Origin of the sequence: Thermohahella caldifontis (genome assembly GCF_041153465.1) — a bacterium.
In the GTDB taxonomy this organism is placed as follows: Bacteria; Pseudomonadota; Gammaproteobacteria; order Pseudomonadales; family Oleiphilaceae; genus Thermohahella; species Thermohahella caldifontis.
Map to the genome: position 1 here is coordinate 1,608,587 of NZ_CP154858.1, position 57,055 is coordinate 1,665,641.

Sequence of the window (57,055 nt, forward strand, 5' to 3'; positions counted from 1 at the left end):
ATAGCCCCGCCCAAGCGGCCAGTCGGCGACGGTTCTCGGCCACCGCGTCCGGGTCATCCCCCACGTGGGTCCCCAGATTCAGGCTCGCCCAGGGGCCCTGACTGACACCTCCGGCTACCGTGGTGGTCAGGGCTCGCACGCCGGCAGGCGCGGGCCAGTCTGCTTCAATGATCTGCATGTTGCGCTGCCGTCCAGGTCCGAAGTGCCTCGCAGAGCTGTTCCAGATCTTCCGGAACCGGCGCCTGAAATTCCAGCGGCTCCCCGGTTTCGGGGTGGTCCAGATGCAGCCAGTGGGCATGCAGCGCCTGACGACGAAACTGACCCAGCATGTCAAGCAGTTCCGGCGTTGCGCCTTTGGGCAACCGGGGCCGGCCAGCGTAAAGGCTGTCGCCCACCAGCGGGTAGCCGATGTGGCTCAGGTGGACGCGAATCTGATGGGTACGACCACTTTCCAGCTGACAGTCCACCCGGGTAAACCCCGCATAGCGCTCGGCAATCCGGTAATGGGTCACCGCCGGCTTGCCATCCGGCACCACCGCCATGCGTGTCCGCTGCTGCGGATGACGGCCGATGGGCGCATCCACCTGCCCGCCGCCGGTCATTTCACCATGGACAACCGCCACATACTCCCGTCCCATGGTCCGATCCTGCAGTTGCGCCACCAGGGACGCGTGGGCAATCAGACTCTTGGCCACCACCATGACCCCGGACGTATCCTTGTCGAGGCGATGAACAATACCGGCCCGGGGCAGTCGTGATGCGCCCGGGTGATGCGCCAGCACCGCGTTTACCAGGGTGCCGCGCATGTGACCCGGCGCGGGATGAACCACCAGCCCTGCCGGCTTGTTGATGACCAGGATGTGCTCATCTTCATGCAACACCTCCAGCGCCATGGGTTCCGGTGCCCAGTCACCCTGTTCGGGGAGGGTGACATCCAACTTCAGCCGGTCACCTTCCACCACCTTGTCCCGGGGCCGCGGCACCCGGCCATTGAGCGTAATGTCCCCGGCGCGGATCCAGCTCTGGATCTGCGAACGGGAGTAGCCCTCCAGCAGCTCGGTCAGCACGCGGTCCAGCCGCTGCTCGCCCAGCTCCGCCGGAACAATGAATTCAGTTACCAAAGTTTCAGTCATGCGTATGCCAGATCAGATGATTTGTACCGTGATTCTGTGGAATAATACCCAGCCCCGGATTTGCGTCCAGCATACACCAAAGCGGAAAAAAAAGCGTTTATGTCCAGACACCCCTTACTCCTGTTATGGCTCACCGGACTTCTGGTTCTGGGTGGCTGTGCCAGCCAGGAAGAAAAGATCCTTTCGGATCGTGAATATTACGAAAAGGCCAAGACGGCCATGGATACCCGGAACTTTCTGGAAGCTGCCAGGTATCTGGAGGCTCTGGAAACCTACCATCCCTTCGGCCGCTATGCGGAACAGGCTCAACTGGATCTGATTTACGCCAAGTACAATTCCCTGGATCTGCCCGGTGCGTCGCTGGCCGCGGATCGTTTCATCCGCCTGCACCCGGACAGCCCGCACGTGGATTACGCCTATTACGTGAAGGGCCTGGCCGCCTATTACGAGAATGTCTCGCTCGGTCAGCGCATCTTCCCGGTTGACGTGTCCAGGCGGGATCCCGGCAGTGCAAGGGAAGCCTTTACCCTCTTCTCGGAACTGGTGACCCGCTTTCCGAAAAGCGCCTATGCACCCGATGCCCGTCAGCGCATGCAATACATCAAGAACCGGATGGCAGCGTACGAGCTTGCTGCCGCTCGCTACTATATCCGCCGCGAAGCCTTCCTGGCCGCAGCGGAGCGTGGGAAGTATGTCGTGGAGCACTTCCCGGGCACACCTGCGGTACCGGATGCACTGGCCATCATGGTGGAGTGTTACAGAAAGCTCGGCATGGAGGAGCAGGCAACGGATGCACTGGCCGTGCTTGCGGGCAACTTCCCCAACCACCGGTCGCTGAATGCCGACCTCAGCTTCCGCGGCGGAGAGATCAAGCCCCCCGACGCAGCCTGCTCTCCATCATCAGCACCTCGCCCTGGTCGGAGTGACCGGGCGAGCCCCCGTCAGTCCCCCAGCGCCCAGCCTGAGGTGATCGGATAGCGGCGGTCGCGCCCGAAGCCCCTGGCCGTGATCCGCACGCCAATGGGTGCCTGACGACGCTTGTACTCGTTGATATCCACCAGGCGCAGCACGCGGTGCACCGTTTCCGGACTGAAGCCGGCGGCGATGATATCCTCGGCGCTGTCATCATGCTCGATGTAGCGCTCCAGTATGGCATCCAGTTCGCCATAATCGGGCAGGCTGTCCTGATCCTTCTGATCCGGCCGCAGCTCTGCTGACGGCGGCCGCACAATCACCCGCTCCGGAATCACCTCCCCGTCCGAATTGCGGAAGCGGGCGAGCCGGTAGACCCGGGTCTTGTAGACATCCTTGAGCACATCGAAACCGCCGGCCATGTCGCCGTAGAGGGTCGAGTAACCCACAGCCATCTCGCTCTTGTTGCCCGTCGTGAGCACCAGCGCTCCGGTCTTGTTGGACAGGGCCATCAGCAGCACCCCCCGGATACGCGCCTGGATATTTTCTTCTGTGGTATCCGGTGCGGCGCCGTCAAACACCGGCGTCAGTGCATCCATGAATGCGTCATACATGGGCTCAATGGGGATGACGTCATAACGCACACCCAGCGTGCGTGCCTCCTTCTCCGCATCCTCCAGACTCATCTGCGAGGTATAGCGGAAGGGCATCATCACCGCCCGGACACGATGTGCGCCCAGCGCATCCACGGCAACGGCCAGTGTCAGCGCGCTGTCAATGCCGCCTGACAGGCCCAGCACCACCGACGGGAAACGGTTCTTGTTGACGTAATCCCGCACGCCGGTCACCAGCGCCTGATAAATGGATTCATCCTCGTCCATCTGCTGATGGATGTCGCCCCTGAAGCGCAGCATGCCCTGTTCATCGGTCTGCACATGCAAAAGCACCAGCTCTTCATGAAACTGCGACGCCATGGCACCCAGCCGGCCATCCGCATCCACGGCAAAGGATCCCCCGTCGAAAACCAGCTCGTCCTGCCCCCCCACCATGTTGACGTACACCACTGGCACCCGATTTTCTTCAACCCGCTGCCGGACCACGTTCAGGCGTTCCTGTTGCTTGCCCACATGGAAAGGTGAGGCATTGATGTTGATGACCACATCGGCGCCGGCGAGCGCGGCAGAACGCACGGGCTCCTGTGCCCAGATATCCTCGCAGACCGTGAGCCCCAGCTTCAGACCCTTCCAGTCCACGACCACGGTTTCGTGGCCGGGGGCGAAATAACGCTTCTCGTCAAAAACCTGATAGTTGGGCAGCTGTTTCTTGCGATAACGGGCCTGAATGCGTCCACCGCTGATCAGTGCGCTGACGTTATGGACCACGCCGTCTTCCACTTCCGGATAGCCCAGAATCACGTCAATCTCCGGCAGGGTTGCCATCAGCTGGCTGAGTGCGCGATCCACCCGCTTTTTCAGGCTCGGCCGCAATAACAGGTCTTCCGGCGGATAACCGGTGAGCGCCAGCTCGGGAAAGATGATCAGCTCGGCACCCAACTGGTGACAGGCACGATCCGCTGCCTGCAGAATACGCTCCGCATTGCCGGGAATGTCTCCCACCAGAAAATCCAGCTGGGCCAGCACCCAGCGCCGTGATTGTGTCATAGCAGCCTCGTTACGCAGCATTTGAGCTCCAGGATGAAGGCAGGCATTATACTGGTTTTATCCGATGAACGTGACCCTGCCGAGGCGCACGCACAACATGACTGTCACAACAGCCCCCAACACGGGAGCGGACACGGACAACCGGCTGATCCGGATCTACAACCATTACCGCATCGTGGTGGGACTGATCCTGCTCGCCAGCCTGTTCCTGGCCCAGACACCCGCCAGTGGCGTCCAGGCCAGTTATTCCGTCTATCGCTACCTGGTGGTGGCCTATTTCTGCGTCCATCTGTTTACCGGGCTGATCATGCTGGCGGGCCAGACCCTGGCACGACGGCACGTCATCCTCTCGCTGGCCATCGAAATGCTGCTCATCAGCAGCATGCTGTTTTACGGTGGGGGCCTGGGCAGTGCCCTGACCAACCTGATGCTGATCGCCGTGGCGGCTGGCACCATCCTGCTCCGGGGACATCTGTGGGCCTTCTGGGCCGCTGCAGCCTCCCTGGCCTTCATGGCCATCCAGCTGGCCCAGATCATCCGGGACGATGCCTCGCTGGACAGCCTGTTCCGGGCCGGCCTGCTCGGCATCGCCGCCTTTGCCGTGGCTTTTCTCATGCGCACCCTGGCGCTGCGCATCCAGACGAGCGAGGATCTCGCCCGCCAGCGCGCCCGGCACATTCTGGATCTCCAGAAGCTCAACGAGCAGATCATTCAGCGCATGCGCACCGGCATCATCGTCGCCAATCCGGACGGTTCCGTCCGCCTCGCCAACACGGCCGCCAAGAATCTTCTCGGCGAAGACGAGCGTGCGCCCCTGCTCCGTATCCCGGATGCCCTGACCGAACGCCTCAATCAGTGGCGCACCAACCCTTTCCGTCGCACGTCCCCCTTTCGCGGCTCGCCCCTGCATGCCCCCATCCAGGCCAACTTCGCCGAACTGCAGCACAGCAATGACGATGAAATCCTCATTTTCCTGGAAGATACCGGCAAGGTGGCGCAGCAGGCTCAGCAGCTCAAGCTGGCGTCTCTGGGCCGGCTGACCGCCGGCATTGCCCACGAAATCCGCAACCCGCTCGGGGCCATCAGCCATGCGGCCCAGCTGATGAGCGAATCGGACACCCTTTCCGAGGCGGACCAGCGCATGCTGGATATCATTCATCGTCACTGCCAGCGCATGAACGGCCTCATCGAAAACGTGCTGAAGCTGTCGCGGCGCGGCGCGGCGGTTCCGGAAGAAATCCGGCTGGAAGAGTGGCTGGCGCGTTTCCGCGATGATTTCACTGCTCACGGGGCCATCGAGGCGGATATCCGCATTCACATTCACTGTGACAACCCGGTGGTCTATTTCGACTCGGGACAGTTGCATCAGGTGCTCACCAACCTGGTCAGCAACGGCCTGCGCTACAGCCGTGCGGCATCCGGGCAGCCGCTGGTGTATGTGGAGGCAGGCTCGCTCTCGCCTTCCGGGCAGGTTTACATTGACGTGATTGATATTGGCCCCGGAATCGGCGAAGATCAGGCCCAACATGTATTTGAACCCTTTTTTACCACGGACAAGCAAGGCACGGGACTTGGGCTCTACATTTCAAGGGAGCTGTGTGAAGCCAATCAGGCCCAGCTGGATTTCCTGCCACGCGAAAAGGGTGCGTGCTTTCGGATCACCTTTGCCCATACCCAGCGCATGATTATTCAGTGAGATCCTCATGGCCCAGAACATCCTGATTGTTGACGACGAACCGGATATCCGCGACCTGCTCGAAATCACCCTGATCCGCATGGGGCATCAGACGCAAACCGCAGAAAACCTCCGGGCTGCACGGGACGCTCTGGATACGCACACCTTTGACCTGTGCCTGACCGACATGAATCTGCCCGACGGCAACGGCATCGATCTGGTGCGCCACATCCAGAAACACCATCCCAACACGCCGGTTGCCGTGATCACCGCCTATGGCAGTGTGGACGCGGCGATTGCCGCACTCAAGGCCGGCGCCTTCGACTTCGTGTCCAAGCCGGTCGAGCTGTCGCGCCTGCGCGAACTGGTCACCACCGCGCTCAAGCTGAGTGCAGGCAAGACGGATAACCGGGACCTCAAGCGCGAGCTGCTGGGCACCTCGCCGGCCATGTCCACCCTGCGCCGCCAGATCCGCAAGCTGGCACGGAGTCAGGCCCCCATCTACATCAGCGGGGAATCGGGCAGTGGCAAGGAGCTGGTTGCCCGCATGATTCACAGTCAGGGCCCGCGTGCGGACGGGCCGTTCATCCCTGTCAACTGCGGTGCCATTCCTTCCGAACTGATGGAAAGCGAATTCTTCGGCCACCGCAAGGGCGCCTTCACCGGGGCCACGGACAACAAGACCGGCCTCTTTCAGGCTGCCAATGGCGGTACCCTGTTTCTGGATGAAGTGGCCGATCTGCCGCTGCCCATGCAGGTCAAGCTCCTGCGCGCCATTCAGGAAAAGGCCGTCCGCCCGGTGGGTGATGAGCAGGAATATCCCGTGGATGTGCGGATTCTCGCCGCCACTCACAAGAATCTGCAGAACGAAGTGGCCGAGGGACGTTTCCGCCAGGATCTGTTCTACCGCATCAACGTGATTGAGCTGAAGGTACCGCCGCTGCGCGAACGCAAGGAAGACATCCCCCTGCTGGCACGCCACATTCTGGACAAACTGTCCGCCGAGTGCGACCTGCCGCCCATGGGCATTTCCCAAGCTGCCCTGGACAAACTGCTCGCCTACAGCTTCCCGGGCAACGTGCGCGAACTGGAGAACATCCTCGAACGCGCCTTCACGCTCTGCGAAGGCGAAGAAATCGGCCCGGACGACCTGGCGCTGGAACCTGCTCCTGCCGGCACGGCAACGGACGACTCCGGACACAGCCAGGTACTCGGTGCCACACCGGAAATTCCCGTCAACCTCAATCTCGAGGATTTTCTGGAATCCATCGAGAAACAGGCCATCGAGAAAGCGCTGGAAGAGACGCGCTGGAACAAGACCGCCGCAGCCAAAAAGCTGGGAATCAGCTTTCGAGCCCTGCGCTACCGCCTCAAGAAGCTGGGCATGGAGTGAGGCCCTCAGGCCTCTTCCAATTCCGCCGGGGCAAGACGTCCCTCCAGCCGGTACGGTGACGGATCCACCGGCGCTTCCGCCCCCAGCAGCAGAGAAGCCATCAGGGCCACGCTGGCCGGTGCGGTCACCAGCCCGTTGCGGTACTGTCCGGCATTGACATACAGCCCGTCCACGCCGGGCACCGGGCCGATAAACGGGATGCCGTCCGGTGATCCGGGGCGCAGACCCGCCCATCGCGCCACCACCGGGCAACCTGCCAGTGCCGGGATCATGCGCAGCGCCGCCGCGGTCAACTGATCCAGTGCGTCGTCGGTGGTCGACTTGTCAAAACCCGCATGTTCCAGCGTGCTCCCTGCCACCACCAGTCCATCCCGGCGCGGAATCACATACTTGCCGTCAGCCAGCACAATCGTGCGGACCTGTCCCGGTTCAGCCTGGAAGGCAACCATCTGCCCCTTGACCGGCACCACGGGCAGGGTCACACCCAGGGGCGCCAGCAGACCGGACGTCCAGGCCCCGGCACAGAGCACCACCCGGTCAGCCTCGATCAGGGTCCCGTCTTCAGTCCAGACACCCTGAACCCGGTCCCCGGATCTTTCCAGCCTCGCCACACCATTCATGTCAAGCACGGTAACGGTTTGCAGATGATCGAGGCTGGCACGCAGCGCACGACACAGCCTGGGATTGCGGACGCTGGCCACCTGAGGCATCCAGAGCGCCTCCGTGAAGGTATCTGCCAACGCCGGTTCGATCTGCTTCAGTCCGGACGCCGGAACCTCATCCATCCGGTAGGATTCGGCCCGGGCCCAGCTCAGGGCAGCCTCCCGGTCGTGAACGGAGACCATGAGCAGGCCATGGTGAGAAATCTCCGCATCAATCCCGGTCTCGGCTTCCAGTGTCTGGACCAGATTGGGATAGAAATACTGAGACCAGCGTGACAGGGCCGTCACCGCCGGCCGGTAGCGCCAGGGATAGAGCGGCGACACGATACCGCCGCCCGCCCAGCTGGCCTCGCGTCCGCAAGCCCGGCGCTCCGTCAGGATGACCTGAACCCCCTGCATTCCCAGCTCCCGGGCCAGCATCATGCCCATGACGCCGCCGCCCACGATCACCACTCGCATGCCCACCTCACTTGTCAAACCGGTTCCTTGCCGGGCACAATACTGCCACGTTCAGGACGAACAGATCAAACAGGAGAGACCATGGAACGGGGACTGACCCTTGTGGAACTGCTGGTCACGCTGGTCATACTGGCCGTGACCCTGGCATGGGGCCTGCCGGACTGGCGGCACTTCATCGCCGGCAATCAGGCCAGCGCCATTCAGACCGAGCTGTATCAACTGCTCAATGATGCCCGCCACACGGCGGTCACGCACAACACCTTCACCACCCTCTGCCCGTCCGCTGACGGCCTGCGCTGCGGTTCGGACTGGCGCAAGGACTGGCTGCTGTTCACCGATGCCAACCTCAACCGGGAAGTGGACGGGAGCGACCGGATCATCCGCCGCTGGTCACCACCGGACGACCTGACCGACCTCGTGGTACGCCCGGCCGGGCGTACTTATTTCTCATGGACGCCACAGGGACTGACACATGGCAATCCGGGCTCCTTCACCTGGTGCACCCGCCATCAGCGGCGCAGTGTGAGACAGCTGTCCTTCACGCTGCAGGCCCGGGTCCGGGCCAGCCTGGATGTGGATGGCGATGGCTTCCATGAGGTCCCATCAGTTCCACCGGGATGCATTCAGTGATGCCATGACGGGTTTTCGGGCGGCTGTCAGGTCGCCATGGGTTACCAGCAGTCGCCCGTACCAGTCGCCCGCCTGAAACCCGTATGATCCAGAATCAGCGTGCCACAGGGATCGCCCGCCTGAGCGCCCTGGGGGATGGCCCGTATCTCGAACGATGATTTGTCCGCCACCGTGATCTGAAGCTCATACCAGGTCGTGGCGCTGCTGTCGCGGGGTACCTTGCTGAAGCCAAACACCTCGTTTTTCGGCGGCCCGGGCGGGCCGCTCTGGGCACTGTCCGCATAGCTCAGCGTCCGGGAGCGGTATGCCTCGAGCGCGCGCGCCAGTTCCAGCAAGGCAGATTGAGCCTCCGCACGATGAGCCCGGCGCACATACCCGGTATACATGGGGACGGCAATAGCCGCCAGAATGCCCGCAATGACGAGCACGACCATGAGCTCGACGAGCGTAAAACCGCGCACCCGACCGGTCATCAATGCACCTCCCGCCAGGAGTAACGGGTGTTGGACCAGGGATTGTTCTTCTCCGTGATCAGGTCCACGCCACCCTTCGACGTGCCGGTGTACTTGAACTCACGCGGGTTGTCCGTGTTATAGGTTGTCGGATCCTCCAGCATGGCCGGCGGTGTGGGAATACCGCCATCCTTGGGCTGGAATCCGCTGACGTACACGTCACCCTTGCCATCCCCGTCAATATCCACCAGATCCTCCGGGTTGAAGAGGTTGTCGTCATTGGTATCCACCGGGGTGTAATCCAGACGACCGCCGGTCGCGGCATCAAGCTCCATGACCCAGCCACTGCCTCCGGCTTCGCAGACATCGCCGGAAGGAATCAGGGTGGTGAAGATAACCCGGCCATGGCGCAGAACCGGCGCATGAATCACCCGCTCGCCCTTCTCGGCACCCGAGTCCCCAGATCCAGATACCAGCCCTTGTGGACATTCCAGTCTATCGGGTTCTCAGTGACGATCCGGTATGGCCGCCCGGAAACGGTGAGCGCTTTATCAATCTCCTGCTGAAGCAATTCATTGCGTGTCACGGTATCGGAACCGTTGTCCCACACAGCGTAGAATGTTTGCGGCTGCCCGGTCAGGCTCACATCCTTGTCATCGGTTTCCAGATACTTGCCGGTTCCGAAGAACACCAGTACATCCGAACCCGTTGGCGTGTTGGGATGGCGTCCCACGCGGACACGGGAAGTAACGGGCTGACGCGTACCCGAGGCATCCTTTGCCACGAACAGCGGGGCGGGCTGACCAAAGGACTTGTACGCAAAATCCCAGTCCTTTTCATCCGCCGAGGACACATCCACCTTCCAGAGATTGCCGAACAGGTCCCCCGCATAGATGGCATCGGCAATCATGTCGCCGTCCGTATCCACCACCATCGGGGCCGCCAGGCCGTTGGGGCGGCTTGCCCCCAGCGGATCCGCGGACATGCCCTGCCCGGTGTCGAACTTGCGGATCAGCTTGCCGGTTTCCGCCTCCATAACATACAGCACCGCATTGCCGGTACTGCTCACATGGTCGTCCGGCGCCGTATTGTTGTATCCGTTGCCGAACACGACAGCCCACTTGCCGTTGTGCAGGCGAACCACGGACGCCTCGCCATAGCTGTAGCCCATGTCCGGATCGTCACTGTCATCAAAGCGCCATTTCACCAGTTTGCCCGCATTGGCTTCGGAAAAGGCCAGATCAGAGCGATCCAGACCATCCGGATCACTGATGTCGAGCCCGTAGAACACCTGCCCCCCTTTGCCCAGGCCGGCCACCAGCAGCGTGTGCCACTTCTTGTCCGCAGTGAAGAAGGCATCGCCGTAAGTGACCTTGCCATCCACGAAATACTGGTGCTGATACCCCGGCCTGGCCAGATCCTGCAACCGGTCAAAGACCGTGGGCGGTACAAAGGCCAGGCGCTCCTGCCCGCCCGTGGCGTCCGCCGTTGCCGCCACGGCATGCAGCATGCCATCGTTGGCGCCGAAATAGAGCATGGGCGTGCGATCCTTGACGGCCGCCTGATAAGCGCTGTACGTCTCTGCGTCCGACTGATTCTCGGGTGAACCGGCTGGCCAGACATCCGGATAAAAGAACGCCGGCGCGCCGACAAACAGCGGGTCACTGTGGACAATGTCACCCAGGAGACTGGCCCGCTCGCGGAACAGATAGGTGGCACCGTTCTGACCGGACTCTTCGGAGGTGTCGCCGCGGAAATACGCCACCAGGGCCTTCCCATAGGCGTCGCTGCCGGAGGTCACGCCCGTGACCAGCTTTGCGGCAAGGGCCGCGTCCGGTTCCGTGGTCAGGGGTGACGCCGGATCCGAAGGCCATGCAAAGGACACGCCTTTTTCGTTGTCCAGGCGCTGTGTGATGACATTCCGGCTGGCCGGCTTGTCACGGAACTGGGCATCAATCTTGTCTGCCGCATCCCAGATGGCCGCATCCAGAGAACCGTCGGCCTTGACCGGGAACGCCTTGAGCTGCCCCGTCCAGTTGGCGGCATCAAAGAGTGCACGGAAAAGCAGCGATCCGGTTGTCAGTTCGCCCGCATTCACGGTCACGGACGCCGAAGAACCGCCCCGGGCCAGAATCTCGTCAAAGGCTTTCTCAAGCTGCGGTCCCAGGTTCAGGGCATTGGTCACCGGGAAGTAATTGTCCGGATTGCCGTCACCATCCGCATCCCACTCGGCAGCCTCCGGAATACCGTTCTTGTTCTCGTCCTGAAAACCGCCCCACTTGGCCGCATACCACAGCGGATTCTTCAGCAGCGTGGCGCCGGTGGTGAAGCCGGGGGCAAAGGTACGGGTATCCGTCAGCCCAAGCAAGCTCTCGCCCCGGTCCTCCCCGGCCCAGACACCCGCAGGTGTATCGAGGAAGTATTTGATATCTCCACCGTTTCTATCCTTGACCACCAGATAGATGCCATCCCGGCTCGTACCGGAAATGACATACCCCATATGCTGGTCGATGCTGCCTGCGGCGTACAACGATTCGACCTTCACCTCCACCTTGTCATCAGAGGTCAGGGTATAGCTATATCTGGCAATGGCATCCATGTCATGGTCCCCCCCTCTTCCACGTCTTCAAAGTTGATCAGGAAGGAGCCGGAGGTTGCGGACAGGGATTCCACATAGAAGTCCACAATCTGGTTTGTCGGTTCATTCTCCGTATACGGTGTGGTTGTCCGGTTCTTGGTTGTACCGACCGATTTCGCAAAGGGTACCAGTGTCACAAAGCGTCCGTTTCTCAAAGGAATCTTGATCGTTGGCAACGGGGACGACAGCGCCACGGCAAAGGTCTGCACGTTCTGGGTTCCGGCTGCCCCCTGATGCACATCATTCATGAAGCCCCAGTAGGCCAGACTGGCGGCATAATAGCTGCCCATCTTGGTGGGTTCTTCGGGAGCCAGTCCCCGGATGCGGCCAAGGCTGTCCACCTGCTTGGGCGAAGGGGTGCTGTCTTTCTCGGATACGCCGCTGGACAGTTTGCTCTCGCCGATAAAGTGCTTGCCCGGTACATCGGGCTCATGTTGAGTAATGTCGTCACCCAGTTTTTTAACATCAAGGCTCGCAGGCATGTCGCCGGTAAAAAATACACCGGAAGAATCTTTAAACGCACTCCCCGGAACACGGTCGGAATCATAGGAAGGATTGATGTCGCTGATCACAATCTGGAAGGGCTTGGCACAATGGGGATAGCCTCCGGCCCGGGTATCATAGGGATCGATCCACGTGTCCGAGAGATCCGGCAAACCCAGACTCTTGTCCAGTGGCCGGGTACCTGCCACAAAATCGGCGGTGGGCGTTTTCTTGCCCGCAAAATAACGCAGGGCTTCATACATCATTTCCGCAACGGGGTTGCCCCACATATTGCAATAGCCGTTTTCCAGGGGCTTGGTCACCCAGCTCCATCCACATTTGTAATACCATACGTCTTTGCCTTGATTGTTCTTGTATATAAAGTTAACAATCCGCAGCGCATCCAGCGTGCTCACGATGCCCGATGTGCCGGAAAACTGCCCCGTAACCGGGTTTACTTCATTGGCAAAGGATTCGACATTCTTGCGCAGGATGCCTCCCTGCAGATTGTTGTCATTGCTGCCCGTCAGCAGCCCGAAGCGCATGCGGTCATCTTCACCGTACTGATGCAGAATGCCGGTTGGCTTGGCAGTGCCGGAGGGATACACCTTGCAGTTGGGTTCGAGCAGCCCGGTCTTGCACACCTCCACCCGCACCACAAGATCCTCGGGCGTCACGTCACAAGACCCGTGCTGTGCGCTTGATCCCAGTGTCGCACACTCAGATCCTGCGACCGGTCGTTCCTTGGACAACCACTCCCACACCTTGAACCCTGTATTTTTCATGATGCGAAGGAGGGGCTCGCCCCATCCGACAATGTGGTGTTGGCAAACAGATGGCGTTTGCCGCCGACCGGCAGATCCAGAGGGGAATAGTCACGAATGTCGTAGCCATCAGCCTGAATACTGTCATAGCTCTTGCCCCAGCTATGGGCGTCCTGGGGAATGAAGGCCCGCTCAAGGACGGTCAGATCCTTGGTGTCCGCGCTGCGATAGCCGCCATAGAACACTTTTCTCAGTGCATCCATGCGGGAAGTGGTCAGGTAGTTGAGAAAGTCCCCGCTCCACTCCCCTGCCGGGCCGCCGGCACAGGTCTTGTCACGGCTGGCCACTTGCGCCGGTGTCTTGACCGATTTCGGGACGAAACGTTTAAGGCCCGAATCATAGTCATAACAGGCATAGCTGTTGAAATAGCCGAAGTAGTCAATTTCATCCGGCTTGTACCCGGTATCCACCTGACCGTCATCATTCAGATCCGAAGCGTCGTTATAGGCCTCGTAGTAGAGCTTGTGATCCCGGCTCATGGTGAGCATTACCAGAGGCGGGGCAGACTGCGCCACAAACAGGGGCGCATCCGCCAGTGTCAGATTGCCCGCCGTGGCCAGTCCGGTCCAGCCCGCCACCAGCAGTGATACCAGCCAGCGTTTGATCATGTGCCTCACCTTGCGTCTCCTCCCTGATCAGGGTGCATTGTTCTGTTGTTTCTTGATGAACCGGCTTTGCACGTAGACCAGTGCGCCACCCGGGCCTTCCGCCCGGGCGGTTGTCCGGTAAGCGGTGTATTTCGGCTTGATGTACCCCAGGCCAAGATCGGTGACGGCCGTATTGGGTTCATTTTTCAGAACCGTTCCCGGCTCAATGATGTAGTACGCCGTTGCGCCACTTTGAAACGTCACGACGCCCTTTCCCGCCCAGGCACCCGAAGGCAGTGTCCGCCACCAGCCGGGCGTGGCAAGCGTCCCGTCATAAGCAGACAGGCCCGTGACATCCTTGCTCCCCAGCATTTCAGCCTCCGACCGGGCCAGCGCACTTTCTCCTGCACCCATGGCCTGCCGCCGGTCCAGGGCATTGGCCGTGATGCGTGTATCAACCGTGGTGACCGCCAGCGTGACTGTCCCGACCAGGGTCAGCACCGCCAGCATCACCAGTGCCACGATCAGCACTGCACCGCGTTGCGAAGCATCTCTCATGACTCAGACTCCCGGATTGCGGTTACGCAGGCTGACTACCTGCTGAAGCACATGCCGTACATGTCCGTCCCCCGGGTCCGTGACCGTGCTGCCCAGCAGGTCGAACCCCGTCGAGCGCGACATGGCACCGGCGCGGTTCTGTGAGACGGCCAGCAGGGCAAACCGGGCACCCGCGACATTGGCCCAGTCGAGCCCCGATCCGGCTTCCACATACTGTGCCGAAGCGCCGCCGGTGGCATAGAGCACCTGGAATCCCTCGATACCCGAAATCAGGGGGACAGTCACCTGACTGACCTGGGCCCCGATCACACCGGTATTCAGATTCAGCGCGTACACCGTGGCTTCACACATGAGCACCGGCTCGGTTTCGGTACTGCCTGCCGACGTATCAGGGGGGCGAACATAAAAGTGCTCGACCACGAGCTGATTGTCGGCAGGCGTGCTGCCGGCACAGGTCTGAACCGACCCGTCCGCACTGCCGGTGAAGCGTACCCAGAGTTCATCGGTACCCGGCTCGATACCCGTTGCCGTCACATTGTTCTTGCCCGCCAGCACTGCCTCCTCGGCAAACCCGCCGTGGGCACGGAAACGCCGCATGGCGTCCACACTGTCCCAGTAACCGGCCTGATGCAGGTGACTGGCGAGCAGATACTCGGCAGCCCGGAGGTTCCCGGACACCTCGGACTTGGCCGAAACGGACTGATAAGTCTGCTTGCCGCTCAGAAAAACCTGAATGGCACCGCCGATAAGAAACAGCCCCAGCAGCAGCGCCACCATCAGTTCAACCAGAGAAACGCCACGCTGGCGCGACATCATTTTCATGGGGGACTCCTTGTCTCAGTGCAAACGGAAGGCAGTGAAATAGCACCCGGTCTGATCATGGTCCGCGCCGGTGCACGTGGGTGCGGTGTAGGGGGTTTCACCGGTCGCATTCCAGGTCACCGCGATCTGATAGCCGTCGGTACCGTTCCAGGTAAGGGTGGCATCGGCCTGGGGCAGCGCGCTGGCGAGTGCCTGACCGAATTGCCACAGATGGTAGGTTCGCCAGTCATTGGCATCACAGGCGCTGGCCGTACAATCCTTGGTGGTGGAAGGCAGCACGCTGACCGCAAACTTGCCTGGCGCCGCCGGGTCATCCCAGGCCGCAATGGCTTCGTAGAGGGTACTGATGGCCGCCTGTGCCTGTGACTGCTGCACCAGTTCACTGCTGGCACGCAAACCCCGTACCTGCATCCAGGCATACCCCAGCATGCCCACCGCCAGCACCAGCAGCGCCACCAGCACTTCGATCAGCGTGATTCCCCGTTGTCTGCCCCCATTGCGGCAGAACGCCATATCATGAGCAGTCTGCATCACCCGCACCTCCTGTGCGCACCTGTCCCGTTGTGGTCTCAATGATCAGCGCCCGTGGTGCCACCTGATTGTCCGGGTCGCAGATGGAAATGACATGCCGGGTCAGCGGTGTACCCCCGTAGGTGCTGACGCCGGTCGGTGTATAGCGGAAGAAGGTGCGCGGTGTCGCAGTGCTGTCTGCCGGGCGCACGCGGATACTGACCTGACGACGACCGCCCTCCCTGCGAATCAGCGTGCCTGGCTGTGTGGTGTCATCGGTCTTGCCGTCTTCGTAAACGATCCAGCCCGAGGCAAAGTCGGCTGTGGCCAGGCAACTGCCGCCATCGGCAGACGCGCAGAGGCTGACGGCCTTGTTGCGCGAAACCGCCTCGGCTCGGGCCTGAAGCAACCCGTTGAGCAGGACATCACGCGCGGCATCCAGTCGCTGATTGCGGGTGAAGGTATTGTAGGCGGGCACGGCAAAGCCCACGAGGATGGCGAGCACAGCCAGTGTCACCATCAGTTCGACGAGCGTAAAACCATTGGGGCGAGTCCGCATGAACACTCCTTGTAAATGCTGTCATCCTATTGCACGGCCTCTGTCTGTCCACGGACAGGCAGTGAGAGCCATGTGATCAGATGTTGCCGGTTTGACATGCAATCTTCCCTGACCGCCCGCTCATCCGTGACGCGGACGTCACTATATCGTCAAATCCGGTCATATTCCAGTCATCCATGACCATTATTGACGCTGATTCACACTTTGAACGGCCATTCACCGTTCAGTCGGCATTCTCCAGCGGAATGCGCAGTTCCCTGGGCATGCTGAAGACAATGTTCTCTTCCCTGCCTTCCAGGTTAACCGGCGCTTCCGCACCCAGGGTCTGTAACCGCTCCACCACTTGCCGCACCAGCACTTCCGGTGCCGAGGCACCCGCGGTGATCCCAATGGCCTGCACACCGTCCAGCCATGCCGGATCGATTTCTCCGGCGTTGTCGATCAGATGGGCCTGCGCGCCACAACGCTCTGCCAGCTCCCGCAGCCGGTTGGAGTTCGAACTGTTCGGCGAGCCCACTACCAGCACCAGGTCGCACTCGCGCGCCAGTGCCTTGACCGCATCCTGCCGGTTCTGGGTGGCATAGCAGATATCGTCCTTGCGCGGGCCCTGAATGTCGGGAAAGCGCTTGCGCAAGGCATCAATCACCCGGGCGGTGTCATCAACCGACAGGGTGGTTTGCGTGACATACGCCAGCTTTTCCGGCCGGCGCACGTTCAGCCGTTCCACATCCTCCACATCTTCCACCAGATAAATGGCGCCACCGGCCGAGGTGTCAAACTGCCCCATGGTACCTTCCACCTCCGGGTGTCCCGCATGGCCGATGAGAATGCATTCGTAGCCATCACGACTGTACCGGGCCACCTCGAGATGCACCTTGGTCACGAGCGGACAGGTCGCATCAAAGACGGCCAGTCCCCGTCGTTCGGCTTCTTCGCGCACCGCCCGCGAAACCCCGTGGGCACTGAAAATGACCCGCTGCCCATCCGGCACCTGATCCAGTTCGTCCACAAACACCGCGCCCCGCTCCCGCAGGTTCTCCACCACAAAACGGTTGTGCACCACCTCATGACGCACGTAAACCGGCGGCCCGAACAGGTCAAGCGCCCGATTGACTATGTCAATGGCGCGGTCGACGCCTGCACAGAATCCTCTGGGATTGGCCAGCAGCAGTTTCATGATACGGCCTCCACGGCAATCACCTGGATTTCGAAATCCAGCGTGCGGCCGGCAAGCGGATGGTTGAAATCCACCACCACCTCATCACCGTCCACGGCAGAGATCACACCTGGCACCTCACCATGCCGGGCATCGGCAAAGGACATGACCAGTCCCTTTTCCAGGGCCACATCGGCCGGAAAGTCCGAGCGACTGAAGGTCTGGACATTGTTCGGATTGGGCATGCCGAAGGCCTTCTCCGGCGGCACCTGTACCCGCTTGCGTTCACCGGCACGCATGCCGCGCACATAACTCTCGAAGCCTTCGGGCAGGTTGCCGTCGCCGAACTCGAAGACTGCCGGCTTGCGCTCGAAGGTGCTGTCCACCACCTCGCCGTTCTCCAGACGCAGGGCAAAGTGCAGGGTCACACGCGTCCCTTCTCCGGCATACAGGTCACTCATGAATTCTCTCCGTCGGTCTGTGGTGCAGGTTTGCGGAACACATCCAGGGCAATCATGGCCGCCCCGATGCTGATGGCCGTGTCAGCGATGTTGAACGCCGGGAAGTGATGGTCCCCCACATACAGGTGAATAAAGTCCACCACATAGCCCAGCAATACCCGGTCATACAGATTGCCCAGCGCCCCCCCGAGGACAAGGGCAAGCGCCACGGCCATCCAGCGATCATTGCGGGGCAGTCTGGCCAGCCAGACGATCAGTATGGCACTGATCACCAGTGCCAGGATCACGAAAAACCAGCGCTGCCAGCCACTTTCACCGGCCAGGAAGCTGAACGCCGCACCTGTATTGTGCAGCAGCGTCAGGTTGAAAAACGGCATGACCGGAACCGGTTCGCCATATACCAGCGCCTGACTGGCCCACTGCTTGGTGAGCCAGTCAAGTACAAACACGCCGACGGAGAGCAGCAGCCAGTGCAGCATGCCCCGCGATCCGCCCCGGTCAGACATAGAGGCGAACCTCTCCGTCACCCTCGATGTTGCTCACGCAACGACTGCACAGGTCACCGTGGCCTTCCAGGGTGCCCACTTCGGGACGCTGATGCCAGCAACGGGGACACTTCTTGTGCGGAGACGGTGCCACGCTGACTTTCAGACCCGCCACGGAAGTCTCCTCGGCCGCGCCGCCTTCTGCCAGCGGCCGGAGCTCCGCATCGCTGGTAATGAACACAAAGCGGAGTTCCTCGCCGAGCGGCCTCAGCAAGGCATCCAGGGCATCGTCCACATACAGCGTTACGGTGGCAGTCAGGCTGCCCTTGATCACACCGGCCTTGCGGGCGTCCTCGATGGCCTTGTTCACCACCTCCTTGACCTTCAGCACGCGGAGCCAGTAATCACGACCCATGTCCGTGTCTTCCGGCAGTCTGGCAAGGGACTCATACCAGGTTTCCAGGAAGACGCTCTCGCTGCGCCGGCCCGGCATGCACTGCCAGATCTCGTCAGCCGTGAAGCTGAGGATGGGGGCAATCCAGCGTACCAGGGCCTCGGCAATGTGATACATCGCCGTCTGGGCGGAACGACGTGCCACACTGTCGGGAGGCGTGGTGTACTGACGATCCTTGATGATATCCAGATAGAAGCCACCCAGATCAATGACACAGAAATGATGCACCTTCTGATACACCTGCAGGAAACTGTACTGATCATAGGCCTGACGGATCTCATCCTGCAGTTCGGCCGCACGATCCACGATCCAGCGATCCAGCGCGATCATCCTTTCCGGTGCCACCATGTGCTGGTCCGGATCGAAGCCATTCAGGTTGGCCAGCAGGAAGCGGGCCGTATTGCGGATTCGGCGGTAAGCATCGGCGGTGCGGGCGAGGATGTCATCGGAAACGGTCATCTCGCCGCTGTAGTCGGTGGCAGCCACCCAGAGCCGCAGAACATCGGCACCGAGCTTGTCCATGACCTCCTGCGGCGCGACCACGTTGCCCACGGACTTGGACATCTTGCGGCCCTGTCCGTCCACCGTGAACCCATGTGTCAGTACCTGCCGGTAGGGGGCAGCATCCTTGATGGCAATGCCGGTTTTCAGAGAGGACTGGAACCAGCCGCGATGCTGGTCGGAACCTTCCAGGTACAGATCCGCGGGATAACGTCCCAGTTCCGGCCGGGGTTCCAGAACGGCAAAATGGGTGACGCCCGAGTCGAACCAGACATCCAGCGTGTCAGTCACCTTGACGTACTGGTCGGCCTCGTCGCCCAGCAGTTCCTTCGGATCCAGCTTCCACCAGGCCTCCATGCCCTCCTTTTCGACACGCCGTGCCACTTCCTCGATCAGGCGCGGAGTATCCGGATGCAGCGCCTGTGTTTCCTTGTGCACGAAGAATGCGATGGGCACACCCCAGGTCCGCTGGCGCGAAATGCACCAGTCCGGGCTCTGCTCCAGCATGGCCTCGATCCGGTTCTGTCCCCATGACGGCACCCACTTCACGCCCTTGACCGCTTCAAGTGCCCTGGCCTTGAGGCCGGCCTTGTCCATGCTGATGAACCACTGAGGCGTGGCCCGGAAAATGAGCGGTGTCTTGGTGCGCCAGCAATGCGGGTAACTGTGGCGGAAACTCTTCTTGTAAACCAGACGACCACGCTCGGCCAGCACCGCGATGACCTTCTCATCCACCTTGTACACATGCTCGCCGGCAAAAAGCTCCACATCCGGTCGGAAAACGCCGTCATCCTGAACATAGTTCAGCGTGCCGAGCCCATACTTCTGCCCTGCCACAAAGTCTTCCACACCGTGATCGGGCGCCGTGTGCACCGCACCGGTACCGGCTTCAGTGGTGACGTGATCACCGAGAATGACAGGCACCGTACGGTTGTAGAAAGGATGCTCCAGTGTCAGATGTTCCAGCGCCTGCCCCTTGCAACGCGCCAGCACACGGTAGTTGTCCAGACCGTAACGGGCCATGACGTCCACATGCATGGCATCTGCCAGGATCATCCGTTCACGGCCAAGCTCGGACTCCACTTCCACCAGGGCATAATCCAGCCCGGCATTCAGCGCCACTGCCTGGTTGGCAGGCAGTGTCCAGGGAGTGGTCGTCCAGATGACCACCGACACCGGCACCCGGTCGTCTTCGGGCGCCTCAAACCCCATGCGCTGGTAGAGTTCCCGGGGCTCCGCCACGGGAAAGCGCACATCAATGGCAATGGAGGTCTTTTCCTGGTACTCCACTTCCGCTTCCGCCAACGCCGAGCCACCGACCACACTCCAGTAAACCGGCTTGAAGCCGCGATGCAGGTGTCCGTTTTCGGCAATCTTGCCCAGTGCACGGATGATATCCGCCTCGAAGCGATAGTCCATGGTCAGATAGGGGTTGTCCCAGTCACCCTGGACCCCCAGCCGGATGAAGTCCTTGCGCTGCTCGTTGACCTGCGCCATGGCAAATTCCCGGCACGCCTTGCGGAATTCCTCGAAAGGCACCTTGACGCCGGCCTTGCCGATCTTCTTCTCCACGGCATGCTCGATGGGCAGACCATGGCAGTCCCAGCCCGGCACGTAGGGGGCATCAAAGCCTTCCAGCGTCCGGGACTTGATAATGATGTCCTTGAGGATCTTGTTGACCGCATGACCGATGTGAATCTTGCCGTTGGCATAGGGCGGGCCGTCATGCAGGATGAATTTGGGACGGCCGGCACTCACCTCGCGGATTTTCTGATAGAGGTTCATGGACTGCCAGCGCGCCAGCATTTCCGGCTCGCGTTTGGGCAGGTTGCCGCGCATCGGAAAATCGGTTTCCGGAAGGTTCAGCGTATGTTTGTAGTCGGTCATGGTCCCGTTCCGCCTCGAAGGCTCATCATCTGTCAGTTGGAATGTTTTGAAAACCAGTCGTGTGCCCAGGCGATGTCAGCGTGAATGGCTGCCTGCAGCGCCTGAACCGAATCAAACGTGTGTTCATCGCGAATCTTACACCAAAAACGGGTCTCGAGGCGCCGGCCGTACAAATCACCGGAAAACCCGAACAGATGGACTTCCAGCTGCTGACGGACACCGGACACCGTGGGGCGCTTCCCCACATTGGCAACGCCCTGCCAGATCCGGTCGCCTGCCCGGGCCTCGACCACATACACACCGCGCAGCGGACTCCGTCGCCGCGCAAGGGCCACATTGGCCGTCGGCACGTCCAGTGTCCGGCCGAGCTTGCGTCCGTGCATCACCTTGCCGGCAATGGTATAGGGACGTCCGAGCAGCCTTTCGGCCGTCCCGAAATCCCCTGCAGCCAGCGCGTCCCGGACACGGGTGCTGCTCACGCGCGCCCCCTCAACCAGTACCGTGGGGGTGGCTTCCACCGTAAAGCCACGCAACGCACCTTCGTGCGCCAGCATGGCAAAGTCACCCGAACGGTCGCAGCCGAAGCGAAAATCATCGCCGACCACCAGGTGACGAACCCCCAGGCCCCTCACCAGCACACGTTCGATAAAGGTGAGCGCCGACATGTCGCGCAGACGGCGATTGAACTGAAGGCACACCACCTGATCCACGCCCAGTGCACGCAGCGCCTCCACCTTGTCACGAAAACGCATCAGTCGCGCGGGCGCAGCGTCCGGCGCAAAGAACTCCAGTGGCTGGGGCTCGAAAACCATGACACAGGCCGGCAACCCCAGCTCGCGGGCCCGCTCACAGACGCGCTGCACGATGGCCTGATGCCCCCGGTGCACCCCGTCAAAGTTGCCGATGGTCGCCACACAGCGCTGTGCATGGTTGCCCGGCAGATTGTGAACCCCTCGAATGATTCGCATGCCCGCTCACTCAAAAGCGGAAAGTATAAAGTAAAGCCAGTTGCAACCCAAATCCCGTCATCCTGCAGTCTTGCTCCCTGCCGGACGCAGGTGCCGGATGCGCAATCCCGAAGCCCAGAGTGCAAGCGCATAGACCAGTACCCCCCCACGCACACGGCGAGTACGTTCAGCGCGCCCGACAGCCCGTACGTATTGCCATCGAACTGCCACAGGTGTCGGGTCAGCCACAACCAGGCACCGAGACATCCGTTGCTGATCACGAGCCACGCCATCCAGCGTTGCCACTTGCCATCCGTCTCCACCAGCCCCTCCCTTCTCAACCCCCTCCAGAGCAACCCGGCATTGAGAAAGGCGGACAGAGTGGTCGCCAGTGCCAGCCCGGCATGTGCCAACGGAACAATGAGCGCCAGATTGAAGACCATGTTGGCGACCATGGCGATCACACCGATACGCACCGGGGTACGGGTATCCTTGCGGGCATAGTATCCGGGTGCCAGCACCTTGATCATCATGAAAGCCAGCAGCCCCAGGGCGTAACCCCGCAAGCTCTGTGCAGCCTGGGTGACATCATGGGCGGTCATCTCGCCACGCATGAAGATCACTGCGATCAACGGCTCGGCCAGCACCACCAGCGCTACCGCGGCCGGCAACCCGACCAGCAGTACGAGACGAATCCCCCAATTCAGGGCGGAGCTGAATTCACCGGGCGCGGCGCGTGCCCAGCTCTTCGACAGCGAGGGCAGCACCACCGTCCCCAGCGCCACGCCAAAGACCCCGAGCGGCAGCTCGGCCAGCCTGTCGGAATAATACAGCCAGGAGACACTACCCGTCACCAGCAGCGAAGCCAGTATGGTATCCAGCATCAGATTGATCTGACTGACGGAAACCCCGAACAGGGCGGGCGCCATGAGCCTGAGTATCTGCCTGACGCCTTCATGCCGGAAATTCAGTCGGGGCCGGGGCAAGGCATGAATGCGCGCCATGAAGGGGAGCTGAAACGCAAGCTGCAGAATACCCGCAGCCAGTACACCCCAGGCTAACGCATAAACCGGCGGATCCAGCAGCGGAGACAGCCCCAGCGCTGCGCCGATCAGCGCAAGATTGAGCAGCACCGGGGTAAAGGCCGGCACGGCAAAGTAGCCCCAGGTGTTCAGCACCGCACCACAGAACGCCGTCATGCTGATCAGAAGAAGATAGGGAAACGTGAGCCGCAGCATGTCGGTGACCATCTGAAGCTTGACCGGTTCATCATGAAACCCCGGCGCAAAGACCAGCGCAATCACCCCCGCCCCCGCGATGGCCAGCACCGTGATGCCCAGCAGTACCGTGGCCAGGGTGCCGGAAACGGCGGCAATCAGCTCCCGGGTTGCATCAGCATCCCGCCGGGTATGATACTCAGCAAGCACCGGAACAAACGCCTGGGAGAACGCGCCCTCCGCGAACAGGCGGCGGAGAAAGTTGGGGATCTTGAAGGCAACGTAAAAGGCATCCGCACCGGCAGTGGCCCCGAAGAGCGCAGCAAACACCATGTCCCGAATGAGTCCCAGCACACGGGAAATCATGGTCATGCTGCTGACCACAGCGCCCGAACGCAAAAGCCCCTTTCTCTGTTCTCCACGCCGCTCACCCGGTATCATGTTGGTTCTGCCGTGAGGGCGCATCCTAGCACGACCCGGACGCTGCGCCTATATTTCCGAAAACCGTTGTCAACCCAATTCTAAAATGTCCCCTTTTTACCAAAGCTAAAGTGTCCCCTTTGGGTATCCTGTTTCAGGAGGTTACCGACTGCCTGCCGGAGGCCGCTTTACCAACCGGAGAACGTCGCCATGGATGGTCCGGCGCGGGCTTTCTGCCTGAGGATGCCTTTTGTCTGGCTCTCGCCTTGTCGACACGTTGGTGGAGGCTTTTCTCGTCATCCAAAGGGACCGGGGGCTCGCCTTCGCTCAGGATTTGCCAATCCAGTTGATGCCCTTTGTGGAGCACCGTCACATGGCCATCCTGTGCTTCACAGATGGTGATCCGGGCGCCCCGGAGCCGATAGCCCTTTCCATAGCCGGTGAGCTGGTATTCCCGGTTCCTGAACTGAAAGGTCAGGTTCTTTGAGAGCTTTCGGTGGTTGTGCAGGCACAGGATGAGCGCCAGCTCCTCTGGTGTGTGCAGAACGGGGCGGTGAGCATCCGTGGCGTTCTGGGCGGGTTTGGCAAAGCGTGCGTTGAAATCGCGCATAAAGCCCGGCAGCCAGGCATTGGCGGTCTCAATGTCCGAGATGCCCGCAAGACGCAACTCCTTGACGAGGCGGTCCTGAAGCGTCTGGTTGGCACGCTCGACACGCCCCTTGGCCTGAGGGGTATTGGCATGAATGGGCTCGATATCCAGCGTTTTGAGAGCCCGGGTGAACTGGGTCAGCTCACCTTCGCGCTCGGGTTGGTTTACCCGGAAGATGCTGTGCTTGTCGGAATACAAAGCAGCGGGGCGGCCGTGCTCGGCCAGATAGCCTTGCAGTGTCTGCAGGTAAGCCCAGGTGGTCTCGGCCGGGGCGAAGCGTAATGCCATCAGTTCACTGGTGGCGTCATCAATGAACACGATCAGGGTGCAGCGCGGGCCGCGCCCTTCAAACCAGTCATGTGGTGAGCCGTCAATCTGAATCAGCTCGCCGCGACAGGGCCGTCTGGGACGTCGCTGGTGAATCCGGGCGGCCTTGCGTTTTCCGGGTTTCCAGAGTCCGTCAGCGATCATCCACTGTCGGAGGGTCTCGGCTGACAGCTTGTATCCATGCAGTGCGGTGAGTTTTTCACAGGCAAGCGTTGGTCCGAAATCAGGGTAGCGTGTGCGAACCAGAGAGAGTACTTCCTTGCGCACGGCCCCGGGAATTGCATTGCCCGGGCGTTTACCGAGATGGCCGGAAACCAGTCCTGACGGCCCCTTCTGACGAAAGCGGGCGACCAGACGCTTAACTTGCCGGACACTCAGCCCAAGCTGCCGGGCAGCTTCCTGTTGCCGAAGCTGTTTTGCGGTCACCTGCTGAATGATTGCCAGCCGATCGATCGCTTTTTGCGTCATTGCAATGGTCTCCTCTGCCATTGCCCCCTCCTGTATCCCAAAAGGGGACATTTTAGAATTGCGAGAAGGGGACATTACAGCTTTGGGCTAACATATTTCCGAAAACCGTTTGACATTTGAACGAAAAACGGGCATATTTCCGCGTCATTTCTTCACGGCTTCCATGCAATTTATCAGGATTTGAGGAGTTTCAACGGTGGCAAATTCACCTTCTGCGAAAAAACGGGCTCGTCAGCAGGTCAAGCGCCGCGCTCACAACATGAGCCTGCGTTCCATGGTTCGTACCTACATCAAGAAAGTCATCAAGCTGGCGGACGCGGGCGATTACGAAGGCGCTACCGCTGCATTCAAACAGGCTCAACCGATCATTGATTCCATGGTCAACAAGGGCATCTTCAGCAAGAACAAGGCTGCCCGCACCAAGAGCCGCCTGAATGCCCGCATCAAGGCGCTGAAAGACGCAGCCTGACCTGCCTGGTTATTCCGGACATAAAAAATCCCCGCCATGGCGGGGATTTTTTATGTCCGGACAAGCCTCAAGAAGCCGGGAGGTTGCAAACCGCCCCGGCTTCAGGCGTCCAGCACCACCAGATTGTCCCGGTGAATGAGCTCGGGCTCATTCATGTAACCCAGCACCGACGCAATCTCTGATGAAGACCGGCGCACAATGCGCGCGGCGTCCTCGGCATCGTAATTGACCAATCCCTTGGCCACGACCCGACCATCCGGCGCCACACACTCGACCAGCTCACCTTGGCGGAAGCGCCCTTCAACACGGGTCACGCCTACCGGTAGCAGGCTCCGGCCATGGCTGCAGAGCACACGCGCCGCCCCCTCGTCCAGATGCACCCGCCCCCGCACCTGGAGCTGACTGGCAATCCACTGCTTGCGCGCTGCCCAGCGCTCCTTGTCCGGGCGCAACAGCGTTCCCAGCGACTCGCCCTGCCTGAGCTTCACGAGCACATCCGGAATGCGCCCCCCACGATCACCGTGGAGGCGCCCGAGCGCGCCGCCAGCCTGGCCGCACGGATCTTGGTGATCATGCCGCCACGCCCCAGCGCACCACCGCCACCGGCCATGGCGTCCAGCCGGGGATCACTGGCCTGCGCTTCGGGAATCAGCCTGGCATCGGCATGCTCACGCGGATTGCGATCATAAAGACCGTCCTGATCGGTCAGCAGAATCAGGGCATCTGCCTCGGTGACGTTGGCAACCAGTGCCCCCAGTGTGTCATTGTCGCCAAACCGGATTTCGTCGGTGACCACCGTGTCGTTTTCATTGACAACCGGCACTACGCCCAGCTCCACCAGTGTGCGCAAGGTATTGCGCGCGTTGAGATAGCGCTTCCTGTCGGACAGATCTTCGTGCGTCAGCAGCACCTGAGCGGTGTGCACACCATGCGTCTGAAAGGCATGCTCCCAGGCCTGCACCAGCCCCATCTGCCCCACGGCGGCTGCCGCCTGCAGCTCCGAAAGACGCTTGGGACGCTCCGGCCAGCCCAGGCGCACCATGCCTTCGGCAACCGCGCCGGAAGAAACCAGTATCAGCTCCACTCCCTGATGCCTGAGCGACATCAGCTGCGCCACCCAGTCCGCCAGCGCCTGCCGGTCCAGACCGCGCCCTTCCGCCGTCAGCAGAGCGCTGCCGATCTTGACAACCCAGCGTTTGCCACGTGAAAGCATGGCGCGCGCCTCACCGGACATAGAAGACCTCAATGCCATCTTCGTCGTCATCGTCATCATCACGCTGGCGCTCTGCCTGCTTGCGGGCACGCCACGCTTCGCGCTGAGCATCAATCTGCTCCCGCACCTGCGTCTCCATTTCATTCCGGAAAGCCTTTTCGGACTCGGCAAAGGCCTCATCTTCCAGAAGGCGCTGACGGTAGTCCTCGATCCAGCTCATGATATCCTGACACAGACGCTCAGTACCTTCGCCGCTGAGTGCGCTGATGGTATACACCGGCCCTTCCCATCCCAGGGCATCGATAATCCGCTGCGTTTCAGCCTCTGCCCGATCACCCAGCAGGTCCGCCTTGTTGATGACCAGCCAGCGTGGCAACCGGGCCAGATGATCACTGAACCGCTCCAGCTCACCCTCGATGACACGAATAGCCTCCACCGGATCCTTCCCGTCCGCGGGTGCCACATCGACGATATGGAGCAGCAGGCGCGTCCGCACCAGATGCTTGAGGAAGCGGATACCCAATCCCGCACCTTCAGCCGCACCTTCAATCAGCCCCGGTATGTCCGCAATGACAAAACTGCGGTGTGCCTGAATGCGCACCACACCCAGATTGGGAACCAGCGTGGTGAACGGGTAATCGGCCACCTTGGGACGCGCAGCGGATACCGCGCGAATGAACGTGGACTTGCCGGCATTGGGCAGACCGAGCAACCCCACATCGGCGAGCAGTTTCAGCTCGAGCCGGAGATTGCGCTTCTCTCCCGGACTGCCGGGCTTGGTCTGCCGTGGCGCCCGGTTGACACTGGACTTGTAGCGGGTATTGCCGAGACCGCGGATACCGCCCTTGGCCACGACCAGACGCTGCCCGGGTTCGGTCAGATCACCCAGCACCTCATCCAGATCTGCATCAATGACCGTGGTCCCGACGGGCACCTTGAGCACCAGATCATTGCCATTGCGACCGGCGCAGTTCTTGCCCTGCCCGTTTTCACCGTTTTCCGCCTTGAACTTGCGCTGATAACGGTAGTCGATCAGCGTGTTCATGGAGTCGTCCGCTTCCAGGATTACCGAACCGCCATGACCGCCGTCACCGCCATCCGGCCCACCCTTGGGCACATACTTTTCCCGACGAAAACTGAGGCAGCCGTTGCCGCCTTTGCCCGCCTCGACAAAGATTGTGGCTTCATCGACAAATTTCATCGTACTACTCCCGGTTTTCGTCGTAAATCAAAACAAAAAAAGCCCCGCCTCGCGGAGCTTTTTCAAGTACCCGGGTCCGGATCAGTTCGCCGCGACGATGCTGACCGTCTTGCGCTTGGCAGGACCCTTGACTTCAAACTTCACATAACCGTCAGCCTTGGCAAACAGCGTGTGATCACGACCACAACCCACGTTCTCACCCGGGTGGAAGCGCGTGCCGCGCTGACGCACGATAATGCTGCCCGCCTTGACCAGCTGGCCGCCGAAACGCTTCACACCAAGGCGTTTACTTTCGGAATCGCGGCCGTTACGGGAACTACCTGCAGCTTTTTTATGTGCCATTGCTCTCTCCTTCCAGTTCTCTGATTAACCGGCAATTCCGGTGATGCGCACTTCGGTATACCACTGACGGTGGCCCTGGCGCTTCATGTGATGCTTCCGGCGACGGAACTTGATGATGTTGATCTTCTTGTGGCGGCCATGGGCAACCACTTCAGCCGTGACCTTTGCGCCTTCCAGTACAGGCGTACCCAGCTTGACGTCTTCGCCGTCAGCGATCATCAGCACCTTGTCAAACTCGACGGTAGAGCCGGTTTCCGCCTCGATCTTCTCCAGCTTGATGCGCTCGCCTTCGCGCACACGGTGCTGCTTGCCACCACTTACAATTACAGCGTACATATCAGAATGTCTCCAACGCTTGAACTCTTGCCTCTTGCCGACCCGCGCCTGCTTCAATGGGAAGCGCTCTGGCAACCCTTTGGCAGGGGGCATTACGCGGGCGCGATATTGTATGCGACCTGATCAGAAATGGCAAATACCTTTGGCTCTGCTGTTAGCCCAAAGCTGTAATGTCCCCTTCTCGCAATTCTAAAATGTCCCCTTTTGGGATACAGGAGGGGGCAATGGCAGAGGAGACCATTGCAATGACGCAAAAAGCGATCGATCGGCTGGCAATCATTCAGCAGGTGACCGCAAAACAGCTTCGGCAACAGGAAGCTGCCCGGCAGCTTGGGCTGAGTGTCCGGCAAGTTAAGCGTCTGGTCGCCCGCTTTCGTCAGAAGGGGCCGTCAGGACTGGTTTCCGGCCATCTCGGTAAACGCCCGGGCAATGCAATTCCCGGGGCCGTGCGCAAGGAAGTACTCTCTCTGGTTCGCACACGCTACCCTGATTTCGGACCAACGCTTGCCTGTGAAAAACTCACCGCACTGCATGGATACAAGCTGTCAGCCGAGACCCTCCGACAGTGGATGATCGCTGACGGACTCTGGAAACCCGGAAAACGCAAGGCCGCCCGGATTCACCAGCGACGTCCCAGACGGCCCTGTCGCGGCGAGCTGATTCAGATTGACGGCTCACCACATGACTGGTTTGAAGGGCGCGGCCCGCGCTGCACCCTGATCGTGTTCATTGATGACGCCACCAGTGAACTGATGGCATTACGCTTCGCCCCGGCCGAGACCACCTGGGCTTACCTGCAGACACTGCAAGGCTATCTGGCCGAGCACGGCCGCCCCGCTGCTTTGTATTCCGACAAGCACAGCATCTTCCGGGTAAACCAACCCGAGCGCGAAGGTGAGCTGACCCAGTTCACCCGGGCTCTCAAAACGCTGGATATCGAGCCCATTCATGCCAATACCCCTCAGGCCAAGGGGCGTGTCGAGCGTGCCAACCAGACGCTTCAGGACCGCCTCGTCAAGGAGTTGCGTCTTGCGGGCATCTCGGACATTGAGACCGCCAATGCCTGGCTGCCGGGCTTTATGCGCGATTTCAACGCACGCTTTGCCAAACCCGCCCAGAACGCCACGGATGCTCACCGCCCCGTTCTGCACACACCAGAGGAGCTGGCGCTCATCCTGTGCCTGCACAACCACCGAAAGCTCTCAAAGAACCTGACCTTTCAGTTCAGGAACCGGGAATACCAGCTCACCGGCTATGGAAAGGGCTATCGGCTCCGGGGCGCCCGGATCACCATCTGTGAAGCACAGGATGGCCATGTGACGGTGCTCCACAAAGGGCATCAACTGGATTGGCAAATCCTGAGCGAAGGCGAGCCCCCGGTCCCTTTGGATGACGAGAAAAGCCTCCACCAACGTGTCGACAAGGCGAGAGCCAGACAAAAGGCATCCTCAGGCAGAAAGCCCGCGCCGGACCATCCATGGCGACGTTCTCCGGTTGGTAAAGCGGCCTCCGGCAGGCAGTCGGTAACCTCCTGAAACAGGATACCCAAAGGGGACACTTTAGCTTTGGTAAAAAGGGGACATTTTAGAATTGGGTTGACAATACCTTTGGCTCTGCGCGACCATATCTTGACCTCCCTTGCCGGAACCCCTAGCATGCGGCCATCTCTTTGCGTTCAGCGACAGGATCCGCATGCAGTTTCATTCCATCTTCGCTCCGGTACGCGACGACTTTGATCGCGTCAACGTGCTGATTCAGGAACAGCTGTTCAGCAACGTACCTCTGGTTGAAAAGATCGGCCACTACATCATCGACGCCGGCGGCAAGCGGCTGCGCCCCCTGCTGGTCCTGCTGACCGCACAGGCACTCCGGTGCACCCATCCGGACAGGCTCAGGCTGGCCGCGGTCATCGAGTTCCTGCATACCGCAACCCTGCTCCATGATGACGTGGTGGACACCTCCGACATGCGGCGCGGGCGAAGCACCGCCAATGCCAAGTGGGGCAACGCACCCAGCGTGCTGGTCGGAGACTTCCTGTATTCCCGCGCCTTCCAGATGATGGTGGACATGGGCAGCATGCCGGTCATGGCCATTCTCGCGGAGGCCACCAACATTATCGCAGAAGGCGAAGTGCTGCAGCTGACCAACGTCCGCAACCCGGATATCTCGGACGAGCAGTACATGGACGTGATCATGCGCAAGACCGCCATGCTCTTCCAGGCCGCCTCCCACTCCGCTGCGGCCCTGGCCGGCGCGGATACCGAGACCGAAATTGCCTGCAGGGATTTCGGCCTGCACCTGGGCATCGCCTTTCAGCTGATCGACGACGTGCTGGACTACGAAGGTGACGCAACAACCCTGGGCAAGAACGTGGGTGACGACCTGGCCGAGGGCAAGCCCACACTGCCTCTGCTGTATGCCATGCGTCATGGCTCCGAGGCAGACAGCAAGCTGGTTCGCCAGGCCATTCGCAACGGCGGGGCCGACATGCTGGAAGAGGTGATTGCCGCGGTCCGGCGTACGGGTGCACTGGATCACACCCGGAGGCTGGCGGAAGACTATGCCAACCGGGCCCGGGCCGATATCCGGCGGCTGCCGGAAAGCCCCGCACGGGACGCGCTGAATGGCCTGGCCATCCTGGCAGTCAACCGACAGGTGTAGGCACACATCATGGAACAGCTTTCGGAACTGGACGCCTCATTTCTCTATCTGGAAACAGAATCCTGCCCGATGCACACGGGTGGCATCTACCTTTTCGAGACGCCCGAAGACGGACATCCGCTGGACTGGGAGTCCCTGCGTGCCCATGTGGCGGACCGCATTCAGGCGACACGCCGCTTCCGGCAACGCATCGTCGAGGTACCGCTGAATCTGGATCACCCGTACTGGGTGGATGATCCCGAATTTGATCTGGATCGTCATCTGCTGCATCTGACACTGGATGAGCCGGTGACCGCGGACACGCTGCGTCCACTGGCGGAGGAGCGTCAGAGCCGCTGTCTGGAGCGCGACAAACCGCTCTGGGACATGGTCTTTGTCGACAGCCGTCACCCGGATTCACGCCATACCGGCCTGATCGTCCGCACCCACCAGGCCATCATCAACGGCGCCACGGGTGAAGAGCTGATGACCTGGCTGCTGGATTTTACCCCGCACCCCTCCCGCAAGCCGCGCAAGCTGCCCTGGCAGCCGCGACCGCTGCCTTCCCGGGTGCGTCTGCTGGGTCAGGCCTATGGCAACGCCCTGACAACGCCGGTGCGTCTGGCAGGCATGGCACGCGACGCCATGGCGTCCGCTTTCTACACGGTGCTGATGCAGCGCCTCAGAAATCTGCCCCTGCCCATCAGGCTGTTCAGTGCGCCGGAGACGCCGTTCAACCAGCCCGTCTCGCCGGCGCGGAAATTGTACGACACCACCTTGCCCCTGGATCGCCTCAAGGCCATCAAGAAACGTCTGGCCCCGGCCAACCTGAACGATGTGCTGCTGGCACTGGTTGCCGAAGTGGTTCGCGACGAGTTGCTGGAGAAGGGCGCGCTGCCTCAGCAGCCTCTGACTGCCATGTCCCCCGTATCCGTGCGCAGCAAGCGAATCGAAAGCCCTACGGGCAGTCAGCTGTCGGCCATGGTTGTCAGTCTGGACACCCATATCGCGGATCCGGCGCACCGGGTGCTGAGCATTCATGCCAATGCAGAAGCCTCGCGCATCTACAGCCAGGCGGTCGCCGCAGCCCGGCTGACGCATCTGGTGCCTGCCGCCCTCCTGGGGCTCGCCGCGCGGGTCTACAGCGAGTTCCAGCTTGCACAGAAGCACCGCCCGCTGTTCAATCTGCCGGTCACCAACATTCCCGGCCCGCGTACCCCACTCTACCTGCTCGGACACCGGCTGGTGAAGCAGATCGCCTGCGCGCCCCTGTATGACGGGCTGGCCTGCTCATTCGTCTTCGTCAGTGATGCCTCTCAGGTCACGCTGTCAGTGACGCTGTGCCCTGACGTCGTCACCTTCTCCAAGCCCCTGGATCATCGTGTGGCCGAGGCACTGTCCCGGCTCGAAACCGCCGCCGAACATGCCGACGTGGAAGCACTGCGCGCCATTGTGGCAGAGGAACAGGCCAAAGCCGCCTCCTCGGGCTGGATAGAGGATCTGAGCCGGTTATTCAACAACCTGTTCAGCCCGGACACACTCAAGCGGTTGTACCGGCGAGACGCCCGGTAAGGGTCTTCACGTCCGGTTAGCCGCAGCAAGCCAGGCCTTCTGCGTGCCATAGATCTGCACCTGCATGTCCGGCGCCCAGAAGTCTTCCGGCAACCCGGCCTTGCGCTTGAGATGGGCGAGAAACTCAGCCGGATCAGGCAACTGTGCCCAGACATCCGGCAGGAAGGTGGCACGATGCCCGCGCCACGACAGGATCACACCATCCTTGCCGGGCTGCAGACGCTGCCTGAGCTCGGCTTCGCCGGAGACAGGCAGCGGCCTGGGGGGCGTCAGCACGCTGACCTCCACGTCCACATCCCGCCATTCGGCTGCACTCAGGGGCGGGAACCGGGGGTCGCGAAAGGCTGCCGCCCGCGCATTCTCCCAGACATCCTCCCACAAGGGCCGCCAGGCCTGAAGCGAGCCGATACAGCCTCGCAGATTCCCGCTCCGGGTCAGCGTCACGAAGGACGCACCCGGCTCGTGCAGCCGCCCGTCTTCAGGCAACTCTACCGGCCCTTCCTGACCAGACAGTGCCGCCTCAATGGATCGCGCGGCCAGCCAGCACAAACGCTCAAGCTGTTCTGAAGAAAGCAAAGGCGCCATAGCCCACCACCCTTGACGGATCTCCCGCCGTATCTCCCGAATTTTTCACCATCAGCGTCTCGGCCTGCCAGCCCTGCTTGCGGGCATAGGCCAGCAGCCCGTTGAGTGCATAGCAACCACAGGCATCCTCGCCAGTCAGTTTCGGCTGCAGCGATTCGATCATCCGGGCGCTGCGCAGGTCACGAACGCGGGCCGCATCATACTCATGATAGTGGCTCAGGTCCGAACTGACGATGATCAGGGTTTCCTCGTCAGGCGCTGCCAGTTCCAGTGCCTGCACCACATACTCGGGGGGTGTTTCTCCCACCACAATGGGCACCAGACGGAACGAGGGCAGAACCGTCTGAAGGAAGGGCAGCTGAACTTCCAGGCAGTGCTCGTATTGATGGGGCAGATCATGAGCCAGAACGGCAGGACATTCCTGATGGAGTCTCTCGCAGGTTGCCTGGTCAATGGGCACGACCCCCAGCGGCGTCCTGAAGCCCTGCGTCGTCGGCACCGCCATGCCACGCAGCGCCACCCGGTGACTGGGGCCCAGCAGAATGATCCGGTGGATGTCCCCGGCCCAGGGCAGGATGCCATGATAGGCCTCGGCCGCAATGGGCCCGGAATAGCGCAGCCCCGCATGCGGTACCACCAACGCCTCGGGACGCCGGGTCAGTACCGTTCGTGCATTGTCCAGATACTGCCGGACGGTACGCTGCAACCGCGCCGGCTCGGACTCGTAGAACACCCCGCTGACTGCGGGTTCTCGTATGGCGTGCATGGCTGTCCCCTCCTGTGACATTGCATTACAGTGAGGGCCAGCCGTGCAAATTTCAAGCTACTTGAAGGCCCAGCGCAGGAAGGCCTTCTTCTCGGCAGGAGAGGCCTGTTTCCAGACTTCCTTGAGCGCATCCAGCCGCGATACGCCCTCGGTCAGACCGCTGCCGGAGACTTCGGACTCGGCACCCGCGTCGGCCGCCGGTACACAGTTTCCCGCCACCAGCGGGCTATCCGCAAACCCGGCACCGGTCTTGCCCTCTTCCATCGCCTTGGCACGCCGGGCGTAAACCGAACCCTCCCAGGGCTGGACGGCGTACCGGCCACCGTTGCTGTCCACGACCTCGGCAGAAAAGTTTGCCACCAGGGCGCGGGCCTCATTGAGGGTGTCCGGATGACGGAACTCCACCTGATAGGTGACGCCCGGCCTGACGTCCAGCACAGCCACCTGATCCGGCGATTCAATGACCAGCGCCTTGCTTTCGGCGTCGGACGTGGCCGCCGGATTGGCAAAGAGCCCGGAATACCGGAACACGACAACCCGCTTCCCGGGGAGCAGCTGATAACGCAGCGTCAGCGCATCCAGCAGGTACTCCCCCTGCTTGACGCCGTCTATGGCCACCACCTTGATATCGGGCGGCGCGACAAAGATGCCCGTTTCGGATGCGCTGCGATCCGGCCCTTCCCAGGTTTTGATGGTCCCCGGCGCGGTGCAGCCGCCCAGCCAGACCATCGTCCAAAGCATGCCCAAGATGCCCAGGGCCCTGATAACCTTCATGTCGCTGCTCCTCATTACTGTGCAAGACCCGCATTGTCCACGCCCCCCCGCTCACTTTCAAGCCTCCCGGGGACGATTTCCGGCGGCCATGGAAATGTAAAAAAGTGTTGAATTTCCATGCAGGATGTGCCAACTTCAAATCAGTCAGGCACAAGGAATCCCAGAATGCAGTCGCCGTACATGAACCGAGAAGGTGAAGAGGGGCCTGTGCCCTTCCGCAGCGACCGTTTTTTCTGCGTCGCCGGGAAGTGGCACTTCACGACGCGTGAGGGCGTGGAGATCGGCCCCTTTTCTTCCCGTGAACGCGCTCAGGAAGGTCTGAAGGCCTACATCCGGATTGCCCGGAAGCTGGCTTCCATGCAGAGCTGAACCCTTCCGGCTTCAGAACCCGTACAGCAGCGCGGCAAAAGACAGCGCCAGCACGCATGCGCCTGCCAGCACGTCATCCAGCATGATGCCCAGTCCACCATGAACATGACGGTCCAGCCAGCTGATGGGCCAGGGCTTGAGGATATCGAACAGCCGGAAGCCGGCAAAGGCCCACAACCACTCCCAGCCTCCCCATGCCGGAAGCACGAGACAGGCAATCCACTGCCCCACCCATTCATCCCAGACAATGGCCCCGTGGTCATGCACTCCCCAACGACGCGACGTTTCCCCGCAGATCCGGATGCCCATGACCGACGCCGCCACGATGACCGCAACCTGAACAGGCAGGGACAATCCCTCCAGCCACAGGATCCAGACCAGCAATCCCGCCAGGGAGCCGAAGGTACCCGGCGCCCGCGGCGCAAGCCCGGAGAGCAGTCCTGTGCCCAGCAGTTGCCAGGGATCGCGGATCACTTGCCGCCAGTCAGGTCGCATGTCAGCCAAAATGGTCATACCCCTTTTTCAATTCGCCGGAAACGCACTCATCATCCAGAAAGAGTCCCGCAGGCCCGATGACCCGGCCAATCCAGGACACCGGCACCTGCAGGCGCTTCAGCGCCTCTTCGATGGCACCACAGGCTTCCGGTTCACAGGTGAAACAGAGTTCATAGTCGTCACCGCCGGTGAGCGCCCATGCCAGCCCCTCTCTTTCCGGCAGGTCCGGGCACACGGGAACCGCGCTGCTGTCAAGCCTGGCGCCAACCCCGGAAGCCTGCAGGATGTGCCCGAGGTCCGCCAGCAAACCATCGGATACGTCGATGGCCGACGCGGCATGTTCGGCAAGTACCTGGCCTGCGGCAATCCGGTTGCCGGGCTGCCAGTAACGGCGCAGTACCGTGTCCGTCCGTGAGCGGGTCAGGTCCGGGTGCGCCAGCGCTGCCCGGGCCCCGCCAAGATCTCCCGTCACGCCGATCCGCTGCCCGGGGCGAACGCCATGTCGCCGGAGCGGTTTCGCGGCCGTGCCCATGACGGTCAGGGTCAGTACCAGCGGCCCCCGGGTGGTATCGCCGCCAATCAAGCGCAGGCCATGCAGCTCAAGCCCCCGGCGAAGCCCTTCCGAGAAGGGCCGCAACCAGGGGTCTGTTGCTCGCTCCCGGGGAAGCGTCAGGCCAAGCGTGGCGGCGACGGGGCGCGCACCCATGGCGGCCAGATCACTGGCGGTGACCCGAACCGCACGCTCGGCAATCCAGTCGGCCGGCGCATCCGCCGGAAAGTGTGTCCCTTCGACCAGGGTATCCGTGGACAGCAGCAGCGGACAGGACACGGGGCTCAGCGCCGCACAGTCATCGCCGACGCTGAATTCCACCCCCTCCGACGGCTCTTCATGAAACGAAAAATACCGTCGGATCAGGTCAAACTCTCCCATGAATCAGCGCCGGGTCTGGTTTCGTGCCGCGACTTCCGTGGCCCGAACCGTGGAAGCCAGACGATCCAGCACCCGGTTGACAAACTTGTGACCGTCCGTGCCGCCGAAAGCCTTGGCAAGTTCCACGGCTTCGTTGATGACCACCCGGTAGGGGATGTCCGGCCGGTTGCGCAGTTCCCAGGCCCCCATGCGACACACCGCGTGCTCGATGGGATCCAGTTCCTTCAGTGGCCGGTCCACACAGGGTTTGATGGCCTCGTCCAGCTCACCGACGGTGTCCGTGACGCCGCGAAAGATCTCGCTGAAATAGGGCCGGTCAAAGCGCTCCATGTCTTCGTCGGACAGAAACTGGGCCTCAATCTCGTAGGGCGCCGTCCGGGCCATGTGCCACTGATACAGGGCCTGCAGGCAGTAGCGGCGTGCGCGTCGCCTGAGCTCCACCGGAGAAGCCTTGCGTGGCGTGCCGCCGGACTGATCGGTTGTGCTCACTCAAACCCCCGCTGTCTTGATCAGGCTGACCATTTCATAGGCAGACATGGCGGCCTCGGCCCCCTTGTTCCCGGCCTTGGTGCCGGCTCGCTCTATGGCCTGCTCAATGGTGTCCACCGTCAGGACGCCAAAGGATACCGGCACGCCGGTTGACAGCGCAACCTGACCCAGGCCCTTGGCACACTCGCCGGCGACATATTCGAAATGGGGCGTGCCTCCACGGATGACGGCACCCAGCGCAATGATGGCGTCGTACTTGCCGCTTTCCGCCAGACGCTTGACCAACACCGGAATCTCGAAGGCACCCGGCACACGGAACACGCTGATCCGGTCCTCCGCCACGCCATGGCGGCGCAGGGCATCCAGTGCACCCTCCTGCAGGCTGCCCACGACAAACTCGTTGAAGCGTCCGACGACCAGGGCATAACGGCCTTGCGCACCCGCCAGAAAATCGCCTTCAAATACCTGTACACTCATCAGTTCTCTCCACTTTCATTCTGCTCACCCGCCTGATTGGGGCCGTGGTAAGGCAGATAATCCACAATTTCGAGGTCGAAGCCCGAGATGGCACCGAAACGCATCGGGGATCCCATGACAATCATCTTGCCCACATTCAGGGCACGCAGTATCTGGGAGCCGGTTCCGATGGTCGTGTAGGCACCGGATTTGGCGCCTCCCACCTGCGGCTTGCGGCTCTTGTTGAAATAACGGTCGAGCTGATCATCCAGATCCACCGCCCCCTGTTCCGCATCCAGCAGCACCAGCACCCCCCGACCCTCTTCGGCAATCCGCGCCAGGGCATGCTGGATGGGCCAACTGCCGGAATCGGGCCGGATGGCCCCGAGCAGATCCCGCAGGACATCCGCAAAGTGCACCCGCACGAGTACCGGCTCGTCAGGCGTCAGGTTGCCGGTATGCAGTGCGAGATGCAGGCCGCCATTGATCGTGTCGCGGAAGCGGGTCAGGGTAAAGGTCCCGTGTTCCGTCTGCAGCGATTCCTCGCTGACCTTTTCCACAGTCTGCTCATTGAGCGTGCGGTAGTGAATCAGGTCGGCTATGGTGCCGATCTTGAGGCCGTGTGTTTTGGCAAACGCCTCCAGATCGGGACGGCGCGCCATGGTCCCGTCCTCATTCATGATCTCGACAATGACCGCGGCCGGCTCAAGTCCCGCCAGCCGCGTCAGATCACAACCCGCTTCCGTATGGCCCGCACGGCTCAGCACACCGCCCGGCTGTGCCATGAGCGGAAAGATGTGTCCGGGCATCACGATATCCGAGGGCTTGGCATTGCGGCTGACGGCAACCTGAACCGTTCGCGCCCGGTCGGCCGCGGAGATGCCGGTGGTCACACCTTCTGCCGCTTCAATGGATACAGTGAAGTTGGTCTGGTGCGCGGCGCCGTTGCGGCTCACCATGAGCGGCAGCCCCAGCTGTTCGCAGCGCTCCCTGGTCAGGGTCAGGCAGATCAGGCCCCGCGCATACTTGGCCATGAAATTGATATCTTCCGGACGCACAAGCTCGGCGGCCATGATCAGGTCGCCCTCGTTCTCGCGGTCCTCGTCATCCATCAGGATCACCATCTTGCCCTGACGGATATCCTCTATGAGTTCTTCAATGGTGTTCAGCGCCATGTTTTACCTCTCTCAGGATCCTGGACGACCAAACCCGGCCGCCACCAGCGCTTCAAGGGTTACACCGGGCGCAGACGCGGTGTCTTCCCGGTGTGCGTAGTGCATCAGATGTTTCAGGTAGCGCGCCACGATATCCACTTCGATGTGCACGCGGTCACCGGTGTTCAGCCGGCAGAGTGTGGTCCGGTCCGCCGTATGGGGCACAATGGTCAGGCCGAACTCTCCGTTATCGAAACTGTTCAGCGTCAGACTGACGCCATCCACGCAGACGGATCCTCTGGGTGCCAGATAGGGGTGGAGTTCGGCCGGAGCCGCCACCCGGAGGCGCAGGGCGCGGGAATCCCGCTCGCGCCGGCGCACCGTGCCCACGCCATCCACGTGTCCGGTCACCAGATGGCCGCCCAGACGGGTCGACAGGGTCAGTGCCTTCTCCAGATTGACCGGCCGCCCCGGCCGCCAGCTGTCCACCAGCGTATGCGCACGTGTTTCATTGGAGACATCCGCATCAAAGCCATCCGGTCTCAGCACCGTGGCCGTCAGGCAGATGCCGTTCACGGCAATGGAGTCTCCCAGTGCCACATCATCCATGAAGCCTTCGGGAGTGCGGACACTCACCACAAGATCGCCACTGCGCGGCACGGCCCGCAGCAGGGTTCCGGTCGTTTCGATCAGTCCGGTGAACATTCGGCTGCCTCCAGTATCCAGCGCCAGTCCTCTCCCACCGGCCGGGCATCGCGGATATGCCAGCGCGGCGCATCTGCCAGCCGTTCCAGTCCGGGCAGGCACAGTGCAGAACGCGCTTTCTCGCCCATCAGAAGAGGGGCCTGATACCACCATAGCTCATGTACCCGACGGGCAGCCACAAAGGCACCCGCCAGTGTGGCGCCGGCCTCGACCAGCACTTCATTGATTTCCGCTGCACCCAGCGCTTCAAGTATCGTGTCCAGTGGCAGGCGCCCGTCAGCGCCCGGCTCCAGACTGACCAGCCGTGTCCCGGCACGTCGGGACAGCGCCGCAGCCCTGGCAGCATTCGCGGAAATGGCAGCCGGCGTACAGACAATCCAGACCGGCCCTTCTGCCCTGAGCAGCGCGGCCTGTTCCGGCATGCGCAGCCGGCTGTCGAGCACCACCCGCAGAGGCTGTTCTCCCCGGCGTCCGATCAGTTCCGCATCCCTGACAGTGAGCTGACAGTCATCGGCAAGTACCGTTTCGATACCCGTGATGATGGCCGATGAACGGGCCCGCAGCTTCTGAACATCCCGACGGGCAGCAGCCCCTGTAATCCACCGGGATTCGCCACTGGCCATGGCCGTCCGGCCATCCAGGCTGGCAGCGAGCTTGACCCGCACCCACGGGGTGCCATGGCGCATGCGGTGAATGAAACCCGGATTGAGCGCCGCGGCATCCGTTTCCAGAACGCCGGAAGTCGTTTCGATCCCCGCTTGCTGCAATCTTTTCAGACCACGCCCCGATACCCGGGGATTGGGATCAACCATGGCGGCCACCACACGCGTCACGCCGGCGCGGATCAGTGCATCTGCACAGGGAGGAGTACGGCCATGATGGCTGCAGGGCTCCAGCGTGACATAGGCCGTTGCCCCCCTTGCCCGCTCACCGGCGGCCTGCAGTGCGACCACTTCCGCATGGGGGCCGCCCGCCCTGAGGTGGGCGCCCTCCCCCACGACTTCGCCGTCACGCACCAGCACACAACCGACACGCGGATTGGGATGGGTGGAATACAGTCCCTGTCTGGCCAGTTGGATGGCCCGGCTCATCCAGCGGGCATCCTCTTGGGGGTTACTCATGCTGTGTGGTCTTGGCGGCCGAGAGCCGGTCAATTTCCTGACGGAATTCATCCAGATCCTGGAAACTGCGATACACGGACGCAAAGCGCACGTAGGCGACCTGATCCAGTTCGCGCAGTTCCTCCATGACCTCTTCACCAATCTGGCGCGAGGACACTTCCCGCTCCCCTGTGGCACGCAACCGGTACTTGATGCGATCCACGGCAGCCTCGATGGCTTCCGTGCTGACCGGCCGCTTTTCCAGCGCTTTCATCATGCCGTTGCGCAGCTTGTCTTCATCAAACGGGACGCGGGTACCGTCCTGCTTGACCACGCGGGGCATGACCAGCTCGGCCGCCTCATAGGTGGTGAAGCGTTCGGCACAGGTGGTGCATTCGCGGCGCCGGCGCACCTGGTTGCCTCCCGCCACCAGACGGGAGTCAATCACCTTGGTATCCGCTGCGCCACAAAAGGGGCAATGCATGAATCCGCCTCAGTTGCCGTACACGGGGAAGCGCTTGCAGAGTTCCAGCACCTTTCCGCGTACCGTTTCGATGGTCTGCTCGTTGCTGATGTCATCCAGCACATCACAGATCCAGCCGGTCAGTTCACGGGCTTCGGCTTCCTTCATGCCACGCCGGGTGATGGCGGGCGTACCGATGCGCAGACCACTGGTCACGAACGGAGACCGGGGATCGTTGGGCACCGCGTTCTTGTTGACGGTAATGTTGGCCCGGCCCAGTGCCGCGTCCGCATCCTTGCCCGTAATGTCGCGCCGGATCAGGTCCACGAGGAAAAGGTGATCGTCGGTGCCGCCGGAAACAATGTCGTAACCGCGCTCCAGGAAGACCTCCACCATCGCCCGGGCATTGGCCACCACCTGCTTCTGGTAGGCCTTGAATTCATCGCTCATGGCTTCCTTGAAGCACACCGCCTTGGCGGCGATCACGTGCATCAGCGGGCCGCCCTGGCTTTCCGGGAAGACCGCAAAGTTGAGCTTCTTCTCCAGCTCTTCGTTGGCTTTCGCCAGAATCAGGCCGCCACGGGGACCACCCAGTGTCTTGTGGGTGGTGGTCGTGGTCACATCCGCAATCCTTACCGGACTCGGATAGACACCCGCCGCCACGAGACCGGCAATGTGCGCCATGTCCACCATCAGGTAGGCGCCCACCTCGTCGGCGATGTCGCGGAAACGCTGCCAGTCCACGATGCGGGAGTAGGCGGAAAAGCCGGCCACGATCATGCGGGGCTTGTGTTCGCGTGCCAGACGGGCCACTTCCTCATAATCGATCTCGCCGGTTTCCGGATTCAGGCCATACTGGACAGCCTTGTAGATCCGGCCTGAGAAGCTGACCGGGGCACCGTGCGTCAGGTGACCACCATGGGCCAGACTCATGCCCAGCACCACATCACCCGGCTGGCAGAGGGCCATGTAGACCGCCGCGTTGGCCTGGGAGCCGGAGTGGGGCTGAACGTTGGCGTAGTCGGCCCCGAACAGTGCCTTGGCCCGGTCGATGGCCAGCTGTTCGACCTTGTCCACGTACTCGCAACCGCCGTAGTAACGCTTGCCGGGATAGCCTTCCGCATACTTGTTGGTCAGCACCGAACCCTGCGCAGCCATTACGAGAGGGCTGGTGTAATTTTCAGACGCGATCAGCTCGATATGCTCTTCCTGACGGCGGCGTTCGCCTTCCATTGCGTCCCACAGTTCCGGATCAAAAGATGCGATCGTCAAGTCTTTGTCAAACATCGGTAGCCTCTGTTATTGCGTAATGGGGTGCCGACCAGTTGTCCCGGCGGTGAGGAGCGACCATTTTACTGAAAAACACCCGCGACCGCACCCGTCTTTTGGTGAAAGCGTGTTCGCGGTACAGGGCTGCCGGATCCTGCGCCACATCAGGGGGTCCCGTGTGCCTGCTGGTGTGCCTGCCGGTTGCCTCGCACCGTCCTTTGGGCTACTTTATCGGCCAGTTCATTCATTTCTTTTTTCCCCGAGGATTCCAGCAAATGGCCCAGTATGTGTTTACCATGAACCGGGTGGGCAAGGTCGTCCCCCGAAACGCGAAATTCTCAAGGACATTTCGCTGTCCTTCTTCCCGGGCGCCAAGATCGGCGTGCTCGGTCTCAACGGTGCGGGCAAGTCCACACTGCTGCGCATCATGGCCGGTGTGGATACGGAGATCAACGGTGAAGCCCGCCCCCAGCCAGGCATCCGTATCGGCTATCTGCCTCAGGAGCCGCAACTGGACGAGGACAAGACCGTCCGCGAGAACGTGGAAGGCGCCCTGTCGGAAGTGAAGGATGCCCTGAAACGGCTGGACGAAGTCTATGCCGCCTATGCCGAACCGGACGCGGACTTCGATGCCCTGGCGGCCGAGCAGGCCCGCCTTGAGGCCATTGTGCAGGCTGCAGACGGGCACAATCTGGACCGCACCCTGGACGTGGCGGCAGAAGCCCTGCGCCTGCCGCCCTGGGACACGCCGGTGAAGGTGCTGTCGGGTGGAGAAAAGCGCCGCGTGGCGCTCTGCAAGCTGCTGCTTTCCAAACCGGACATGCTGCTGCTGGACGAGCCCACCAACCATCTTGACGCGGAGAGCGTGCATTGGCTGGAGCGTTTCCTGAAAGACTACGAGGGCACCGTGGTGGCCATCACCCACGACCGCTACTTCCTGGACAATGTGGCGGGCTGGATTCTCGAGCTGGACCGGGGCCATGGCATCCCGTTCGAAGGCAACTACACCCAGTGGCTGGAAGCCAAGGAAAAGCGTCTGGAGCAGGAAGCGCGTCAGGAAGCGGCCCGCCAGAAGACCATCAAGGCCGAACTGGAGTGGGTGCGCAGCAATCCGAAGGGGCGCCACGCCAAGAGCAAGGCCCGCCTGGCCCGCTTTGACGAACTGAACTCCAGGGAATTCCAGAAGCGCAACGAGACCAACGAGATCTACATTCCGCCCGGCCCGCGTCTGGGCGATCTGGTCATTGAGGCTGAAGGCCTGACCAAGCGCTTTGGTGACAAGGTGCTATTCCAGGATCTTAGCTTCCAGGTGCCGCCGGGCAGCATCGTCGGCATCATCGGTGGCAACGGCGCCGGCAAGTCCACGCTGTTCAAGCTGATTGCCGGCAAGGAGCAGCCGGATGCGGGCAAGGTTCGCATCGGCGAGACGGTGAAACTGTCCTACGTGGGCCAGATGCGCGAGCTGGATGACAGCAAGACCGTCTGGGAAGAAATCAGCGAAGGCCAGGACATCATGGACATCAACGGCTGGTCGACGCCCTCCCGGTCCTATGTTTCGCGCTTCAACTTCCGCGGCTCCGACCAGCAGAAGCGGATTGCCGAGCTGTCCGGCGGTGAGCGCAACCGGGTCTATCTGGCCAAGCTGCTGCGCCAGGGGGGCAACGTGCTGCTGCTGGACGAACCCACCAATGACCTCGACGTTGAAACGCTGCGGGCGCTGGAAGAGGCTCTGCTGGCCTTCCCCGGCTGCGCCATGGTCATCTCCCACGACCGCTGGTTCCTCGACCGCATCGCCACCCACATTCTGGCCTTCGAGGGAGACAGTGAAGTGGTGTGGTTTGAAGGCAACTTCAGTGACTACAACGCGGATCTCGTCCGCCGCAAGGGCGAGGATGCCCTCAACCCGACACGAATGAAATACCGCAAACTGGCCTGATGCCTGAGGCCGGCAGCCTTCTGCCGGCCGTGCATTTCCCCACGGGATTGTCTATCCTGAACACAGCAGACAGGAGAAGATCATGCCCGAAAATCGCCGCCAGTTCAGCCGCATTCCCTTTGACGCGCCCGCCCGGCTGGAAAAGCCGGACGGAACGTTCGCGGAAGTCACGCTGATAGATATCTGTCTGAAAGGCGTGCTCATTGCCGCCCCGGAAGGTTTTGCGCCGGAAGCCGCAACGCTGACGCTGCCCCTGGATGACCAGACACGCATCTGCATGGAGGTCAGCCGCGTCCATCAGGAGGAAGACCGGTTGGGTTACCGCTGCGATCACATTGATCTGGACAGCGTGGCCGCACTGCGCAGGCTGGTGGAACTGAACCTGGGGGACACCGATCTGCTGGACCGGGAATTCGGCGCTCTGCTCAGATAAGCTCGAGCGCTTCGGAAAGCCTCTCCACAGGCGTCACCCGCACGCCCTCGGGCAACTGCCGCACACGGTTCCCCTTGGGTATGATGGCATGGCGGAAGCCATGCTTGGCCGCCTCGAGCACCCTTTCCTGACCATTCTGAACCGGGCGCACCTCGCCGGAAAGCCCCACCTCTCCGAACACGACCCAGTCCCGGGGCACGACCCGCGACTTGAAACTGGAGGCAACCGCAAGCAGTCCGGCCAGATCCGCACTGGTTTCCGTCACCTTGACGCCGCCGACCACGTTCAGATACACATCCTGATCACCGCAGTGCAGTCCGCCATGGCGGTGCATGACCGCCAGAAGCATGGCCAGTCGCTGGGGGTCCTGTCCCACCGCCAGACGCCGTGGCGCGCTGCCGATGGCCTGATCCACCAGCGCCTGAATTTCCACCAGCAGCGGCCGCGTGCCTTCCCAGAGCACCGTCACCACACTGCCCGGCGCCGGATTCTCATCCCGGTTCAGAAAGATGGCACTGGGATTGCGCACTTCCTTCAGGCCCGAATCCATCATGGCAAACACCCCCAGCTCGTTGACCGCCCCAAAGCGGTTTTTCTGGGCGCGCAGGGTTCGGTAACGGGAATCCGCGCCGCCTTCGAGCATGAGCAAAGCGTCGATGATGTGCTCCAGAACCTTGGGACCGGCCAGAGAGCCATCCTTGGTGACGTGGCCGACGATCAGCAAGGCCGTCCCCGTCTGCTTGGCAAAACGGGTCAGTGCCGCAGCCGCTTCCCGAACCTGACTGACGCTTCCGGGGGCCGACTGAATGGCCGGGTTGAACATCACCTGAATGCTGTCGATGACCAGAATGCGGGGTTGCTCGGCCTGTGCCGTGACCAGAATGCGCTCCACATCCGTTTCGCTCATGACCTTGAGCGCATCCACCGGCAATCCCAGACGCCGGGCGCGCAGGGCGACCTGCTGCAGAGATTCCTCACCGGTCACATAGAGCACCGGATAGCGCTGCGCCAGCCCGGCCAGTGTCATCAGCAGAAGCGTACTTTTGCCCGCCCCCGGATGGCCACCCAGCAGAACCACGGAGCCGGGAACGATACCACCGCCCAGCACACGGTCCAGCTCGCCCATTCCGGTGGAAATCCGTGGCACATCGGAAACATCCACCTCGGCCAGCGTGCGCACTTCGGAACGCTCGCCGGCATAACCCGATGCCGGTCCCGACGGCCGGGAGGCCGGGACACGCGACTCACGGAATTCGGTGACGGTGTTCCACTCACCACAGGCACCGCACTGACCCTGCCAGCGCGGATAGTCCGCACCACACTGGGTGCAGACGAAGCGGGTCCTGGGTTTGGCCATCAGTGCTCCCGGTGGTACGGCTCGCTGAGCTCATGGACCGCATCAATCATGGCCGCGGCATGAGCGGGGTCAATATCCGGCGTAATGCCGTGCCCCAGATTGAACACATGTCCGCTGCCCTGGCCATAACGCTCCAGAATACTGGCCACCTTGCTGCGGATCACTTCGGGCGAGGCCCGCAAAACAGCCGGATCCAGGTTGCCCTGCAACGCCACACGACTGCCCACACGCTGACGCGCCTGACCGATGTCCGTGGTCCAGTCCAGTCCCACGGCATCACAGCCGCTGTCCGCAATGCTTTCGAGCCACTGCCCCCCGTTCTTGGTAAACAGGATGACCGGAACCCTGCGTCCGTCATGCTCACGAATCAGACCGTTCACAATCTTCTTCATGTATGCCAGGGAAAAGACCTGATAGTCATCCCAGGCCAGCGCACCGCCCCAGGTGTCGAAGATCTGGACGGCCTGAGCTCCGGCACGAATCTGGGCGTTGAGATAATCGGTGACCGCCGTGGCCAGTTTGTCCAGCAGGGCATGCATGACTTCCGGCTGTGTGAACATCAGTGTCTTGCAGGCTGCAAAATCACGGCTGCTGCCGCCTTCCACCATGTAGGTTGCCAACGTCCAGGGACTGCCGGAGAAACCTATCAGCGGCACCCGGCCATTCAGCGCACGACGGATGGTACGCACCGCATTCATGACATAATCCAGATCCCGCTCGGCATCCGGTACGGGGAGATTGACCACATCCGCCTCGCTCCGCACTGCCTTGTGGAACCGCGGCCCCTCGCCGGCCTCGAAATAGAGCCCGAGCCCCATGGCATCGGGAATGGTGAGAATGTCCGAAAACAGGATGGCGGCATCCAGATCAAAGCGCTCCAGCGGCTGCAGGGTCACTTCACAGGCCAGCTCCGCATTCCTGCACAGATCCATGAAGCTGCCTGCACGCTCACGGGTGGCCCGGTATTCCGGCAGGTAACGCCCGGCCTGACGCATCATCCAAACGGGAGTCCGGTCCACCGGCTGCCGCAGCAGGGCGCGCAAAAAGCGATCATTCTTCAGTTCAGCCATAGCCATCTCACTTGGTTCCAAATAAAAAGGGCATGGTAGGATATACCATGCCCCGGGGCAACGTCTTGACCTCGGGCAGCTCAGACGCCAAGGAAGTCGAGAATACCCTCTGCTGCCTTGCGGCCTTCCGCAATGGCCGTGACGACCAGATCCGAACCCCGCACCATGTCACCACCCGCAAAGATCTTGGGATTGGTGGTCTGATAGGGATAGGTCTGATCTTCCGGTGCCACCACACGGCCACTTTCATCCAGCTCGATGCCGAGCTCCTGCATCCAGGGGGCCGGAGAAGGACGGAAACCGAAAGCGATCAGCACCGCGTCACATTCAACAACCTCTTCACTGCCCGGCACGACCTGGGGTCTGCGGCGGCCGTTTTCATCCGGCTCGCCCAGTTCGGTACGCACCAGTTTCACGCCTTCCACGTGATCCTCGCCAACGATGGCTACCGGCTGTACGTTGAACATGAACTCCACGCCCTCTTCACGTGCATTGGCCACCTCGCGGCGGGAGCCCGGCATGTTGGCCTCGTCCCGACGATAGGCACAGACGACCCGGGTCGCACCCTGCCGGATGGACGTCCGGTTACAGTCCATCGCCGTGTCACCACCGCCCAGCACAACAACCCGCTTGCCCTTCATGTCAATGAAGGTCTCGCCTTCTTCCAGCAGGCCCAGGTTGCGCTTGACGTTGGAGACCAGGAACGGCAGGGCTTCGTAAACGCCCGGCAGATCCTCGCCCGGGAATCCGCCCTTCATGTAGGTGTAGGTGCCCATGCCCATGAAGACGGCATCATACTCGTCCAGCAGCTGGTCGATGGTCACATCCCTGCCGACCTCGGTGTTGAGACGGAACTCCACGCCCATGTACTCGAAAATCTCGCGGCGGCGACGGATGACCGCCTTGTCGAGCTTGAACTCGGGGATACCGAAGGTGAGCAGGCCGCCGATTTCCGGATTGCGGTCGAAGACCACCGGCGTGACACCATTGCGCACCAGAATGTCCGCACAGGCCAGACCGGCCGGGCCGGCGCCGATCACTGCCACCCGCTTGTCGGTCCTGACGACCTTGGACATGTCGGGCTTCCAGCCCATTTCGAACGCCTTGTCGGTGATATATTTCTCCACCGCGCCGATGGTGACCGCACCGAAACCGTCATTGAGGGTGCAGGAGCCTTCACAAAGCCGGTCCTGGGGACACACCCGGCCGCAGACTTCCGGCAGGGAGTTGGTCTGATGGCACAGCTCCACCGCCTCGAGAATGTTCCCTTCCGCGGCCAGCTTGAGCCAGTTCGGAATGTAGTTGTGCACCGGGCACTTCCACTCGCAGTAGGGATTCCCGCATTCCAGGCAGCGATGCGCCTGCTCGGCCACCTCGGGCGGCTCGTAGGGTTCATAGATCTCCACGAACTCGATCTTGCGCTTCTCGAGCGGAATCTTTTTCGGGTCGCGGCGCTCTACATCCAGAAACTGGAAAGTATTGTTCAGACGTTTTGTCATGTCGTTCTACCTCGTATCCGTTTGCCGGTTCACCCGTTACTCGGGCCGCGCCCGTGTGCTGTTGAGCAGATCGCCCAGGCTAGCTGCCTTGGGCTTCACCAGCCAGAAACGCGCAACATAATCATCGAAGTTGTCGAGAATGCCCGCGGCCCACAGGCTGCCGGTTTCTGCGACATGCTCGGCAATGACTTCCCTGAGGTAATTGCGGTAGCCCTCCATCGCCTCGGTGGTGATGCGATGAATTTCCACCAGCTCGTGGTTGTACCGGTCAACGAAACGGTGATCGAGATCGAGGACGAAAGCAAATCCCCCGGTCATGCCCGCACCGAAGTTGTAACCCGTCCGTCCGAGTACGGTGACCACGCCGCCCGTCATGTATTCGCAGCAGTGATCCCCTGCACCTTCCACCACCGCAAAGGCACCGGAGTTGCGAACCGCGAAGCGCTCGCCGGCCGTACCTGCGGCAAAGAGCTTGCCACCGGTGGCACCGTAGAGACAGGTGTTACCCACAATGGCCGTATCCTGGCTCTCGAAGGCGCTGTTCTCGGGCGGGCGCACGACCAGCTTGCCTCCGGTCATGCCCTTGCCCACGTAGTCGTTGGCATCCCCGGTGAGAATCATGTGCAGCCCCCCGGCGTTCCAGACACCGAAGGACTGGCCAGCCGTCCCTTCCAGATGCAGGACAATGGGCGTGTCCGCCATCCCCTGATTGCCATACCGTTTGGCAATTTCACCGGATATGCGCGCACCGATGGAGCGGTCGCAGTTGGTGACGCGGAAACGGAACTCTCCGCCCGAGCGGGACTCAATGGCCGGCAGTACCTCACTGACCATCTTCTCCGCCAGGACACCCTTGTCAAAGGGCACGTTACGTGCCACCTGACAGGTATGGGGCTTCTCTGCCGGAATGGCATCATTGCGCAGCAGCGGCGTCAGATCGAGGCGCTTGTGACGCTCGGTCTTGCCCGGCAGCACATCCAGCAGGTCAGTGCGTCCCACCAGTTCCTCCAGCGTGCGGACACCCAGCCGGGCCATCCACTCGCGGGTTTCACGTGCCACGAAGCGGAAATAGTTCTTCACCGCATCGACGGTACCACGGAAGTGCTTGGCGCGCAGTTCCTCGTTCTGGGTGGCAATACCGGTCGCACAGTTGTTCAGGTGACAGATGCGCAGGTACTTGCACCCGAGCACCACCATGGGCACCGTACCGAAGCCAAAGCTCTCGGCCCCCAGCATGGCGGCCTTCACCACATCCAGACCGGTCTTGAGACCACCGTCCGTCTGCAAGCGCACGAAGCCACGCAAATCGTTGGCGCGCAGGGCCTGATGTGCTTCAGACAGGCCCAGCTCCCAGGGGGAACCCGCATAGCGGATGGAGGTCAGCGGACTTGCGCCGGTCCCGCCATCGTAGCCGGAGATGGTAATGAGATCCGCATAGGCCTTGGCCACACCCGCAGCGATGGTACCTACCCCCGGCTCGGAGACCAGCTTTACGGAGACCAGCGCATCCGGGTTGACCTGCTTGAGGTCAAAGATGAGCTGTGCCAGATCCTCGATGGAATAGATATCGTGGTGCGGCGGCGGTGAAATCAGCGTCACACCGGGCACGGAAAAACGCAGCGTCGCAATGAGCTTGTTCACCTTGCCGCCGGGCAGCTGACCGCCCTCACCGGGCTTGGCGCCCTGGGCAATCTTGATCTGCAGCACCTCGGCGTTGGTCAGGTAGTGCGGTGTCACCCCAAAGCGCCCGGATGCCACCTGCTTGATCTTGGATTGCTTGACGGTACCGTACCGGGCCGGGTCTTCCCCGCCCTCACCGGAGTTGGAGCGACCGCCCAGCTCGTTCATGGCCTGGGCCAGCGCTTCGTGAGCCTCGGGGCCCAGTGCACCGATGGACATGGCCGCCGTATCGAAACGCTTGAACAAGGCTTCTTCGGGCTCGACCTCATCCAGCGGCAACGGCTCGTCTGCCAGCTTCAGAGACAGCAGGTCACGCAGCGCCGTGACGGGCCGGTTGTTCACCAGCGCCGCAAACTCCTGATAGGCCCCGTAATCACCCGTGGTGGTGGCATGCTGCAGTGTTTTCACCACATCCGGATTGAAGGCGTGGTATTCCTGGCCATGGATGTACTTCAGTATGCCGCCGGGAAGAATCGGCTTGCGCGGCGTCCACGCCTGACGCGCCAGCCATTCCTGATCCTTCTGGAAGTCGTAGAAGTTGGCACCCTGAATGCGGCTGGCAACGCCCCTGAAGCACAGGTCGACCACCTCATCCGCCAGACCCACGGCCTCGAACAGTTGAGCACCGCGATAGGAGGCAATGGTGGAGATCCCCATCTTGGAGAGGATCTTGAGCAGCCCCTTGTTGATACCCTTGCGATAGTTGTTCTTCGCCTGCACCGGATCCATGAGCATGTCGCCCTTGCGGATCAGGTCGTTGAGTACCTGGTAGGCCAGGTACGGGTAAACGGCTGTGGCACCGAAACCGATGAGCACCGCAAAATGATGCGGGTCACGCGCCCAAGCGGTTTCGACAATGATGTTGGAGTCACAGCGCAGCCCTTTCTCGACCAGACGGTGATGCACGGCACCCGTGGCCATGAAGGCATTGATGGGCAGTTCGTCCTGACTCAGATGGTTGTCACTCAGTACCAGCAGCACATACCCTTCACGCACCGCCTGCTCCGCAGCGTCTGCCACATCAATGATGGCCTGCTTCAGCCCCCGCTCCGGGCGGAACGACAACGGAATGCGCTTGACCCGGAATTCATCATGGGTGTTGTTCAGAAGACGATCGAACTTGGCGGGCGAGAGCACCGGTGTTGTCAGAATGATCCGGCGCGCATGCTCCGGTGTTTCCTCGAAGATGTTGCGCTCTGCACCCAGGCAGGTTTCCAGTGACATGACCACCGTTTCCCGGAGGGGGTCGATGGGCGGGTTGGTCACCTGCGCAAATTTCTGGCGGAAGTAGTCGGCCACATTCCGGACCTTCTCGGACAACACTGCAGTCGGTGTGTCATCCCCCATGGAGCCCACCGCTTCCTGGCCATTCTCGCCCAACGGGCGAAGCACCTGGTCGCACTCCTCGAAGGAGACCATGAACATTTTCATGTAGGTCTTGAGGGTATCCGGATCCATCAGCCGGAAGTCGCCGCCTGCCTGATCCAGCCGCGTCTCCAGACGCATGGCATTCTCTCGCAGCCACTTCTTGTAGGGCTTGGCGGACTTGAGGCGATTGTCCACATCTTCGGTATGCAGCACTTCACCCGTCACCGTATCCACGGCCAGAATCTGGCCCGGCCCGACACGCCCCTTGGCCACCACATCATCCGGGGTATAACTGTAGGTACCGATTTCGGACGCCAGGGTGATGAAGCCATCTTTGGTAATGACCCAGCGAGACGGTCGCAGGCCGTTACGATCCAGGAAACACACGGCGTAGCGGCCGTCCGTCAGAACAATGCCTGCCGGCCCATCCCAGGGCTCCATGTGCATGGAGTTGTACTCGTAGAAAGCGCGCAGTTCCGGATCCATGGTGTCCACGTTCTGCCACGCCGGCGGCACCAGCATCCGCACTGCACGGAAGAGATCCACCCCACCGGCCAGCAACACTTCCAGCATGTTGTCCAGCGACGAGGAGTCAGATCCTGTCCGGTTCACGATCGGTTGCAGGCTGCTCAGGTCCGGCAGCATGTCAGACTGGAATTTGCTGGCCCGGGCCATCGCCCAGTTGCGGTTCCCCTCGATGGTATTGATCTCTCCGTTGTGGGCCAGGTAACGGAATGGCTGCGCCAGCGGCCAGCGCGGCATGGTATTGGTGGAAAACCGCTGATGGAAGACGCAGATCGCCGTTTCCATCGCTGGATTGCCCAAATCCTCGTAGTAGCTGGGCAAATCCACGGGCATCATCAGGCCCTTGTAGGACACCACCTTGTGCGACAGGCTGCAGACATAGAAATCTTCATCATCGGCACACTCGATCTCCGCCTTGCGGCGCGCAATGTAGAGACTCACGGAGAAGCGATGCTCATCCATGCCCTCCGGCGCCTCCACATACAGCTGACGGATGACCGGTTCGCAATCTCGCGCCATGGTGCCCAGGCAGTCACCGTTGACCGGCACATCCCGCCATCCCATGACGGACAGGCCCTGCGCCCGAATGACATCCTCCAGCACGTTGCAGGCACGTTCGCGGCGGGCGTCATCCCGGCTCAGGAAAATCATGCCAATGGCATAGGTGTCAGCAGGCTCTCTCCCAAACAGGCGTTTTGCCTCAGCGCGAAAGAAGGAATCCGGCTTCTGCAGGAGCAATCCACATCCATCCCCCGTTTTGCCGTCGGCGGCGATACCACCCCGGTGGGTCATGCACGTGAGGGATTCAATAGCGGTTTTCAACAATCGATGGCTGGCTTGCCCTTCCATGTGGGCGATCAGGCCGAAGCCGCAGTTGTCCTTGAACTCACCAGGATGATACAGACCTGTCATCATATTTTGTCTCTCATCTAATTCTTTACAAATCAAAAGCTTGTTTATAAAGAAGAGCAGAATTCGCGCTTTTGATAGGCAAAAATGGGGGGCTTATTCTACACAAGCCCCCCACCTCGCTCAAATTTAAAGCGTTCTGTTAAAAAAATAAAGAATTTGATTCGGAATTGTTATTCTTTTTTATTATAAAAAGATTTTTCACCTATTCCTTCAACGCGGTTTGTACACTCGCAAATGTACGTATCCACGCGCCCTGCTTGCGGAGCGCTTCCGGTAGCGAAGCGAGCGCCTTGCGTGCTTCCGGCTTGCTCGCGTAGTCGCCTTTCAGGACAACATACCAGTCCTTGCCCTTCCAGCGCGTATCCACAACATAAACCAGACCCAGTTTTTCCCACTTGCGGGCAAACGCCAGCGCGGAAGCCTTGTTAACCGATCCGGTCAGCTGCAGCGCGTAATGTTCCGGCGGTCGGGAACGTACCCACTCCGGCGACCCGGGCTGCGGCCGGGTGGCTTTCGGGGCTGTCACACTGGCGTTCGTGGTACCAGGGGTAGCCTTTACTTTCTTGTCACCAGACTCTGCCTCACCGGTCGCTGGCTGTTTGCTGCCCCCCATATCCGAGGCTGCCACGGAAGATGCCTTGGCGTCAAGTGTCGATAGCCCGTCCACGGACGCGGCCCGGGATGCAGTGGAGGTTGCTTCAGAGGGGCTGGCCGGCACATCGGCGGAGCGCAACGGCGTCTCGACAGCGTGAGAGAGCTGCGCCACCTTCTGCCTTTTTTCGTGCGATTCAGGGTCGGTAGGCTCATCCTCACCTTTGCCGGCATTCGTTTCTGTTGTGACAGTGTCCTCTGCGAGTGGCGTCAAAGGCTCTTCCTTAACCGCCATGGGAGTGGGCTGAAGTTGCAATCCGCTATTCTGAGAAACAGTGCCAACCTGCTGTACGCTTTCCGCCGGTTCACCGGGAAGAGACAGGCCACCACTGGCTTCCTGCTGATAGCGCCAGACAACATACATCACGGAACCGATCAGAATGCCGACGGCCAGGCCGCCAAGCCAACGATACGCAGGAAGCCCGCTTCTCAGAAAACCTTGCCCCGCCCCCGCCATCACGGTCGGTGCCATCTTGGCCAGTCGCCCGGGCAGACCACGGGAAATCCCGTAGAGCCGTTCGAGCAGCTCATCGTCCACTACCGGTTTGCCGTTCCAGCCAGCCTGCTCCAGCCGGAACCGGACATAGGCATCTGACTCCTCACGACTAAAGGGTCTCATCAGCATTTGGCGGACATGCTCACGTACCGCCTCTTCCGGCAACCGCTGCAAAGCAGCCACCAATTCAGGGCTTCCTACCCAGAGTACGGTGAGATACTCCCGGCATGGAATAGCCAGACTGTTGAGCATCCAGCCCAATGCCTCATCGGACAGCTGCTGCGCATTATCCACCACAATCAGGGTTCTGCGTCCCAGCTCGTAGAGTCTGCGTGCCATCGTGCACAAGGCTTCCGAAGGCGCCTCATTGTCCACATCGCCAAGCTGACGCTGCTCGAGCTCTCTGGCCAGCTGACGGGCAAGGGCTTCCCGCTGATTGGTGCGCGCGCCATCGACCGTCAGGACATGCAGTGCGTCTTTCTCCAGCCTGATCAACTCACGAACAAGGCGTGTCTTGCCTGTGCCGCGCTCACCGGTGAGGACCAGCAATCTCTCGGAAAAATGCACCTGATGACGCAAGTCGTCCAGAAGTGACTGGCGCCCGCCACCCGGGAAAAATGCTCCCTGCGCTCTGAAAGGGTCGTCATTCAGATTGAACAGGGCCCTGAGTTGTACGCTATCGAATGACTTGCGCCCGGCAGCATCCGCCTCTTTCTTCATGACACCTCACTCTGACAAAAGGTCTCCAGTGTCTCCTGAAGCATTTTTTCCGGAAATTCACTGGTGACTACGGCATGTCCCAGCTCACGCAACAGCACCAGCCGCAGGTTTCCACTCACAACCTTCTTGTCAACAGCCATGTAACGCAAGAAATCTCCGGGTGTGATACCCGCCGGCGGTGTCACGGGCAAGTTCAGCCGACGCAAGAGATCCCGGGTTCTCAGCACAACGTCCCGGGGGATCCAGCCCAACCTGCAGGACAGGTCAGCAGCCATCACCATCCCGCAGGCAACCGCTTCACCATGCAGCCACTTGCCGTAACCAAGCCAGGCCTCGATGGCATGACCGAAGGTATGCCCCAGGTTAAGAATGGCACGCCTGCCGCTCTCGCGCTCATCCTCGGCCACAACAGACGCCTTCGTCGCACAGGACACCCGGATGGCATGTGCCAGTGCATCGGGGCACCGTTCAAGCAGTGCGTCGGCATGCTGCTCAAGCCAGCCGAAGAACTCTGAGTCGGCGATCAGACCGTACTTGACCACCTCCGCCAGGCCTGCGGAGACTTCCCGCTCCGGAAGGGTGCCGAGCGTATCCGTATCAATGAGCACCGCCCGGGGTTGGTGAAAGGCACCGATCATGTTCTTGCCGAGCGGGTGATTGACGCCGGTTTTACCCCCTACCGAAGAGTCCACCTGGGAGAGCAGTGTTGTGGGAATCTGTATGAAATCAACCCCACGCTGGTAAGTCGCCGCAGCGAAACCCACCATATCGCCGATGACGCCACCGCCCAACGCCACCAGCATGGTATTCCTCGGATGGCGCTTTTCGAGCAAGGTGTCGTAAATGGGCATCAGCGTTTCCGGTTTCTTGTAAGACTCACCATCCGGCAGCACGCAGGTGTCAACCTCGATACCCTGTGCCTGCAGCCCCTTGACGACCCGGTCCAGATACAGGGGCGCAATCGTCTCGTTGGTGACAACCAACCCTTTCTTTGCCCTGAACAGGGGAGCAATCAGGATCATCTCATCTAAAAGACCCCGACCAATATGGATGGGGTAAGACCGGTCACCCAGTTCAACGTGCAGCGTATTCCGTGGCTTCGCCATGTCAGACATGCACCATCTCCTTCAGTTTTTTCGCAATCTCCCGTGCGACTGACCAGGGTTTGCGACGGTCCGTTTCGACAATGATATCTGCGAGTTCCCTGTAGATGGGTTCGCGCTGGGCCATGAGGCGTTCCAGCACCGCCTTGGGATCCGACTGTTGCAACAGCGGCCGGCGGCGATCCTTGCGGGTCCGCTCATATTGCTGATCAACGGAGGTATGCAGATAAACAATGGCGCCGGCCCGCATCATGATGGCCTGATTGACCGGTCTGACCACGGCACCACCACCGGTAGCAATCACTGCGTGGGGCATCTCGATCAGATCTTCCAGGACGGCGGTTTCCCGGTCCCGAAAACCGGACTCGCCTTCCACATCGAATATCCAGGGGATGTCCGCGCCACAGCGCGCTTCGATCTCCCGATCCGAATCAATGAATTCGTAGCCCAACTCCTTGGCGAGCAGTTTGCCGATTGTGGTCTTGCCTGTGCCCATCGGCCCCACCAGAACGACATTTTTGGGGGCACTTGCCATGCGTATTGCTCCTGAGTCGCTTTGCGTCGGGAGCATAGCATGAGGCCAGCGCCGAAACCAAGGCGAAAAAAACCACCCGAAGGTGGTTTTTCATGCCTGGTGACTTATTGCTCCACCAGACCGTTCTTGAGGAGTTTCGGTGTAATGAAGATCAGCAACTCGGAACGCTGGTTGTTGGATTCTTTCTTGGTGAAGAGCCGGCCCAGATAGGGGATGTCCCCCAGGAACGGCGTCTTGGTGACGGTATTGGTCTCTTCCGACGTGAAGATGCCGCCAAGCACCACCGTTTCACCATTGCCCACCAGCACCTGAGTCTTGACCTCGTTGGTATCGATGCTCGGGATACCGGCGGTCACTTCACCGCGGGAATCCTGGTTCACGCGCAGATCCATGATGATCTTGTCATCCGGGGTGATCTGGGGCGTGACTTCCAGTGACAGCACCGCCTTCTTGAAGGAGACCGAAGTTGCGCCGCTGGAGCTGGCCTCCTGATACGGAATTTCCTCACCGG

52 protein-coding genes and 3 pseudogenes (2 of these 55 cut by a window edge) are annotated in these 57,055 nt (G+C 61.3%); 11 read left to right on the forward strand and 44 right to left on the reverse strand.

The features are described from left to right. On the reverse strand, window positions 1-178 hold the 5' end (the start) of the coding sequence (gene pgeF / locus AAIA72_RS07880) for a peptidoglycan editing factor PgeF (protein WP_369602854.1). The gene continues 572 nt to the left of window position 1, outside the view; 178 of the gene's 750 nt are visible here — the first part of the coding sequence; it begins with the start codon at window positions 176-178; its stop codon lies beyond the left edge, outside the window. After that, on the reverse strand, window positions 165-1,133 hold the full coding sequence (rluD, locus tag AAIA72_RS07885; protein ID WP_369602855.1) for a 23S rRNA pseudouridine(1911/1915/1917) synthase RluD: 969 nt from the start codon (window positions 1,131-1,133) through the stop codon (window positions 165-167). Before rluD ends, pgeF begins: the two co-directional genes overlap by 14 nt. Before the next feature lie 99 nt (window positions 1,134-1,232). On the opposite strand from rluD, the gene AAIA72_RS07890 reads away from it, so the two are divergent. Then, complete coding sequence (locus AAIA72_RS07890; protein ID WP_369602856.1) at window positions 1,233-2,111, forward strand: outer membrane protein assembly factor BamD; 879 nt, start codon at window positions 1,233-1,235, stop codon at window positions 2,109-2,111. Here AAIA72_RS07890 and AAIA72_RS07895 read toward each other — a convergent pair. Next, on the reverse strand, window positions 2,075-3,706 hold the full coding sequence (locus AAIA72_RS07895) for an NAD+ synthase (protein WP_369602857.1): 1,632 nt from the start codon (window positions 3,704-3,706) through the stop codon (window positions 2,075-2,077). The two genes, AAIA72_RS07890 and AAIA72_RS07895, sit on opposite strands and share 37 nt — an antisense overlap. Before the next feature lie 97 nt (window positions 3,707-3,803). On the opposite strand from AAIA72_RS07895, the gene AAIA72_RS07900 reads away from it, so the two are divergent. Continuing rightward, the gene (locus AAIA72_RS07900; protein ID WP_369602858.1) at window positions 3,804-5,402 is read left to right on the forward strand and encodes a PAS domain-containing sensor histidine kinase; all 1,599 of its coding nucleotides are present in this window, start codon (window positions 3,804-3,806) and stop codon (window positions 5,400-5,402) included. Between the two features lie 7 nt (window positions 5,403-5,409). Continuing rightward, entirely contained in the window at window positions 5,410-6,774 is a 1,365-nt protein-coding gene (locus AAIA72_RS07905; RefSeq protein WP_369602859.1) for a sigma-54-dependent transcriptional regulator, read from the forward strand. Between the two features lie 5 nt (window positions 6,775-6,779). On the opposite strand, the gene thiO is transcribed toward AAIA72_RS07905, so the two are convergent. Next, window positions 6,780-7,895 carry a glycine oxidase ThiO gene (gene thiO / locus AAIA72_RS07910; protein WP_369602860.1) on the reverse strand — a complete coding sequence of 372 codons (1,116 nt, stop codon included), beginning with the start codon at window positions 7,893-7,895 and terminating at the stop codon, window positions 6,780-6,782. An 81-nt stretch (window positions 7,896-7,976) separates the two neighbouring features. Here thiO and AAIA72_RS07915 point away from each other — a divergent pair, with 81 nt between their 5' ends. Continuing rightward, complete coding sequence (locus AAIA72_RS07915) at window positions 7,977-8,525, forward strand: GspH/FimT family protein (RefSeq protein WP_369602861.1); 549 nt, start codon at window positions 7,977-7,979, stop codon at window positions 8,523-8,525. 41 nt (window positions 8,526-8,566) lie between these two features. Here the strand turns inward: AAIA72_RS07915 and AAIA72_RS07920 are convergent, their stop codons facing one another. The 16 genes and pseudogenes from AAIA72_RS07920 to AAIA72_RS07995 all read right to left on the reverse strand — a co-directional run bounded on the left by AAIA72_RS07920 (window position 8,567) and on the right by AAIA72_RS07995 (window position 24,951). Then, on the reverse strand, window positions 8,567-8,998 hold the full coding sequence (locus AAIA72_RS07920) for a type IV pilin protein (protein ID WP_369602862.1): 432 nt from the start codon (window positions 8,996-8,998) through the stop codon (window positions 8,567-8,569). After that, a complete protein-coding gene (locus tag AAIA72_RS07925) occupies window positions 8,998-9,408 on the reverse strand; it encodes a hypothetical protein (RefSeq protein WP_369602863.1) in 411 nt (136 codons plus the stop codon). The genes AAIA72_RS07920 and AAIA72_RS07925 overlap by 1 nt, the downstream gene beginning before the upstream one ends. Beyond that, window positions 9,405-11,576: a pilus assembly protein gene (locus AAIA72_RS07930; RefSeq protein WP_369602864.1), complete on the reverse strand. Its 2,172-nt coding sequence runs from the start codon at window positions 11,574-11,576 to the stop codon at window positions 9,405-9,407. The genes AAIA72_RS07925 and AAIA72_RS07930 overlap by 4 nt, the downstream gene beginning before the upstream one ends. Then, a complete protein-coding gene (locus AAIA72_RS07935; protein WP_369602865.1) occupies window positions 11,543-12,775 on the reverse strand; it encodes a hypothetical protein in 1,233 nt (410 codons plus the stop codon). The genes AAIA72_RS07930 and AAIA72_RS07935 overlap by 34 nt, the downstream gene beginning before the upstream one ends. Before the next feature lie 104 nt (window positions 12,776-12,879). After that, entirely contained in the window at window positions 12,880-13,530 is a 651-nt protein-coding gene (locus tag AAIA72_RS07940; RefSeq protein ID WP_369602866.1) for a hypothetical protein, read from the reverse strand. Window positions 13,531-13,557: 27 nt separating this feature from the next. Further along, a complete protein-coding gene (locus AAIA72_RS07945; protein ID WP_369602867.1) occupies window positions 13,558-14,067 on the reverse strand; it encodes a PilX N-terminal domain-containing pilus assembly protein in 510 nt (169 codons plus the stop codon). A 3-nt stretch (window positions 14,068-14,070) separates the two neighbouring features. After that, a complete protein-coding gene (locus tag AAIA72_RS07950; RefSeq protein ID WP_369602868.1) occupies window positions 14,071-14,889 on the reverse strand; it encodes a PilW family protein in 819 nt (272 codons plus the stop codon). A 15-nt stretch (window positions 14,890-14,904) separates the two neighbouring features. Continuing rightward, window positions 14,905-15,420, reverse strand: coding sequence for a type IV pilus modification protein PilV (pilV, locus tag AAIA72_RS07955; RefSeq protein WP_369602869.1), 516 nt, complete (start codon window positions 15,418-15,420; stop codon window positions 14,905-14,907). Further along, entirely contained in the window at window positions 15,404-15,958 is a 555-nt protein-coding gene (locus tag AAIA72_RS07960; protein WP_369602870.1) for a GspH/FimT family pseudopilin, read from the reverse strand. The genes pilV and AAIA72_RS07960 overlap by 17 nt, the downstream gene beginning before the upstream one ends. 223 nt (window positions 15,959-16,181) lie before the next feature. Further along, window positions 16,182-17,135 carry a 4-hydroxy-3-methylbut-2-enyl diphosphate reductase gene (gene ispH / locus AAIA72_RS07965; protein WP_369602871.1) on the reverse strand — a complete coding sequence of 318 codons (954 nt, stop codon included), beginning with the start codon at window positions 17,133-17,135 and terminating at the stop codon, window positions 16,182-16,184. Then, window positions 17,132-17,575: an FKBP-type peptidyl-prolyl cis-trans isomerase gene (gene fkpB, locus AAIA72_RS07970; RefSeq protein ID WP_369602872.1), complete on the reverse strand. Its 444-nt coding sequence runs from the start codon at window positions 17,573-17,575 to the stop codon at window positions 17,132-17,134. Before fkpB ends, ispH begins: the two co-directional genes overlap by 4 nt. Further along, the gene (gene lspA, locus AAIA72_RS07975; protein ID WP_369602873.1) at window positions 17,572-18,081 is read right to left on the reverse strand and encodes a signal peptidase II; all 510 of its coding nucleotides are present in this window, start codon (window positions 18,079-18,081) and stop codon (window positions 17,572-17,574) included. Before lspA ends, fkpB begins: the two co-directional genes overlap by 4 nt. Next, a complete protein-coding gene (ileS, locus tag AAIA72_RS07980) occupies window positions 18,074-20,902 on the reverse strand; it encodes an isoleucine--tRNA ligase (protein WP_369602874.1) in 2,829 nt (942 codons plus the stop codon). Before ileS ends, lspA begins: the two co-directional genes overlap by 8 nt. A 32-nt stretch (window positions 20,903-20,934) precedes the next feature. Continuing rightward, window positions 20,935-21,870: a bifunctional riboflavin kinase/FAD synthetase gene (ribF, locus tag AAIA72_RS07985; protein ID WP_369602875.1), complete on the reverse strand. Its 936-nt coding sequence runs from the start codon at window positions 21,868-21,870 to the stop codon at window positions 20,935-20,937. Window positions 21,871-21,977: 107 nt separating this feature from the next. After that, window positions 21,978-23,438, reverse strand: a pseudogene (murJ, locus tag AAIA72_RS07990) (murein biosynthesis integral membrane protein MurJ); the annotation flags it as partial. A gap of 202 nt (window positions 23,439-23,640) precedes the next feature. After that, a complete protein-coding gene (locus AAIA72_RS07995) occupies window positions 23,641-24,951 on the reverse strand; it encodes an ISNCY family transposase (RefSeq protein ID WP_369599988.1) in 1,311 nt (436 codons plus the stop codon). Window positions 24,952-25,126: 175 nt separating this feature from the next. Between AAIA72_RS07995 and rpsT the strand changes: the two genes are divergently transcribed. Beyond that, a complete protein-coding gene (rpsT, locus tag AAIA72_RS08000) occupies window positions 25,127-25,399 on the forward strand; it encodes a 30S ribosomal protein S20 (RefSeq protein WP_369602876.1) in 273 nt (90 codons plus the stop codon). A gap of 101 nt (window positions 25,400-25,500) precedes the next feature. On the opposite strand, the pseudogene proB reads toward rpsT, so the two are convergent. The 4 genes and pseudogenes from proB to rplU form a co-directional block, all read right to left on the reverse strand. Further along, window positions 25,501-26,633 (reverse strand): annotated as a pseudogene (gene proB / locus AAIA72_RS08005) (glutamate 5-kinase). Further along, complete coding sequence (gene cgtA / locus AAIA72_RS08010) at window positions 26,623-27,813, reverse strand: Obg family GTPase CgtA (RefSeq protein WP_369602877.1); 1,191 nt, start codon at window positions 27,811-27,813, stop codon at window positions 26,623-26,625. The pseudogene proB and the gene cgtA overlap by 11 nt, the downstream one beginning before the upstream one ends. An 81-nt stretch (window positions 27,814-27,894) precedes the next feature. Continuing rightward, entirely contained in the window at window positions 27,895-28,155 is a 261-nt protein-coding gene (gene rpmA / locus AAIA72_RS08015) for a 50S ribosomal protein L27 (protein WP_369602878.1), read from the reverse strand. Between the two features lie 24 nt (window positions 28,156-28,179). After that, window positions 28,180-28,491: a 50S ribosomal protein L21 gene (gene rplU / locus AAIA72_RS08020; protein WP_369602879.1), complete on the reverse strand. Its 312-nt coding sequence runs from the start codon at window positions 28,489-28,491 to the stop codon at window positions 28,180-28,182. 224 nt (window positions 28,492-28,715) lie between these two features. On the opposite strand from rplU, the gene AAIA72_RS08025 reads away from it, so the two are divergent. From AAIA72_RS08025 to AAIA72_RS08035, 3 genes are all read left to right on the forward strand, one after another. Further along, the gene (locus AAIA72_RS08025) at window positions 28,716-30,026 is read left to right on the forward strand and encodes an ISNCY family transposase (protein ID WP_369599988.1); all 1,311 of its coding nucleotides are present in this window, start codon (window positions 28,716-28,718) and stop codon (window positions 30,024-30,026) included. A 157-nt stretch (window positions 30,027-30,183) separates the two neighbouring features. Further along, the gene (gene ispB, locus AAIA72_RS08030; RefSeq protein ID WP_369602880.1) at window positions 30,184-31,152 is read left to right on the forward strand and encodes an octaprenyl diphosphate synthase; all 969 of its coding nucleotides are present in this window, start codon (window positions 30,184-30,186) and stop codon (window positions 31,150-31,152) included. 9 nt (window positions 31,153-31,161) lie between these two features. Then, window positions 31,162-32,703, forward strand: a complete 1,542-nt coding sequence (locus AAIA72_RS08035; protein WP_369602881.1) for a wax ester/triacylglycerol synthase family O-acyltransferase — start codon at window positions 31,162-31,164, stop codon at window positions 32,701-32,703. A 6-nt stretch (window positions 32,704-32,709) separates the two neighbouring features. Here the strand turns inward: AAIA72_RS08035 and amrA are convergent, their stop codons facing one another. From amrA to AAIA72_RS08050, 3 genes are read right to left on the reverse strand one after another with little or no spacing between them, the layout of a single operon-like run. Further along, entirely contained in the window at window positions 32,710-33,288 is a 579-nt protein-coding gene (gene amrA, locus AAIA72_RS08040; RefSeq protein ID WP_369602882.1) for an AmmeMemoRadiSam system protein A, read from the reverse strand. Then, window positions 33,257-34,054, reverse strand: a complete 798-nt coding sequence (amrB, locus tag AAIA72_RS08045; protein WP_369602883.1) for an AmmeMemoRadiSam system protein B — start codon at window positions 34,052-34,054, stop codon at window positions 33,257-33,259. The genes amrA and amrB overlap by 32 nt, the downstream gene beginning before the upstream one ends. A 57-nt stretch (window positions 34,055-34,111) precedes the next feature. Further along, window positions 34,112-34,828, reverse strand: a complete 717-nt coding sequence (locus AAIA72_RS08050; RefSeq protein ID WP_369602884.1) for a DUF2057 family protein — start codon at window positions 34,826-34,828, stop codon at window positions 34,112-34,114. Between the two features lie 165 nt (window positions 34,829-34,993). Between AAIA72_RS08050 and AAIA72_RS08055 the strand changes: the two genes are divergently transcribed. After that, window positions 34,994-35,197 carry a DUF6316 family protein gene (locus tag AAIA72_RS08055; RefSeq protein WP_369602885.1) on the forward strand — a complete coding sequence of 68 codons (204 nt, stop codon included), beginning with the start codon at window positions 34,994-34,996 and terminating at the stop codon, window positions 35,195-35,197. 12 nt (window positions 35,198-35,209) lie between these two features. Here AAIA72_RS08055 and AAIA72_RS08060 read toward each other — a convergent pair whose 3' ends face one another. The 9 genes from AAIA72_RS08060 to glyA are packed head-to-tail and all read right to left on the reverse strand — an operon-like array spanning window position 35,210 to window position 42,277. Next, window positions 35,210-35,710, reverse strand: a complete 501-nt coding sequence (locus AAIA72_RS08060) for a phosphatidylglycerophosphatase A (protein WP_369602886.1) — start codon at window positions 35,708-35,710, stop codon at window positions 35,210-35,212. Further along, window positions 35,694-36,623: a thiamine-phosphate kinase gene (thiL, locus tag AAIA72_RS08065; RefSeq protein WP_369602887.1), complete on the reverse strand. Its 930-nt coding sequence runs from the start codon at window positions 36,621-36,623 to the stop codon at window positions 35,694-35,696. The genes AAIA72_RS08060 and thiL overlap by 17 nt, the downstream gene beginning before the upstream one ends. Window positions 36,624-36,626: 3 nt before the next feature. Further along, on the reverse strand, window positions 36,627-37,112 hold the full coding sequence (gene nusB, locus AAIA72_RS08070) for a transcription antitermination factor NusB (protein WP_369602888.1): 486 nt from the start codon (window positions 37,110-37,112) through the stop codon (window positions 36,627-36,629). Further along, a complete protein-coding gene (ribE, locus tag AAIA72_RS08075) occupies window positions 37,113-37,589 on the reverse strand; it encodes a 6,7-dimethyl-8-ribityllumazine synthase (protein ID WP_369602889.1) in 477 nt (158 codons plus the stop codon). After that, the gene (ribBA, locus tag AAIA72_RS08080) at window positions 37,589-38,743 is read right to left on the reverse strand and encodes a bifunctional 3,4-dihydroxy-2-butanone-4-phosphate synthase/GTP cyclohydrolase II (protein ID WP_369602890.1); all 1,155 of its coding nucleotides are present in this window, start codon (window positions 38,741-38,743) and stop codon (window positions 37,589-37,591) included. The genes ribE and ribBA overlap by 1 nt, the downstream gene beginning before the upstream one ends. Window positions 38,744-38,755: 12 nt before the next feature. Then, window positions 38,756-39,427, reverse strand: a complete 672-nt coding sequence (locus AAIA72_RS08085) for a riboflavin synthase (protein WP_369602891.1) — start codon at window positions 39,425-39,427, stop codon at window positions 38,756-38,758. Then, on the reverse strand, window positions 39,412-40,548 hold the full coding sequence (ribD, locus tag AAIA72_RS08090) for a bifunctional diaminohydroxyphosphoribosylaminopyrimidine deaminase/5-amino-6-(5-phosphoribosylamino)uracil reductase RibD (protein ID WP_369602892.1): 1,137 nt from the start codon (window positions 40,546-40,548) through the stop codon (window positions 39,412-39,414). The genes AAIA72_RS08085 and ribD overlap by 16 nt, the downstream gene beginning before the upstream one ends. Then, window positions 40,541-41,011, reverse strand: a complete 471-nt coding sequence (gene nrdR / locus AAIA72_RS08095; RefSeq protein ID WP_369602893.1) for a transcriptional regulator NrdR — start codon at window positions 41,009-41,011, stop codon at window positions 40,541-40,543. The genes ribD and nrdR overlap by 8 nt, the downstream gene beginning before the upstream one ends. 9 nt (window positions 41,012-41,020) lie before the next feature. Then, the gene (gene glyA, locus AAIA72_RS08100; protein WP_369602894.1) at window positions 41,021-42,277 is read right to left on the reverse strand and encodes a serine hydroxymethyltransferase; all 1,257 of its coding nucleotides are present in this window, start codon (window positions 42,275-42,277) and stop codon (window positions 41,021-41,023) included. A gap of 257 nt (window positions 42,278-42,534) precedes the next feature. Between glyA and ettA the strand changes: the two are divergent. Both ettA and AAIA72_RS08110 read left to right on the forward strand, forming a co-directional pair. Next, a pseudogene (gene ettA, locus AAIA72_RS08105) lies at window positions 42,535-44,195 on the forward strand (energy-dependent translational throttle protein EttA). An 82-nt stretch (window positions 44,196-44,277) separates the two neighbouring features. Continuing rightward, window positions 44,278-44,628, forward strand: a complete 351-nt coding sequence (locus AAIA72_RS08110) for a PilZ domain-containing protein (RefSeq protein WP_369602895.1) — start codon at window positions 44,278-44,280, stop codon at window positions 44,626-44,628. Here AAIA72_RS08110 and radA read toward each other — a convergent pair. The 8 genes from radA to pilQ all read right to left on the reverse strand — a co-directional run. Continuing rightward, a complete protein-coding gene (gene radA, locus AAIA72_RS08115) occupies window positions 44,621-45,985 on the reverse strand; it encodes a DNA repair protein RadA (RefSeq protein WP_369602896.1) in 1,365 nt (454 codons plus the stop codon). The two genes, AAIA72_RS08110 and radA, sit on opposite strands and share 8 nt — an antisense overlap. Beyond that, window positions 45,985-47,055, reverse strand: a complete 1,071-nt coding sequence (hemE, locus tag AAIA72_RS08120) for a uroporphyrinogen decarboxylase (protein WP_369602897.1) — start codon at window positions 47,053-47,055, stop codon at window positions 45,985-45,987. The genes radA and hemE overlap by 1 nt, the downstream gene beginning before the upstream one ends. Window positions 47,056-47,135: 80 nt before the next feature. After that, window positions 47,136-48,554 carry an FAD-dependent oxidoreductase gene (locus tag AAIA72_RS08125; protein ID WP_369602898.1) on the reverse strand — a complete coding sequence of 473 codons (1,419 nt, stop codon included), beginning with the start codon at window positions 48,552-48,554 and terminating at the stop codon, window positions 47,136-47,138. A gap of 36 nt (window positions 48,555-48,590) precedes the next feature. Continuing rightward, the gene (gene gltB, locus AAIA72_RS08130; RefSeq protein WP_369602899.1) at window positions 48,591-53,042 is read right to left on the reverse strand and encodes a glutamate synthase large subunit; all 4,452 of its coding nucleotides are present in this window, start codon (window positions 53,040-53,042) and stop codon (window positions 48,591-48,593) included. Window positions 53,043-53,241: 199 nt separating this feature from the next. Next, entirely contained in the window at window positions 53,242-54,906 is a 1,665-nt protein-coding gene (locus tag AAIA72_RS08135) for an AAA family ATPase (RefSeq protein ID WP_369602900.1), read from the reverse strand. Continuing rightward, window positions 54,903-56,021: a 3-dehydroquinate synthase gene (gene aroB / locus AAIA72_RS08140; RefSeq protein WP_369602901.1), complete on the reverse strand. Its 1,119-nt coding sequence runs from the start codon at window positions 56,019-56,021 to the stop codon at window positions 54,903-54,905. Before aroB ends, AAIA72_RS08135 begins: the two co-directional genes overlap by 4 nt. Further along, complete coding sequence (gene aroK / locus AAIA72_RS08145; RefSeq protein ID WP_369602902.1) at window positions 56,014-56,544, reverse strand: shikimate kinase AroK; 531 nt, start codon at window positions 56,542-56,544, stop codon at window positions 56,014-56,016. Before aroK ends, aroB begins: the two co-directional genes overlap by 8 nt. 104 nt (window positions 56,545-56,648) lie before the next feature. Then, window positions 56,649-57,055 carry the 3' end of a type IV pilus secretin PilQ gene (gene pilQ / locus AAIA72_RS08150; protein ID WP_369602903.1) on the reverse strand. 1,591 nt of this gene lie beyond the right edge of the window, so the window shows 407 of its 1,998 coding nt (coding positions 1,592-1,998); the start codon falls outside the window, past its right edge — the gene reads right to left on this strand; it ends in the stop codon at window positions 56,649-56,651.

What these genes read in the sequence shown, in the direction of transcription:
- rluD (WP_369602855.1), bottom strand. Translation starts at nt 1,133, where the DNA reads ATGACTGAAACTTTGGTAACTGAATTCATTGTTCCGGCGGAGCTGGGC.
- AAIA72_RS07890 (WP_369602856.1), top strand. Translation starts at nt 1,233, where the DNA reads ATGTCCAGACACCCCTTACTCCTGTTATGGCTCACCGGACTTCTGGTT.
- AAIA72_RS07895 (WP_369602857.1), bottom strand. Translation starts at nt 3,706, where the DNA reads ATGACACAATCACGGCGCTGGGTGCTGGCCCAGCTGGATTTTCTGGTG.
- AAIA72_RS07900 (WP_369602858.1), top strand. Translation starts at nt 3,804, where the DNA reads ATGACTGTCACAACAGCCCCCAACACGGGAGCGGACACGGACAACCGG.
- AAIA72_RS07905 (WP_369602859.1), top strand. Translation starts at nt 5,410, where the DNA reads ATGGCCCAGAACATCCTGATTGTTGACGACGAACCGGATATCCGCGAC.
- thiO (WP_369602860.1), bottom strand. Translation starts at nt 7,895, where the DNA reads ATGCGAGTGGTGATCGTGGGCGGCGGCGTCATGGGCATGATGCTGGCC.
- AAIA72_RS07915 (WP_369602861.1), top strand. Translation starts at nt 7,977, where the DNA reads ATGGAACGGGGACTGACCCTTGTGGAACTGCTGGTCACGCTGGTCATA.
- AAIA72_RS07920 (WP_369602862.1), bottom strand. Translation starts at nt 8,998, where the DNA reads ATGACCGGTCGGGTGCGCGGTTTTACGCTCGTCGAGCTCATGGTCGTG.
- AAIA72_RS07930 (WP_369602864.1), bottom strand. Translation starts at nt 11,576, where the DNA reads ATGGATGCCATTGCCAGATATAGCTATACCCTGACCTCTGATGACAAG.
- AAIA72_RS07940 (WP_369602866.1), bottom strand. Translation starts at nt 13,530, where the DNA reads ATGATCAAACGCTGGCTGGTATCACTGCTGGTGGCGGGCTGGACCGGA.
- AAIA72_RS07945 (WP_369602867.1), bottom strand. Translation starts at nt 14,067, where the DNA reads ATGAGAGATGCTTCGCAACGCGGTGCAGTGCTGATCGTGGCACTGGTG.
- AAIA72_RS07950 (WP_369602868.1), bottom strand. Translation starts at nt 14,889, where the DNA reads ATGAAAATGATGTCGCGCCAGCGTGGCGTTTCTCTGGTTGAACTGATG.
- pilV (WP_369602869.1), bottom strand. Translation starts at nt 15,420, where the DNA reads ATGCAGACTGCTCATGATATGGCGTTCTGCCGCAATGGGGGCAGACAA.
- AAIA72_RS07960 (WP_369602870.1), bottom strand. Translation starts at nt 15,958, where the DNA reads ATGCGGACTCGCCCCAATGGTTTTACGCTCGTCGAACTGATGGTGACA.
- ispH (WP_369602871.1), bottom strand. Translation starts at nt 17,135, where the DNA reads ATGAAACTGCTGCTGGCCAATCCCAGAGGATTCTGTGCAGGCGTCGAC.
- fkpB (WP_369602872.1), bottom strand. Translation starts at nt 17,575, where the DNA reads ATGAGTGACCTGTATGCCGGAGAAGGGACGCGTGTGACCCTGCACTTT.
- lspA (WP_369602873.1), bottom strand. Translation starts at nt 18,081, where the DNA reads ATGTCTGACCGGGGCGGATCGCGGGGCATGCTGCACTGGCTGCTGCTC.
- ileS (WP_369602874.1), bottom strand. Translation starts at nt 20,902, where the DNA reads ATGACCGACTACAAACATACGCTGAACCTTCCGGAAACCGATTTTCCG.
- ribF (WP_369602875.1), bottom strand. Translation starts at nt 21,870, where the DNA reads ATGCGAATCATTCGAGGGGTTCACAATCTGCCGGGCAACCATGCACAG.
- AAIA72_RS07995 (WP_369599988.1), bottom strand. Translation starts at nt 24,951, where the DNA reads ATGGCAGAGGAGACCATTGCAATGACGCAAAAAGCGATCGATCGGCTG.
- cgtA (WP_369602877.1), bottom strand. Translation starts at nt 27,813, where the DNA reads ATGAAATTTGTCGATGAAGCCACAATCTTTGTCGAGGCGGGCAAAGGC.
- rpmA (WP_369602878.1), bottom strand. Translation starts at nt 28,155, where the DNA reads ATGGCACATAAAAAAGCTGCAGGTAGTTCCCGTAACGGCCGCGATTCC.
- rplU (WP_369602879.1), bottom strand. Translation starts at nt 28,491, where the DNA reads ATGTACGCTGTAATTGTAAGTGGTGGCAAGCAGCACCGTGTGCGCGAA.
- AAIA72_RS08025 (WP_369599988.1), top strand. Translation starts at nt 28,716, where the DNA reads ATGGCAGAGGAGACCATTGCAATGACGCAAAAAGCGATCGATCGGCTG.
- ispB (WP_369602880.1), top strand. Translation starts at nt 30,184, where the DNA reads ATGCAGTTTCATTCCATCTTCGCTCCGGTACGCGACGACTTTGATCGC.
- AAIA72_RS08035 (WP_369602881.1), top strand. Translation starts at nt 31,162, where the DNA reads ATGGAACAGCTTTCGGAACTGGACGCCTCATTTCTCTATCTGGAAACA.
- amrA (WP_369602882.1), bottom strand. Translation starts at nt 33,288, where the DNA reads ATGGCGCCTTTGCTTTCTTCAGAACAGCTTGAGCGTTTGTGCTGGCTG.
- amrB (WP_369602883.1), bottom strand. Translation starts at nt 34,054, where the DNA reads ATGCACGCCATACGAGAACCCGCAGTCAGCGGGGTGTTCTACGAGTCC.
- AAIA72_RS08050 (WP_369602884.1), bottom strand. Translation starts at nt 34,828, where the DNA reads ATGAAGGTTATCAGGGCCCTGGGCATCTTGGGCATGCTTTGGACGATG.
- AAIA72_RS08055 (WP_369602885.1), top strand. Translation starts at nt 34,994, where the DNA reads ATGCAGTCGCCGTACATGAACCGAGAAGGTGAAGAGGGGCCTGTGCCC.
- AAIA72_RS08060 (WP_369602886.1), bottom strand. Translation starts at nt 35,710, where the DNA reads ATGACCATTTTGGCTGACATGCGACCTGACTGGCGGCAAGTGATCCGC.
- thiL (WP_369602887.1), bottom strand. Translation starts at nt 36,623, where the DNA reads ATGGGAGAGTTTGACCTGATCCGACGGTATTTTTCGTTTCATGAAGAG.
- ribE (WP_369602889.1), bottom strand. Translation starts at nt 37,589, where the DNA reads ATGAGTGTACAGGTATTTGAAGGCGATTTTCTGGCGGGTGCGCAAGGC.
- ribBA (WP_369602890.1), bottom strand. Translation starts at nt 38,743, where the DNA reads ATGGCGCTGAACACCATTGAAGAACTCATAGAGGATATCCGTCAGGGC.
- AAIA72_RS08085 (WP_369602891.1), bottom strand. Translation starts at nt 39,427, where the DNA reads ATGTTCACCGGACTGATCGAAACGACCGGAACCCTGCTGCGGGCCGTG.
- ribD (WP_369602892.1), bottom strand. Translation starts at nt 40,548, where the DNA reads ATGAGTAACCCCCAAGAGGATGCCCGCTGGATGAGCCGGGCCATCCAA.
- nrdR (WP_369602893.1), bottom strand. Translation starts at nt 41,011, where the DNA reads ATGCATTGCCCCTTTTGTGGCGCAGCGGATACCAAGGTGATTGACTCC.
- glyA (WP_369602894.1), bottom strand. Translation starts at nt 42,277, where the DNA reads ATGTTTGACAAAGACTTGACGATCGCATCTTTTGATCCGGAACTGTGG.
- AAIA72_RS08110 (WP_369602895.1), top strand. Translation starts at nt 44,278, where the DNA reads ATGCCCGAAAATCGCCGCCAGTTCAGCCGCATTCCCTTTGACGCGCCC.
- radA (WP_369602896.1), bottom strand. Translation starts at nt 45,985, where the DNA reads ATGGCCAAACCCAGGACCCGCTTCGTCTGCACCCAGTGTGGTGCGGAC.
- hemE (WP_369602897.1), bottom strand. Translation starts at nt 47,055, where the DNA reads ATGGCTGAACTGAAGAATGATCGCTTTTTGCGCGCCCTGCTGCGGCAG.
- AAIA72_RS08125 (WP_369602898.1), bottom strand. Translation starts at nt 48,554, where the DNA reads ATGACAAAACGTCTGAACAATACTTTCCAGTTTCTGGATGTAGAGCGC.
- gltB (WP_369602899.1), bottom strand. Translation starts at nt 53,042, where the DNA reads ATGATGACAGGTCTGTATCATCCTGGTGAGTTCAAGGACAACTGCGGC.
- AAIA72_RS08135 (WP_369602900.1), bottom strand. Translation starts at nt 54,906, where the DNA reads ATGAAGAAAGAGGCGGATGCTGCCGGGCGCAAGTCATTCGATAGCGTA.
- aroB (WP_369602901.1), bottom strand. Translation starts at nt 56,021, where the DNA reads ATGTCTGACATGGCGAAGCCACGGAATACGCTGCACGTTGAACTGGGT.
- aroK (WP_369602902.1), bottom strand. Translation starts at nt 56,544, where the DNA reads ATGGCAAGTGCCCCCAAAAATGTCGTTCTGGTGGGGCCGATGGGCACA.